Below are 48253 nucleotides of genomic sequence, written 5' to 3'. Positions count from 1 at the left end.
TTGCGGCCGTGCTCCCGCACGATGAAGGCGCTGCCGCGACGCTGCCACCCGGCAAGAATCGCCCGGGTGCTGAAGTTGCGATCGGCGATCCACAGTTCGGCCGGCTGGGCCGATGCGAGCAGGGTTTCCATGATGGCCCGCTCCTGGGCGTGCGCATCTTCACAGGGCACCAGATCGACGATCATCGCCGTGTCCGGGTCATAGACCACCAATGACTGCCCTGGCAAGGCCGCACCCCGAAACCCCCGCAATGGTTTCAGGCGCTTTTCGCTCGCCGGCAAATGGCTGCCATCCACGATGCGCAGGCGATAGCCATTCACCGATGGCGGCTGCTTGCGCAACATCGGTTGCACGACCGGCCCCAACCGCTGCGCACTGCCTTGCACCAGGGCACGAACCAGCCCCGGCTCGGTCCGGCTGAGCTTGTCGTACAGCGCGGTGATGGAAACCGGCAGCGCCGGACTGGCCTTGGCTGCCGCATGCACCGACGGGCGCAGCCCCACGGCGACCAGCGACATGATTTCCACCGTCGTCGAGAACAATAACTCCCGCGTGTACTGCGTTTCACGCTCTTGCTCGAACAATTCGTCGATCCAGGCCGGATCAAGGGCGCGTTGCAACCCCAGGCGCGCCATCACGCTGATCGGGCTGTGTTCGAGAAAGCGTTCCACTACTGCGTCCAGTACCACGCCATTGACTCCGGTTTCTGTTCGAGAACACGGAGGGTGCCCTAATTTTCGTCACCTTGAAAGGGGTGGGCATAAGACCGCGATACATGCGGCGGTCCATCGCCGCGCCCTTGTCATTTTCCCACCGCAATTCGATGTAGCGTTCCAGGGCCGCGACTGTCTTCGGGTGGCTCAAATAGATGCAGCGCTGGCGACATCCCTTCGTGATCGAGGCCCGCAAGGTCACCTCTTCGCGGATTTGGCCAGGCGGTTGAAGTACGTCAGCCACCTCGATCCGAGCGATCTCTGACACCCGCATGCCACAGGTGAATCCCAGCAACAGTATGAGCACATCACGCTCCGGGTGCCGGCTGGTGGCCTCCGTCACGCGGAGCAAATGGCGGATCTGGGAAGGCTTGAGGGTCTTGGCGCGCTTGATGTGCATGGTTTCTCCAATCTCGGAATACGCTCGATTTCGAGCTGCATTACGAGAGAGAAACGGCAAGCACTCCTTTCCATCATAAACCGGCTAGTTTCTTGGCGTCCTCGGAAAAATGCCTGTGCGGCGTGACGGCGCCGGCTCGGCCTGGTCGGGCGCGTAGCTTCAACCCACGCGGAAATGCTCGACCGACTGCCCCGCATTGACCGCCCGGTGCAGCCAGGCCGGCATCTCGCCCTGCCCGTCCCATTTCTGCCCTTCGGCGTTGCGGTAGATGCGCGTCGGCGCGGGTGCCGCCGGCGGCGCGTTCTCGGCAAAGCAGCCGGCTGCCTGCAGGTCGGTCAAGGTCAGGCCGTGCCTGGCCATCTGGACACGGATCCACACCGTGGCTGCGGCGCGCTCGATCTCAAGAGACATAGGTATAACGTTTTGGGAGTCGGAAAAGTGCAACGATTTGGGGGCGCACGATCATTCACTCTTGCCGGCATCCCACACCGCCTGCATCGCCTCCATGCGTCGCGCCGCCTCGGTGGTCACGTAGCGCGTGGTGGTATCGAGCGAGGCGTGTCCGGCAATCTGCTGCACCATCTTGAGCGGCGCCCCGGTGGCCAGCGCGTGGGAAATACGGGTGTGGAGGCTGCCAGTGCGTGCTGGCGGCGTGCAGCCGCTTGCCGCACCCGCCACCAAATGCTACCCGCCGCTGTTGCGGATCAGTTCGATGTCTGCCATATCGCGCGTAACCGCCGCCTGGGCCTTCTCCAGGTCGGTCGCCACCCAAACGCCAGCGACGATGCGCTCCGTTAACGAGTTGATGCCGGCCTCTTTTGTTCGGATCAAATCCTCTCTCCTGGGTATCCGAAACACGGTGGCTCCGAAACGTACCGGTTGGCTGGCGACATACATCTCATCGAAATCCATGTCGCCCACCGACGTGAGGATATCGATGTCGGGCGCCATCTCATTCGGGAGCGCCGCCCGCGTACCGGACTTGTGGAGCCGGTCCAGCAGACTTTCCGAACTCGCACCGGCTAGGCCACGTAGGACTGCGTGAACCTGGTTCGGTGTGAATCCAGTAGTGCTCATCCAAACATCCAAGTCATGTGTCGGTCTGAGAATACCAAGTCCCTGCATCGCCTTCCCGCCGATAACCACGTAGCGTGCGCCCGCTTGGTTCATGGCGAGAATGAAGCGGCGCTGCACCTTCGTCATGAGGCCAAGTCTGGTCAAGGGGGCATTCTTCATTGGGCCTTCCCTTCGTGGAAGAACCGCTTCATCGCCGCCATGCGCCGGGCATCCTCGGTAGTGATGTATCGGGTAGTTGTGTCGAGCGAAGCGTGGCCGGCGTTCTGCTGGACCATTTCCAGCGGCGCACCGGCCGCGAGCGCGTGGGAAATATGCGTGTGCCGCATCCAGTGGGTGCTGGCGGCGCGCAGGCGCGCCGCGCCGCGCGCATCCACCAGGTCCAGCTCGCTGGCGCAGGCCTGGAAGAAGCGCTTGATCTGCCGGTACAGCGTGGTGGCGGCCAGCGCGGCTTGCGCGCCGGCGCGATCGGCCTTGGCCCACGGCGCCCGCTCGGCCTGGTCGGTGGCGTGGCCCAGCAACGCGACGCCGCCCGCGATCCGGTTCGCCGCCGGGTCCGCGGCAAAGCCCCGCGCCACCAGGTACCGTCCCAGCGCCTCGATCGCCGCCTCCGGCACCGGCACCCGACGCGGCTTGTTGCCCTTGCCGAGCACGGTCAGCCACCAGCCCTCCTCCCGCGCCTTGGTGCCGCCGCCTTTGGCACCGGGCAGGCTCACCCATTCGAGGTCGTCGGTGGTGACCGACACCACCTCGGACAGGCGCAGACCGGTGGCGTACAGCAGCGGCAGCGCCACCTGCAGGCGTTGGTTGGCCGAGCTTGGCGGCAGCCGCGCGAGGCAGCCGGACACGAAGGCCCATTGCTCCTCGGTCAGGCTGCGGCCCGTGTCCATCTTCGGCTTGACGCTCTTTGGCACATGGATGCCCTGCCACGGGTTGCCGGCCAGGTAGTTCTTGTCGTTGAGGTAGCGGTAGAGATTGGTCAGTATCCGCACCGCCAGGGCTTGCGCCGCTAGCGACAGCGGCCCCTCGAAGGGGCGCCAGACCGGGCTCCAGCGCTCGCGCGAGCGCGGCGCGCACCAGTCCGCCGGGGGCGCCGCGAGGAAGTCACGGTAGGCCAGGCAATCGTCGGTGTCCATCGAGGACAACGGCTTGGCGCGCACCACGAGCGCCCACAGCAGGAAGCGCTCGGCTTCCCGGCGGTAGCCCCGCTGGGTGTGCGACAGGTAGTGCAGCCAGTCCAGCGGACCCGGCAGCGTGGCCAGGTCGCGGCGGCGCTCGCGCAGCCGTGCCACCTGCTCGGGCGGCAGGCCGGCCTTGGAGCGCAGCCAGGACAGCACCGCCTCATAGTCGTTGTGGGCGCCGATCAGGCAGCGCGCTTGCGGCAGGCGGTAGGCGCCGGCGCGGCCATCCAGCTCGGCCGGCAGGATCAGCTTGTCGAGGGGCACCAGCGCGCCCGCGCGGGATCCGCGCGGCACCACCGCCGCGAGCTCGTGCGCATAGCGCTGGCGGCGCGGCACCGCCACGTGGGCGCCGATGCCCTTGCCGAGCGTTTCGGCATGGGTGCGCAGGAAGGCCTCGACCGCGCGGGCCTTGCCGGCCCCGATCGCCGGCAGGCTGCGCGCCCAGCCGCTGCCCAGGCTGTTGATGCGGTCGATCAGGTCGGAGAGCGTGGCCACGCCCGCCGCCTCCAGCCGCGTGGCCAGAGTGTCGGCTAGCCACGCGCGGCAGGCGTCGCCGGCCAGCACCGGCTGCGCGTACTTGCCCTCCAGCCAGTCGACCGCATCCAGCTGCCGGCGCATTAGTGCGGCGCGCTTCGCCTCCCGCTCGAGCGCCCGGCCGAAGCGGGTGCGGTACGCCTCCTGCTGCTCGGCCTGGGAGAAGCCGTCGAGGCCGGCTTCGGCGGCGAAGTCTTCCAGCGACGGCAGGCCCTCGCCCGGGCGCCCGATCTGGCGGAAGTCGACCCGCACCAGCCGGGCCATGCCATAGCGCTCCGCGCGGCCGGCGGCGGCGGCCAGCTCGCCGCGCAGCCAGGCCGTGACACGGCGCACCTTGGGGTGACCAGCAAAGCTCCGTGCGGCGCGGTCCTGCGCCGGCAGTTCGTCGTCCACCCCGCCCGGGCCGCGGGCGGCAAGCTCGGCTTCCGCCTCGATCTCGCCCTCGTCCAGCAGGTAGCGTTCCCACATCGGACGGGCATGCAGGCCCTGGATGATGGCGCGCAGGAAGCCAAAGTGGCCGCGGTGCAGATGGCGTCGCGTGACCGTGCGCCGGCGGCGACGGGGCGCGGCGGCTGGCGGCGCCACAGTGACGGAATCGGTAGGCAACGAGGCAGCCGGGATGGTCGTGGTCATGGTGATGGTGCCGTCAAGTCGCCGCAGCCTGCCAGACCCAGCCGGTGCCTACCAAAAATAGCGGGGTGGCGCGGAGGAAGCCAGTCGCGAACGCCGCCACGCAGAGATTGGCCACCGCTCGATCGCGCGGCCACACCACCACTTCCGCACCGGCCACAGTCCCGGAGTGGTGCTTGGCATTGTGGGCACGGACAGGAAACGCGGGAAAGTCGGCATGTCCGGGATAGCGGCACGCGCGCGCGGGGTCCCGATAATAGAGGCTATCGCTGAAGGCGTGGTAATGGTGTCCCTGGATCAGCCAGACCACCTCGACGCCGGAAGCGTGGTAGCGCAGCGACCGGCGCTCGTACTCCTCCAGCGTCTGCGGCGACAGCTGCACCTCAAAGGCCACCTTCCGGCCCTCGCCCTCGGCCAGCACATCTGCTTCCCATGCCTCGCCCGAGGGCGAAGTCCCACCCTGCTCCGGCGCAGCCCGGTAGCCGGCCGCGCGCAGCCCCCGCACGAGCTCGGCCTTGATCTCCAGATGCATGGGCGACTCCGGCTGATAATTTGGATCGCGCCCGCCCGGCGGGTGCGCGAAGAACTGCAGCCCGCGAATGCTGCGTTTGAGCACCGCGGGCTGGCGGTTGCCCTTCATCACCAGCGTGCCGACGGGCAGGCGGCGCAGCGCAGCCCACGCGTCCGGCGAACAGGAAATGGAATCGATCGGCTCGCCGGTCAGCGTGTGGATAGCGGTCAAGGGCATGGTCGTGGCAGTCTTGGCGACGGAGGAAGGCAGCAGCGCGGCGCGATCTCAGCGCGACGCGCGCTTGGCGAACGCCTGCAGTTCCATGAGCCTGGCTTCCGAGAGCCGGACTTCGCAGCGCAGCCGGTCCGAGGGCGCCATGGTGCGTTTGGCCCCATCGTCGGCGTGCATGGCCCGGGCAAGGTCGGCCTCACTCTCGCATTGCGCCTGGCGGTAGGAGGTCCAGGCGGCCTGCGCGGACGCGAGCAGCTCGCGCCGGCGCGGGTCGGCCGCCTGGCGCAGCGCTGCCAATGCGTTGGCCTGCTGCTGATCTAGGTCACTGCGGGTTGTGGCGAGGCAAGCGGCATCGAAGCGCCACAGCGCGTCCGTCTGACAGTCCGGGACCGCGCTGGCGGCCAGCGCAATGGCCGGCGGCAAGACGGCGGCAATGGCCGCAACGGCGAATCGGGCGGGCAGGAAGCGCATGGTCGCGGGCTCCATAAGGTTGCGTGCGGTCGCGTGACCCGGACCGGGGCAGCCACCGCCCCGGCCAAGGTGGGTGACCAAGGTGGGCAAGGCCTAGCGGGCGATGTGCGCCATTGTAGCGCGAGACGCTTCCGGCGCAAGGGGTCATGCGTACCTTATTTTCGCAGTGCATGATTATTAAGGTAATCATGTACTGGTAAAACGTAAAAACAGATGTCGCCAGGCCCAAGCGCCGTTCGCACACCTGATCCCCTGTGGAAGTCCGACCGCCGATGTGGACGCGGCAGATCTGGCCCAACCGCCACCAGCGCCTTCACCCTGGCCGGGCGGCAGCCACGTGTTGCCCACCGAGGGACGGCTCGTGGCCAACGAACTGCCCGGGCCCGACGGGCGGAAGCGGTTCGGATCCCACCCTGGGTGCCGGGGTGTTTTCCGACGCCCTCCACCGACGCCCCCCTGGCACTCTGGGGTCGATGACGGCCCGCGTGCCGAGTGTCGAGCACAGCCACACCAGGATGGCGACGCGCCGATCGACGGGTGGGGCGTCCGGCGCGCCAACCTGCACCACATCTGCCGGCTATTCGACCTGCCAGCTGCCGAGGCAGCGCTCGCGGTGTCCGTTCTATGACGACTTCCGCGGCGACGCGGAGTCAGCATTGCAAGCTCAATATGGAGCGGGTCATCGAAGAACTTGAGGGGTGTCGCGTCGAGCTGGGATTGGGACCCTTACGGAGGCGTGACGTCGTCTGCACAGGCCGCTTACAGAGCGTCGTGCGACCGGACGGCACCCGATGGGAAGTGACGATGTATTGCCAGCACGAGGTGCTTTGGACGGTACTAATGGGTATCATCGCAACCGCGATGGACAGCACCCGAGTGTCTTGAAATGCCCCGGGGCGAGTCGGCCAGGAGAGGGTCCGGCTGCGGGGGCCAATGGCGTCGGCCTGATGGTGGCCCCGTCGAAGCTCGGGTCGGGTGAGCGGTGGCCAGCCCCGCCAAGCGGCTGCAGTGCCACCCCTCTCTAATCTGCACAACGGCAAAGCCGTTGCCGTCCCCCATCCAGTTCGAGCTCGCTGACTATTCACTTGGTGGCCGGGCCTTCGTCGGCCGGGTCAGGCCGGCGGCGAGGCGAGGACGGCGACACAGGGAGGCCGCGTTTCCGCCGGCGTCCTGCGGTGGTGCAGCCTGGCCTGCCGAGCGGCGGGTTCGCCCCCAGCGCGACGGGGTAACCACGACGCCGAGGACTCGCCCAGAATCGGGGGACAACTCTGCCGACCTGGCTGGCCAGCCGCATCATGCGTCGGCTGGTCAGGTCCGCTTCGTCAAGGGATCAGGGGCAACCTCTGGCCTTAGAAGCACTAGCGAACCACGACCTCAGCGAGGCATACCGCATGGCTTCGACGATGTAGCCGCCCTCTTCGCTCTGGAGATTGTGATGAAGACGGCCCTAGAAAGCCAAAACCCCGCTTGCGCGGGGTTCTGACTCTAATTACGGAGGCACGTCCGGAATCCCGGACCACCCCCGTCTCATAGTGGATTATACCTGATTATCAAGTATCCGTTCAGGCATTTCTATGGTGAGTGTTGAGTGCCGTATCATGGCACCCACACGTCCCTCGTCGCCCTATCAATGCAGAATCACCTCACAGCGCCGCGCCTGGCCACGGTTCAACGCTTCTTCGACAGCCGGTCGAGCACCGATCTCATGGGCAGCTACAGCTGGTGTCAAGCGGTCGCTGCCGCCCTACTGCCCATTCTCGGTGACTTCGAGGTGTCGCTGCGCAATGCGTTGCATCGCAGCCTTTCTCAATTCTACGCCTCGACGGATTCCGCACCCTGGATGTTACCGATCTCCGGGCCCGTTCACGCCGGTGCGCCAGTCCCGAAAACGCCACATTCGATGTCTTCGATCGACAAGAAAGAAATCGAGAAGATCATTGACCGTCGGTCCAAGCGGGGGCGCGCCGTTGGCCACGACGACATTGTTGCCGCACTGTCGTTCGGTTTCTGGGAACAGCTTGTGAACGGCTTAGGTCGAGCAAGTCACCCCAACGGACTGCAGGCGAGAGCGCTGACACTGGCCTTTCCAGCTGCGCCGGCGGGAACGATCTACGCTTCTCAGCAGTTTCGCGAACGTATCGTCCGGCTGCTCCGGGCAGTGCGTGACGTCCGCAACCGGATCGGGCATCACGACGCGATCTGGGCCATCCCTGAATTCGATATGCAGGGCTATCCGGGCTTCATCCCCCGCCGGCCGCGCCACACGTTAATCAGCACCCGATTGTTCGCGTCGCGCATCGCCTGGCTGGCGTCCTGGATCGATCCTGCCGTCGGCAACCACATTCAACGCTCTGATCATTGGGATTGTCTGCAGCGGCTTCTGTCACGCCATGCGCTTGCCACATACCGCCGGCGCGGTGGCCGCGCCGGGAGCTACGACGCGGTGATCGAAGGCAGCGATACGCTCGGTCACATTGGTGCGTTCCATTTCTGAGCTGGCCCAGCCCAAGTTTGGAGCACGGAGTGTGTCGCTCAAAGCCAAGTTGTTCCGGCGATACGCGCCCTGGTGAGCGATACCCGCCCTTCCCTGCCAGCCGTTGATCGGCAGGACGTGCGTTGATCGAAACGGGCAGCCGGAGCCACATTCTATACGAATTTTCAGTATATAACTTTCCACATTTCCGGGCACAGTCCGGCGCATACATTGCTGTTGATAACGGCACCAAGCGGCTGCTGTGGAGCCTGCGATCTGTGCGTTCAAGGTTCTGCAGCCCCTGGCAAATTGGCGCTAGCTCGAGTACGGGCGAACTGACCGAGACTGCGGTCCAAGGCGGCTGTGCGGCTGGCGTTCATACCGTCCTCAGCCGGCCACGCAGGATCGTCCTAGCGGCTGCCAGGTGCTCGTCGATCGCCTTGCGAAGGGGCCTAGTGCGAGGATCCTGGAGGGTCCGTCGCCGGCAGCCGGCTCCATAGGGTGAGCATAACTTCCAGGTGTTCGAGGGCACGTGCCTGTGGCAGCGCGGAGGTCACGCCGTTGGCCCAGATCACCAAGGAGGCTTCGTCAACGCTCCAAGTTGCGCCATAGGCCCGACCCAACGTCATGCCGCGGAGAGCGTCAACCAGCGTGGCCAACCGCTTCATGATAAGAAACAGGCCCGATAGGCGCAGCTGCTTTTCCTGAATCAGCCAGGCCAGGTCCGCTGGAACGGTTTTGACTTGGATTTTCGTGAAACGAGCCGGCTCGGCCGGTCGTTTCTTCGTAGAAGACTGTTGGTGTGTGGGGTTACGTCTCTGATCGGCGCTAGGTCCTTGTCGGCGGGAAGCGTTGAAAGTGCGCTATCGCTCACGTGTTATGCAACCACTACCGGCTTGCTGCGGCAGCCGTCTGCTAGGCCGAGGCGTTGGATGGGCCCACGTCGTGTAGGCCGTTCTGCCAACGCCCTTCAGGTTGGCCGCAGACGGATATGGGGGAGCTACATTCGCGGTTCCATCACCTCCCATGGAGCAGCGGCGCTTGGGCATGTTGGCGCTAGCCTGAGTACCGGCTGACTTACTACTTGCCACATGGCGAGCAGCGACTGTCTTGAGGAATTCGTTGCAAGGACATGAGCGGTCCGCCCGATCACAAAATCTGCATTCTTGGACTGCTAGCACGATGCTTTAAAGGTAGGCGTCCCTGGGCTCCGACTCTTCACATGGGAGGAACGTCATAATCTAGCCCATAGCCCCCGAGATTCGGAAAATGCTTGGTCGCCGCCCTTGCTTGCTGGACTTGTGAACTGGTGCTAGGGGGATTCACCGGAAGTCCAAAGGTCCACGGTTGTCACGTAACAACCGTCAACACGCACAGGGCTCTCAGGGCTCGTGCGCATCTCCGAATCGATACGAAGCAACGGCAAGAACAATTCAGAACGAGAACGTCCATTCAAATCGACGGCTTGATGCGCAAACAGATGCAAACCAATAGGGCCTGGATAACTAAACGCCCAGTTCGTAGTTATTATCCGGAAACGCATGGCGTCGTCCTGAGTGGGCTCCCAGTGGCGGTTGGATAGCTAACGCTGTACGCAAGGCTGTCGGCCCGAGCAATGTTCGTGAAAGCACCAAATTGGTACGGATCGCCGACTCAGAGATTGTTGCAAATCGGATCGATGTGGAGTCCACCGCCCAGGGCCGGTTGTTACGTGACAACTGCCCAAAGCCGGCCCGCCCAGGCGGGCGTGACCAAGTCGATGGATGAGCGTCAGGAAGTTGTTACGTGACAACCACACCCCATCTGTAACACTACTTGCCTCTAAAAAATGTGACGCATAAAATTCCGAGAATATTCCAGGAGCAAGTATGCCCGCATTCACAATAGCAGTTGCGAACCAAAAGGGCGGCGTCGGGAAGACGACGCTTAGCCTAAACTTGGCCTCGGCTTTTCAGGCTGGTGGCAGCGAAGTGGCACTAGTGGATGCGGACCCACAGAACACGTCACTGCGGTGGGCTACGAGCGGCGCGGAGCCCCTCCAAGTTTCGGTCACGAGCCTAGCTCCCGCTGGTGAGAAAATAGGTAACGAGATCAGGAAGCTCCAGAGCAAATATGATCTCATCCTGGTGGACTGCCCGGGCAATCTGGAAGACCCGAGGACGCCAGAAGTACTCAAGGTTGCTGATTTCTGTCTGATCCCCATGGGGCCCTCGCCAGCGGACCTTTTCAGCACCATGGCCATGATTCGTGAAGTAGCAAACGTCCAGCGTCGAGTGAATCCAGAGTTGGCTTCCGCATTGATGCTCAACAACATCAACGGCAAAACTCGAATGCGAGAGGAGATCATGACCCTTCTCCGCGATCAGGACGTAGGAACTTACCTTCTAGCCAGCCAGATCGCGCAACGGGAGATCTATCGACAGATCTTCGCACTTGGCACCACAGCTCACGAGTGCAAGCGCTATATGCGCGGCGTCAAGGAGGCTAGGGCAGAGATTGAAGGCCTCGCCTTAGAACTCTCGCAGTACATCGCTCAATCTCGCGAAAAAAAGGTTGTAAATGAATAAGGAAAATAATCAAAAGAAGGCGAAGCCCGCTGGCAACCTGTCGCTCGCTGCTGGCCTCCTGAAGGGCTTGAACAACGAACGGGCCGCCTTGGACCAGCGCGCTCAACCAGAGGAGAAAGCGCAAACGCCTCTAAGCCCGCGACCTTCCGCAGCAGCCGAGCCAATAGCCGCCATTGCGATCCCCGTGTCCCCGGCGACAGCCAATGGCAATCGCTTTCCTATCCTCATTGCAGATTGCATCTCGAATCCATACAACCCGCGTGAGTTCTATCCTGAATCCAAGGTCCAAGAACTTGCCCTGACACTGCAGCGTGATGGACAGATTGAGGCGATCAAGGTCACCCAATTGCCGCAATACCCGGGCAAGTACGTTCTAATCGACGGGGAACGACGTCTTCGAGCAAAGCGCTCTTTGGGAGAGAAGTTCATTGATGCTGAGTTGCGATCAGACACAACGCCTACCGAACTCTATTCAATCGCCTATCGAGCGAACAATGACCACGAGCGCCAAACCATCTTTGATGATGCAATTGCTTGGCGGCGCGTGCTCGAGGAAAAGGTCTTCGTGGAACAAAACGCGCTAGCGGAGAGAGTCGGTCGGGATAAGGCGTATGTCAGCAAGGTACTGTCGCTGAACGCATTGCCGCGGCCGATACTTGAGCGCATGGCGGAGTTTGCAGATAGGGTAGGGCTCCAGGCCGCCTATTTCATCAAACTGATTTTTGACAAAGCTGGCGAAGAACAAGCGACGCGAAATCTATCTGCCGTAATTGATGGTAAGCGAACCGTAAGACAACTCGAGCTCGCCGTGAGGGATCTTACGACGCCAAGCTCATCCGGCAAGAAGGAGCGAGCCCGCTATCACCAACGATATGACTTCAAAACCGACGGCCAATCTTTTGGTCAATTGAAAACGTTTCCTGATGGGCGAATCAATCTTGAACTCGTAGAGATTCCTGCCACCCAACAGGAGGCGCTTGCCGATAAGCTAAAGGAAATCGTCGAGTCCTTCACCAACGCAAAGCCATCGGCTTCTACTTCAGTCTAGGCTGAGAGTGGCGTCAGTGGACTCCCGCCGGATTGCAACCTGTAGGGCATGTGAACGACAGGTGAACACGCAGCACGCTTATGTCCGGCGCGTTGATGCGAGTTGCCCTAATCCACGTTGGATGGCGCAATTGGAAGGGGCAACGCCGAGCATCTGCCGAGGCGGGGCAGGGGTACGCATGGGCAGCATCAAAGTGCACATTGACGATACAGAATGCTGTTGACGCCGTAGCGCGGGTCCACCTTGAGAAGGTAGCAGCTTACGCCAAACCACCGAAGGGTGTTCGGGTAGCGCATCGTCGGGTGCGATCCAGTCAGGCTTCCCGGCCTCGACATCGGCGAATTTGGCCGCTCTGCCTCTCCTGGCCGCGTACAGCGCGACGCGGATCGGCCCGATGTGCTTGCTCATCGGGTGCGGGTGCGGGCGCTTGATCGACCGCACCGCGACGTCAGCGTCGCGCCGGGTCAGGCTGGCCAGTTCATTACCTGTATGGAGTTCGTAGCTCAGTGCCGCTTCCAGCGCCACCCCCATCTGCTCGGCGGAACGCTATCAGGGATAGGTGACGCACGTCATATTGGCACGGGGGGCGGCGTGCTCGGCCAACTGAGTAACCAGCTCCGTTGCGAGATGGCCCGCACGCGTTCCCTCGAACGAGAGACGCTAGCCCTGAAGCCTTCTGATAACGACAAGCTGAAACTGCGCGATTTCCTCGTGGACCCGCCGCCATCGGAGGCCATTACCCCAAACACACCACAGCCCGGCACAGTAAATTCGCGGTTTCTATCTCTGATAATCTCCGTTATCACATATCAGACCAAGCCGGAGAGACCCATGATTGAACTGCCGACCGCCATCCCCGATGTCGACGTGCTGCTCGCGCTCGAGCCGGAGGAGCTGGCCGCCAAGGTACTTTTCCTGCTGCGAAAACGGCAGGAGGCCATGTTCAACCTGGGCAACCTGCGGATGGAGCTGGGCATGACTGGTCATACCCAGTATCCGCGCCACCGGCTGGATGAAGTCGACCTTGCGCTGGCCGAGGCGTTTGCGTGGCTCGAAGCGCAGGGGCTGCTAGTTCCCGCCGAGGGCATGAACGGGAACAATGGTTTCCGGCATCTGAGCCGGCGTGCGCAACGCTTCGAGAACGAAGCGGCGTTCACCGACTACCAGACTGCCCGGCTGCTGCCGAAGGAACTGCTGCACCCGGCGATCGCCACGACGGTCTGGCTGTCGTTCATGCGCGGCGCCTACGAGACCGCAGCGTTCGAGGCAATGCGGGAGGTAGAGATTGCTGTGCGAAAGGCCGCAAGCTACGGCGACTCCGCGCACGGCATGCCGATGATGAAGAAGGCCTTCAATCCGGAGAGCGGGCCACTCACGGACTATACCGTTGACGTCGCCGAACGCGAAGCCATGCGTGACCTGTTCGCCGGCGCAATCGGGTCATACAAGAATCCGCACTCGCACCGGCACGAGCCGATCGAGAGTCCGCGTGAGGCCATCGAGATCATCCTGCTCGCGAGCCACCTGCTGCATGTCGTCGATGCGCGCGTTGAAGCGATCAAGGCGGCTTCATGAACCAGCTCGTCACGCCCAATGGCATCACCATCGCAGCCGGCGAGCGCGCCGGCGTACGCATTCTCGAATTCTTCGCGTCGGCGACCCGCAACCCGCATACGCGCCGCGCCTATGCGCGCGCGGCGGGCGAATTCCTGACGTGGTGTGCCAGCGCGGGCGTACCATCGATCACGGCCGGTCAGCCGCTGCACGTCGCGGGCTGGATCGAACTGCAGACGCAGACGCTGTCGGCGCCGACCGTCAAGCGGCGGCTCGCGGCGATCCGCCACCTGTTCGACTGGCTGGTCACCGGCCAGGTGGTGCCGGTCAATCCGGCCGCGTCGGTGCGCGGGCCCAGCCACAGCGCACGGCAGGGCAAGACGCCGGTGCTCGAGGCGGCCGAGGCGCGGCAGCTACTCGATGCCATCGACGTGAGCACGCCGGCCGGGTTGCGGGACCGCGCGTTGATCGGGTTGATGGTGTTCTCGTTCGCGCGGTTTGGCGCGGCGCTGGCGATGCGGGTCGAGGACGTCTACGTCCAGCACCGGCGGCTGTGGGTGCGCCTGCGCGAGAAAGGCGGCAAGCGTCATGAGATGCCGTGCCACCACACGCTCGAGGCGTACCTGCACGCGTACCTGGACGGCACCGGCCTCGGCGCGGACGGGAAGGGGCCGCTGTTTCGCACCCTCCGGCGCGGCACCGGCCAGCTCAGCGCGACCCCGCTGCCGCAGGCCAACGCCCATGCGATGATGCGGCGCCGAGCGCTTGCAGCCGGCATTGCCACCCGGATCGGCAACCACACATTCCGCGCCACCGGGATCACCACCTATCTGAAAAACGGCGGCACGCTCGAGAACGCCGCCGCGATGGCGAACCACGCGTCGACCCGCACCACCCAGCTCTATGACCGGCGCCGTGACGACATTAGCCTGGACGAGGTCGAGCGGATCCGTCTGTAGCCATGCGGGGCTTAGTCCAGCAAGCGCCCTAGCGCCCGTCTGTGACCGGCGCTAGGGCTCGCCTATGTTTCCGTCAAGCGCCGTTGCTCTTCAGTCTGCGGCTCACGATCTGATCCAGACGAGTTTCAAGACGAGTCGCTGCTCCTGGTTCGACGGCCCGAGCCGCAGCGACACGACCACTCAGTTCGTTAAGCGAGGAGTCTTGGCCGACTGCGATCGAATCTTGAATCGCCACGATGGAATTATGATGTTTGTTCCGCAAACGAAGCTGGTCACCATTCCGAACTGCGCCAGTGATGATTGCGGCCTTTCCTGGCGGCACGACAGCGTCTTTCGTCGGTTGGGTCCGAAGGCCTTGACGGCTGACCAGAGCTTTGACTTGGAAGAGCATGGTCTTTGTCGCGCGCATACCAGACAGAGTCAGGTCATCAACGTACAGCGTCATCGTCACGCCTTTTGCCGAGCAAAGCTTCTCGATCTCCGCGAATAACTGGCGATGAGTGAAGTAAGAGAGCAACGGGCTGATGCAACTGCCGGTGGGTAGGTGGCCGTCCGCAGTGCAAACCGTTGCCAGCAACCGTGCAACGTCATGAGAACATCCCAAGTCCTTGTGGAAGAACGCCTTGACGTGCTGGTAAGTCGTGCTTTCGAAGAACTTTCGAATGTCCATTGCAACCACTGCACCGCCGCTGCCAACGTGAGCGCGGGCGTTTGTGACGTGCGAGCGCCTCTTGGTCGCTGAGTGCAGGAAATCTGGCCGTTGAATGCTGTCCAGATGCCTAACGATGCGATAGTGAATCCGTAGCGTGGCTTCTGTCGGCTCTTGAATGTGCCTAGGCTCTTTGCCAGGTTTCGCTTGATCGTCGAACCGATTGTACGTTGGGGCCGTGCAGGTCGCTTCAAGATCCTCAACCGGGACGCCGATCAAGGCCGCTAATTTGTGAATGCTCGACAACCGCCAGAGCGGCGATCGCTCGATAGGGTAGCGTGCCGACTTGTTCTTCCGCAACCGTGCACGCCCGACCGTCTTCTCACGCCTATGCGACTGTTTCTTCATCGGCGGCTACCCAGTCGAGGACTTTCAAGATCTTCGCTGCCATCGCAACGCGGATCTTCTCGCTGCGTCGGCCTGAATCCAATTGTTCAGAGAACAGCATCAGGCTTGAGACCGGTACGTCGAAGATGGCGGCGTAGCGATTGAGCAAGTCAATGGTAATTGCGTGGGCCTTCTTACCCGATTCAATCTCCGACAGATAGTTGTTGGAAATTTCCAGACGCCTTGCTAAGTCCTCTTGGGTCATCTGGTGGTATCGGCGAAGGTGGCGTAGAGCCTTATGTAGCATTTGATCGCCTCCATTCAAAACAACTAGGACTAGGCAGGGGTGTCGGCCGTCACCCCGTCACCAACGATCGAACAGCCGCGCTACCGTAACTGCGAAGCGCAGCCATCCCATCAGCAGTGACAGGGTCTTGCGACTCATCAGGACTCGCCTAAGCTTGCCCAAGTTATGCCGCGAAGACTTTCCGGCTGACTGTCGTCCCTGGTTGGGTATGGTCTTTTTAACCATGGTGATTCCTCGTTACCCCTTGGCAAAATTGCTTCGGGACCAGTACGTAACGAGAAGCGAAGAGGGACGACTTTTCCCCTGCCTATCCGTTTCCGCCCGCCGCACCAGGCGGCGGGCGGGGGCGCCCAGAACGCGTGTCCGGGGCAATGTTTGGAGAGTTGCCTCTCCGCAGACCCAGAACAGCAGGTCCGGGTAATGCGCTGGCTTTGTCTTCAATTCCAACCAGATTCCAGTATAGGACAAATTTCGCTGGCAGCGAAATTTATTCGCACTCAGCGAATGCATGCCCTCTGCGATGGGTTCGGCCAAGATGCCGTGTAGTTGGCAGACGGAACCCGAGACCCATCAGGCCATCCGCAAGCTGCCCACCCGTCAAGCGACTGCGGCGCTCAAGCTCTATATCGCCCTTTACGTGCGCGCGTCTGACGCTGAACGACCTGGAGGCGCTCACCGGACTGTCGCGACCGATGGTGGTGGTGGCAGGCCTGCGCCAGTTACGGCAGTTGGACATCATCGAGGTTCTGGAGAAGCGCCCGGCGGGTATCACCTGAAAGCGTATGAAAACGCCCGCTACTGGACCAGGCTGCTGCGCGCCCCCCTGTATGGCCACCCGAGCGCCTACCAGGCCGACTTGCGCGATTTCATGGGCTTTGCAGGCATCGCCCGGGCCGAGGACTTCCGCATCGTCACGCGTGCGCACGTGCTGGCCTGGCGCAAGACGCTGGAGGCGCGCGCTATGCCGCGTCGCGTGGCTTTTGTCGCTTGCTCGCCACAAACGCACTTTTCGCCCAGAAACCCCGCCCATTGTCGTTCCATGTTGGCTAAGATACTATCCATATCATGCAATTTATATTCCAAACAAAGGATGAATGGAAAATGCGCTCACCGCTGGATGCACTCGTAACGGAAAAAGCCCTGCACCTGATCTCTGGTAGTGGGAATGCCGACCTGGCGGACCATCTCGGGCTGACCGATCAGGTCGAGACTTCGGGCCAGATCAAGAACGTTTGCGCGAAGGTCGCAACGGAATTGGCCGAAGAAATCGACGGCATCGTCGGCCTGCTGGGCATCAGCAAGCGGCGATTCCTTGAGGCTGCGATGATTGAAGCCGTTCAAAAAGCGAAGGGCATTCTTGACGCGGAAGGCGTGTGGGAATGGCTGGATGAAAACAAGAGCGCCCACGGCTGGTGCCGAACCGAGGGGAAGATTTGACAATGGCCATGCTCAATGGGACCGTCCAGAATGTCTTTGACACGCCAGAGAAAAAAACATGGAAAAACTCCTCGACGTAGTCATCGCCATTGGCAACTGGTGGGAGAACACGACTCCACGAGACTTGGATCCGGACGAGCTCGTGACGCTGAAGCGATCGGCGCGCTTGATCGCCTTCTATTCGGTCGTCTCTCTCATCCTCTTCGTCCTAGCCTTGTCGGTCGAGCGAGATGGGCCCGAGGCCACTGGCTACATGCTTCCTTTCGCGACGATCCGTGCCTACTTCCTAACGGGGATACTCCTCGCCCCGATTGCATCGATTGGCATGCTCCTGTTTCACCTAGCTCGTGGCGCTTGGGCCTACCGTCGTCTCAACCGAGATTGAAACTGACCTTGGCCACACCACGGAGGACGAAATGATCTCGCCTGGGACGCAGGCGGGTGCGAAATGGCGGCACACTGGAGAACGCCGCCGCGATGGCCAATCACGCGTCGACCCGCACCACCCAGCTCTATGACCGGCGCCCGACAACATCACCCTGGACGAGGTCGAGAGGATCCGCCTGTAGCCATGATGCGACGGGCGGGTGGCCTAAAGCTCCATGCCGATAACACCAGTTATCGGCATGGAGATGAGGGGAAAAAAAGCCACCCAAGGGCGGCGTTTTGTGGTCTTGGGTCCTGGCTTACTGCCGGAACTCGTACACCGGCTCGCCGACGGGCGCGGCCTGTGCGTCCGCTACGCGCTCCAACGCCTCCAGGGCGTCGAGCTGCGCCGCCAGGCTGCCGAGCGGCTCACCCACCAGCCGGTACACCTTGCGCAGATGATCTGGCCGGATATACCAAGGGCCCTTACTGCAATCAAATTGCAAGAATCCCTTGCCCCGGGGCCCAGGTCACCAGTCGTGACACGGGCTGTAATGGTCCGGATAGGGGTTCGAACTTTGCCCCGGCCCGAAAGGGCGCAGACTTCCGCGAAGTAGTAGCTGGCGCGGGCTGGAAGTCGCATGCCGTGCGCAAGAAATGGAACGCCCCAGTGCCATCACCGCGCAGCTGGGGCGTTAGGACGTTTGACCCCTCTTGGGCCGTCCAAGCCAGCGAGCCGCCGCTGAACTGGGCCGCCTTATCGTTACCAATTTTGGCGGAAAGGCCTATTTGTTGTCCTCTCTGGCATTCCTGGTCAGAGGTGCCGCAAGCGCTGCGATTCTCACCGTGCGCTCGTCTTCTTCGCTGAGGGGGTCGCCATAGTAAAGCTTCTCGACGGTGTCGAGTAGGTCCGAGACAGCACCATATTCGCAGCCAGCATCCTCGAAGAACTTAAGCCTCTTCGCATCGTCATCATCTATGCGCACGGATTCGCGAGATGTTGGAAGCGATCCCGCCGATTGCGCAATCCCTTGTTGAAGATCCTTCAGCAGATTGCCAGCCGATTCGTTTAGCAGCGTATTTGGCACTGCGAGCTCGATTAGTACGCCTAGCGTATGCGTGAACCAATCAAGGTCCGTTCCATAAGCTGGCATGGCGTGAACATCGGCGATATAGCGTACTGCATGAGCGATCACATCGTCGCTTTCGCGCTGGGTTCGGACGAAATCCTGATGGCCCTCGGCAATCGCATAGAATCGGCTCGCGAGCATTTCGACGACGTCACTGGAGTTACCACCGTTTTTCCAGAGAACTTGCTTCGCCAGGTATTTGCAGGACTCCAGCAAGTCTTGATCGGGAAAACTATTTCCAACGTTCATTATTCTGTCTCAGTTCGTCCAAATAGTCCGCCCAGCGCTGCATGAGGTCGCGGCGTTAATCGAGCCACTGTGTGCGATTGTAGGCGCGGCCCAAGCTGTCGCGAACTTCATGGGAAAGCTGCAATTCAACTATTTCCGCAGGGATCTGCAGTGCTTCGATGGTTAGTGTACGCGCTGTCGCTCGCCATCCGTGGGGTAGGGCGGTAACTGCAGCTTAGGCTGCGTCGATCGCTGCACCGCCATTCACAACAAAGCTCAAGAGATCCTCTGCGGAAGGATCGCCCCAGGTATCAATTACAAGCCAACTGAAAAAGCTTGTCTCAGCGAGCTTTGTCGAGCGCTTCCCGGCGATAATCTTAAGATTTTTGGTATCGACCGTTCCATTGTAACGATCGATGAGAACAGCCTGGTCATCAATAGAAAGCTCGTTGAAGTACTCCCTGGCTCGAGGGATCTCGGAAGCAATGTACCGCGCTCGCACGTCACTGGTTGTGACCTTCTTGCGAGGCTGTGGCTTTGCGGGATCGGCAGTCTTAGTAGTCGGTGCCTGCCAACCTGACTGCAATGCCTTCCTGAAATACGCCGCTTCATTGTCTAGCGAAGGGGCGTTTTTCTTCGCTTTCCTAGCGCGAGTATATTCGATGGCGGAATTCACACGGTCTTCGCCATACTCAGCAATCAGCTTAGCAGCCTCTGAGCGCGGCACCTGAAGTTTTGCCACTTCGTCTAAAAGAGCAATCTCTTTTTCGTTGACGTCCGGTTTAGCCTCAGCCTTACGGTTTACCTTGAATTGAATAGCGACAACTGATCGGCCGTTCTTGTGTTCAACGAGTTCTAACAGATGATCCGAAATTTCATTCACTTCTCGGACGCAAGGGACGATCACCTTACTCTTGAAGGCTTTGTATTCCGCATAGGATTGTGTTCCATTGTCGAGGCCTAGGATCAGTTCCCGAAAGGTCTGCAATGGGAACTTTGCGGTAATTCCGATGGCTTCATAGCGCACCGTGTTTTCCCAGAGCGCCAAGGAGTGGGCGCGGCGGAACTGTCTCGTTATGCGCATATCAATAAGCGCATATATTTCTGGATTCAGAAGCTCTGTCCGTATCTGATCCGAGAAGGAATAACGAAGCTTAGGACCTTCGATTTCTGCTCCGGCGAGCAAACCGGATGACTTCCATATGTTTCGTTTGTCCGGCGTAAGAAAGTCCCAGTTCACTACAGTGCTGATAAGCGAATTCAGCGTGTCCTTGACGTACTGGCTGTTGTTGCTATTAAGTCCGATATCATTTGAAAGGCTGCCGGCTGTCATTTCGAAGAGCGTCCGACCCTCATTCTCTTCGTTTTGGCTGATCGCATTCTTGATTAGCGAATTGAACATCTTGCGCTGCTGGAGCGAGATGATGCCGGACCGCGGGGCGATGTGGATTGCTTGAACAGCTTTTCGGAATGGCTCAGGGGACTCTACGGTCTGGAAGAGGGCGATTTGAGTGTCCGTAGGCGGTGTGCGATTCTGTCTGGCCATCGATGTGGTACCGAAAAGTCCGCCATAGGTGTAAAGGCGCCGCGATCATATTACACCTTGGTACCTTCAATATCAACGTCGAAGTACACCTTAAGGACCGCTGCGATCCTGCGCCGTGTTTGTGGTCAATCGTGGGGCAGTTTCACCTGTACTGTCCGGCAGATTCTCTCAGTCATCGGACCGAGCCAGTATACGTAGTTGGTTAGGGCAGGAGCGGGAGGCTATAGCAGTCCTGGTTGAGGCTGAACCATCCCATAGACCGGTACCTATGCCCGTGTTTGAGAGGCTTTTCAGAAGACACCTGCCGTTTACGTGTTTACTTAACACTTTATTACTTTAGTAAACCTTTAGAGCCTGGAGAGCCGCATAAACAAAGGGTTTCCAGCCCGATAGGTACCCTGCTATGGGGTGAAGGTACCCAGAAATGGGAGCTGAGGTATGTGGATATGGGACTGACGGTACCTTCCAATGGGAAGAAAGGTATGTGGATATGGGAGACAGGTCCCCGTTTATGGGAGCTGCTCGCCGGCCTGAAATTTGGCAAAAGGTACCCGTTTATGGGGGCGCCCTGAAGGCTCCTGAGGTACCCGCCTATGGGAGAACTCGTAGGTAGCCGGCTATGGGATCGGTTTTGGGGTGAGTATCGACTTCCTTTTGGGGACCCAGGCGCCGATAGGTACCCACCTATGGGACTAATTGCTCCGGGGATGGTAAGTCGTGTTCCATGAGCGCCAAACGTCCGCAAACCTAGCGTAGACAAGGCTTCGCGGGATTGCTTATGCCCCACAAGTCATCGCGGGGAAGGCCGTCCACAAATTAGTTCAAGCAGGTTTAGGTGCCGGCCTATGGGATTGTGACTCGGCACTCCCCCAACGTAAGTATGTGACCACTGTTGCTGAAACAGGCGAAATTACATGAGGGCTGGCGGTCGCCATGGTGGAAAGGTACCCGGCTATGGGAATTTCAGTCCTTTGAGCACTGCCGCCTTACCATAGACGGGTACCTTTGGCCGCAGCGAAAGGTACCCTGTTTTGGGATGAACTTAGGTGGAATGCAACGCGCCGGCGTTGTCGTGTGAGTGACTGTCTGGATGCGCGGTGGTATCGGGAAGTAGTGGATGATGCCCTATAAGGCACTTCGGACGCGGTTTTGGGGTGATTCGCTCAGCCCTCGGAAACGCGCATGGGGAAGCTCGGGGAGCAACAAAGGATGCCTATCGGCAGTCGGCCCGCGATCGCCGCATCTCGGGCGCGTACTCTCCCGTTGCCGGGTGTGTACGGGACATGCACCCTCCTCCAGTGAGGGCACCGTTCCGGCAAAAAAAAAAGCCGACCCCGTCGGGTCGGCGATGTGCAACAGGGGACTCTTGTCGTTAGGAGAGATTTGCCGGGCGAGAAGTGCCCGTACATCACTTTAAAGGTACGTGAGCCTGCCGGGCGACACTGAAGAAGCCGCGCCACCAGCAGCACCAGGCATCCCAACGGCTGAAACACTCGCCGTAATGCGCGGCCGCCTCTTCGCTCTCGCAAAGCGCCCGGTGTGCCTCATCGGTCGCTCGCATTAGCAGTGCTGAAATCGATCTCATCAAATCTAGCTCCTTGCTGGGCAAGTGCGCGGCGGTTTGGCTGCCGGCGCCCTTACGTTGTCTCGCCAAGGTTTATGCGGCAACCCGCAGATGCGATGCCCTTAGCCATAGGTCGGAATAGTCTTCGCCCTCATTCTTCGGCACGTGCAAGCGCACGCCGAAGCCCCCGGTGACCAGTCTGGCCTTCAGCAACTCGGCATAGTGTTCACCTGGTCGCCAGCCGTGCTTCGGGTCGAGCGGATCCCGGTCGGCGCAGATGATCACCTCATCGAAGCGATCCCGCGGGATGTCGGCAACGGCGAGGTTCCCGGCATTCACCAAGCACCAGACCTCGATGCGATTGCCAGTGGCTGCCACAAGGGCCAGGCCGGTTTCGATACCTTCGCAGACGATGACCTTCCGGCTCCCGGTAGTCGGACAATTCAGACGGATGGGTGCGCCGGCGAGCTTCTGGGGACTTGCCATCTGCTTCTTCACATCTGCGAATGGCGCCTTGTAGCCATCTTTGCTCAGGTAAGTGCGGTGGAGCGTGACCGGTGCCCCATCTGCGCGCCTTGCCCTGGCCAGCATGACCGGCCAGTCGCCACGATTCACCGGCTTGCCTTCATCGTCGGTATCCCAGTAGGCCATGGCCGGGTGATACCGAAGATCGGGCGAGAGCCACGCGAGTTGCAGGCCGGGCACCCGCCGGCTGAGGTAGGCCCACACTGGCGAAGTCTCCGTGATGGCCACCGAACCTGACCAGGCCGCGTTCAGCTTTGCGCGCTTCTTTCTGGCCTCGGCTTCCACCTTCGCCGTGAGGCTGCGCTCGTCGTTGCGGGCGGCTGGCCTCCCTACCGGGCGACAGCATGCATCGTCCTTCAGGAACTCAAGCGCATCGCGATCGCTCATGCCAGTGAATGCGCGCAGGAGCGTGTAGCCATTGCCGGCGCCACAGTGGTTGCAATAGTAGGTGCCGGCGTCATCCTTGTTGTCAAAACGGAAGCGGGTCTTGCCCCCACAGAGAGGGCAGGGTCCTTGGCGCTTCGATAGATATTTCACGTCGAGTTGGGCGCGCGTGAGCACCTTCACCCAGTCGATATCTTTAAAGTTCAAGCTCATCGTGTTCTCCTGCCTCGGAAAGGCAATTCAAAAGCGGAGAGACCACTGCTGAGGTGCAGAGGCTTTTCTGAAGCGCAGCGCGCATCAGGAAAGCCCCCGTGAGGGGGGAGGGTTGAAGAAGCAGCGGGTAGGCCCCGAAGGGCCTGCCGCACTGCGCGTCAGCGCCGGAACGGAATGCCGTCAAGTGCCTTACAAGGCGCGAACGGAATATCGTCATCCATGTCCTCGAAGCCGCCGCTACGCGGCGCGCCACCACCGCCATAGCCACCAGACTGCTGCCTGGGCGGCGGTGATGGGGGCGGCGTGCGGGCGCCACGACTGCTGGGTGCTGCGGCGCCGTTCTGCCGGCCGCTGTTGTTGGACGCGCGTGCCGGCGCACGCTGGGCTTGACTGCCGTCGCCCTCATCATCACCGCTCGACGCGCCCGTTGAGCGGCTGCCCAACATCTGCATCTGCTCGGCCACGATTTCGGTGCTGTACTTTTCCACGCCTGCCTGGTCCGTCCATTTCCGGGTGCGGATGCGCCCCTCGATGTAGACCTGCGAGCCCTTCTTGAGGTACTGACTGGCGATCTCGGCGAGCTTGCCGAAGAACGCGATGCGGTGCCACTCGGTGGCCTCCTTCATCTCGCCGCTGGTCTTGTCCTTGTAGCGATCAGTCGTCGCCAGCCGGATGTTGCTGACGGCGTCTCCGCTGGGCAGATAGCGGGTTTCCGGATCTGCACCCAGATTACCGACGAGAATGACCTTGTTGATGGATGCCATAGATTTTCCTTTGCTTACTGCTGTTGAATCACGCCGCGAGTGAGCGCACGTGCCGGAGGTCGAACTCGTTGCGATGGGTATCGATGAACTTCCCGACTTGTTCGGGATGCGGGACCTGGACGGCAACGCGGCCGAGCATGCTGATCTTCACGGTGTCGCCGACGCGCACATGGCGCTCCGAGACCAGCTCCGCGAGGTGCTCGCCACTGAATGCCTTGCGGCTGCCGTCGTGCTTCTCCAGGGTGATCGTGAAGGACTGATACGGCTTGCGGCCGTCCGGCGTGAACTGACGCACGCCCATGTCGACAATGCGGCCCACACCGATCTTGATCGGCTTCTTCCGGGCTTGCGGCGCGATTGGCGTTACCTTGAGGGGGCGAGGCTTGGCAGACTGTTGTGCCGGCTCTGACTCCGGCGCCGATGCTATCGGCTCTGGCAACTCGTAGCCCGCGGCTTCCCAAGGCGGTGCGTCTTGCCTTGCGCTCGCATCGGCCAGTGCAGCGTTGACGTCCACGCCATGCAACGGGTGAACCGTCGCAAGCGCCGCCTTTGGCTGATTCCGCGTTGAGCCGGATTCGCTCTTGAGCATCAGCTCGGTGAGTGTCACCGCGCTGGGAATGCCGAAGGGCAGACCGGCTTCCTCGAACTCTGCTCGGGTGAGGATGCCAAGTTGCTCGCGGGCCTGGCCCACTTCACCGGGCAGGACCCGGCGCACGTGGTTGGCGTACTGGTAGAAAAAGACCCGCTTGCGCGCGATCTTCCTGACTTGCACGCACCGTGCGCCGATGCTCTCGGTTGCGGTGAAGGCCGGTTCCGGCGCAATACCTGCTGCAATCTGCTTCATGCTGCGGGGGCGACGCGGCGGCTTGGCGACAACAGGTGCTGGCGCCGCTGCTACCGGAACCTGGGACTCCATAACAGCTGGCGCAGGCGCTGCATCTTCCAGTTCCTCGTCCTCCAGCGTTTCATCGCCACGTTCGCCACCAAACTTGTCTCCGATCCAGCCGATGGCCTTCTCCGAGCGTTGCTTGCCGGCGACCAGGGCGTACGGCAGCAAGATCAGGAACACGATGATCCAGAGCAGCCGTGCGGGCATGCCAATTCGATCTGCTTTCATTATTGGTTTCTCCAGTTTCCGAGGTTGACGTATTCATCGAGCTTGAGGGCCACATCCGCGGCCTTGGGTTCACCTAGCGCCATCCGGATCACGCGAAACAGCTCGCGCAACTCGCTGTGCAGATTCCTGGCCATGCTTCGACGGATACGCCGAACATCGAGGTCCAGTTCATCGCACACGGCGTCGAACGGGGTAATGGCGCGGTGATCGAACAAGTCGAAGGCCCAGCAAAGGGCATCGAACAGGTGGATCTTTTCTTCCCAGAGGTTTGGCATGCCGAAGAAGTCGGAATCCTTCTTCGCGGCCCGGATGTCTTTGGTGGCGCTGTAGGCCACGATGGCGTCGCGGACGCCGCCCCAGAGGGCGGTGGCGATGCCGGTGCAGAACTTCGCGAGATCGTTGGACGACATACTGTCGACCGAGATCAGGTCAGCCTGCGTGCCTTCGACTTTGGGGACCCTCGCGGGTCTTTCTGCAACCTGTTCGCCGAACAGGTCGAGCAATTGCTCTGTCATGTTGTTCTCCGTTCTTGCCCATGACTGGGCGCTAAAAAGTCGGAGGCACAGCCTTTCCCTGCGGCGCGTTGGGGCGGCGCCGGGAAAGCCTGCTTGGATCCATGGCAGGAGAGGGCGGCCGCCAAGGCGGTCCGCGGGTGGAAGACAGGAGGGGCCTGTGGCCCCTCCTGATGAATGTCGCTGCTAGAGCGACTGGATGTGGATGATGGCGTCCGCCATGGCCGACAGCTCCGGCGTCTGCGTGATGAAGAACTCGCGTTCGTATCCACCGGCCGCTAGCACGGCACGTTTCATGGCGATGAATTGCCGTTTGCGTTCCGGATCGAGCGGACCGTCCACCTCGTCGGAGAACAGCGTCGGGAAATGCATGCCGGTGCTGCACGCCATGTGCAGTGCCAGCGCGCGTACCAGGCACTCGTTGACCCAGACCTTCTCGCCGCCGCTCATTCTGCCGAGCGGCTTGATCTCGCCGCGCTCGACATCCGTGACGTGAATTTCGAATGTCTCCCGCACGGTGCCGGTCTGCGTCGTGCGCTGCGTCACCATCTGCACCGCGAAGCGACCACCGTAGCAATCTTCCAGCAGGCGGTTGCAAAGTGCCGAGATGGCAGGGCCGGCGTCATCGATGGACAGGGCGATCAGGCCGTCGTTCGACAGGCATTTCGCCAGTAGCGCCCAATAGGCCGCTTCGTCCGACAGCGCAATGCACAGTGACTGTAGCGAGGCAGCGCGTGCCGCGACGGCCGTGGCTTCCGCGGATTGCAGCTGCAAGCCATGGAGCTGGCTCTGCGCCTGCGCTTGCGTGCGCTTGGCTTTGGCCAGGATCTGCTCGGCCGTGGTGACGGCATGCTGCGCCTGTTGCAGGGCGTCGCTGCCCATCACGCGTGGCAAGGTGGACAGCAACTGCGCCAGGCTCGCGAGCTTCTCGGCGTGGGCCGCGTCAGTGGCCTTGCGCTTCGCTGCGGCTTCCTGATCGACTGCCCCGATGCGTTGGGTCAGGCCGGCCAGTCGCTGGTTCAGTTCCGCCTCGGTCGCGGCAATCTCCTGCAGGCGTTGTGTGGCGATCGGCAGGGCCTGCTTGGCGGCGGCCAGCGCGTCGCGCTGGTTGGCAACGCGGCTCAACTGCAGGAGTTGATCGTTCAGCGCGCGGATTTGCTGATCCAGTTGGCGGGCTGCCGCATCCTTGCTTTCCAGCTCCGCGATGGCGGTGGTGAGGGCAGCGCTGCGAGCCTTGCTGGCCTCGAATGACTTACGCATGTCCTTTAGCTGGGCGACCTCGCCCGGCAGGGCGGTCTTGGCGGCCATCGCGTTGGCAAGCAGCGGGCACTTGGGTTGCAGCGCGCTGCCGGCACACGGCACGTCATCGGCCAGCTTGGCATTGACTGTCATGTACTGCACGGCCTGGTTCTTCGCAGAGCCGTCCGCGATCGTCTTCTGATGCGCTGCCGACACCTCGGCCAGTTCCTTGCGGCGCTGTGCCAGGGTGGCAATAGCCCCGTTGAGCGCCTCCCGTTGCTGACTAAGCGCCTGGAGCTTCGCCTTGGCTTGCGTAGTAGCGCCTTCCGCCTGCTGAATGGCTGGCTCCTGAGCCAGGATGGCTTGCCGCGTGTTCTGGTCATTGCGCAGCCGCTTGGCCCCGGTGGCAAGGCCGGCGAGTTGACCTTGGGCCTGCGTCTGGGCTTCCTGGAGCTCGCGCTTGCGCGCGGCCACCTCGGCGTCGATGCCGGCTTGCTGCTGTGCGGCCTCCCGGCCGGCTACCTGTTGCTGTTGCTCGAGCTGTGCGCGTTGCTGGCGGACCGAGGCCTGCGCGTCGAGTTGCGCCTGCGTGGCCGCCAGTGCCGCGCTGGCCTTTGTGACGTCCGCCTGCGCCGCATCGACGTTGGCGGTTGCCGCAGTCAGCTGCGTGTCGGCTTGGACGATCTGGCTGTCCAGCACGCTGGCGCGAGACGCCGCCGCCATCACGAGGCGCAGATCCTCCTGTGTGCGCCCGCGTTCCTGGTTCAGCAGCTTGCCGACGGCGCTTGCCTTGGCGCCCTCTTCGCGAATCTGGTCGTGACCGAGGATCGACGAGAGGAGTGACTTCACGTCGCCGGCGTTCATCGCCGACAGGGACGTGCGGGATTGCGTGGAGAAGTGGGCGGTGAAGAACACTTCGGGCTTGCCGAGCAGATGCTCCACACAGGCATCGTAGGTATCCGTCTTGCCGTCCGATACCGTGCCGTTGGGCAGGTTGACCGGGACCCATTGCTCTCCCTGGCGGACGGTCAGGTAGGCGTCCTGCTTTTTCGTCTTGCCGGATTGGCGAAACACCAGGTCGGTGCGGAACACTTGGCCATCGTGCTCCCATTCGAGCATCTTGGCGGCCTGCACGCCGGCAACGTGATCCCAGTACGAGAAGCCGTTGGGTGTGGGGGTGGTGGCGTGGTAGGGCATCACCCGGAACGGGTGAAGGTTGTCCATGATGGTGGTTTTGCCGGCGCCATTGGGGCCAGCGATGGCAACGAGGGTGGTGGATGCATCCAGGTGACGCAGATCGAGGGTGATCTCGGGCTTGCCTAAGCCGGACTGGATACCAATGAAATTTTCGAGGCTTAACATGCGTGGTTTCATGTTCAACTCCTGCCGCTGGTGCGGCGAATTGGAAACCACGGAGACTGATCGATAGGCCCGGGCGGGCGCATGGATCAATCCGCAACATCTATATACAGTGCCGGTAGGCCCGGCTTAGCCCTAGTGTAAACGCAATGCAATGTGCCGGGGAAACTCGAAACGGTGGCGAAATGCAGCACGAGTTGGGATGCTTCTGCTGGGAGTCCAGAAAGGGAAACAGCCACCGAAGTGGCTGTTTCGCGTTGCAGAGCAATCAAACAGACTCGTTCTTGCTGCGGTCCTTGGCTTTTTCTGCACCGTCCAGCATTACCCAGCAGAGGGTGCAAAATGCCACGCCAAAAGCACTGACAAGTAGCATACCGAGCATCTCATTCTCCCTTGCTTAGAAGGACACCTGTTACAAATAATATCACGCCCCAAAAATACAGTAGGACGTAGCGAACTACGCCGCCGGTCGTGAGCGGTTCACTGCCGAACGCCAGGGACGTGGCCGCAATGATACAGGCGGCCGACAGGGTATGCGCCAGGCGACCAACCGATTCAAGCTGCTTCACGGTTGGGGCGCGGAGCGCCTGCTTGATGTGTTGCAGTAATTTCATTGGGTCTGCGGGTTAGCCGCGCAGATCCGTCCCCTTGCGGGTGCGGACCCGCAAGGGATGGTTGTAAAAAGGCGGCTGCTTACCGGACCATTGGCGTCAGCACGCGGGTTGCCCCGCGTCCCGTCGCTTCCTGTCTGGCGTCGGCAATACCTCGCTCAAAGGCCGCTTTCAGCGATCCGTGTGCGGCGACTTCCGGTGGCAGTTCGGCGCCGTAGCGGCCGACGACGTACGCGGCCGCGATTGCTGCCTCCAGATTGCCGTCGTCGACCAGCTGGGCCGATATCGCAACCCACCGACGCGCAGTGTCGTCATGGATTTGCGCTGCGGTTTGCACAGCGTGATCTGCCGCGTTGACTGCCGAGCCGGCCCCAGTTGTGGCCGCCCTTTGACGGAAGCCAGCGCGTCTGTGCAGTAGCGCTGCGACGAAGATGAAAAAGATGCCGACATGCAAAAAGATGACACAGAGCATGCGAAGCAATGTTGCGTTGGCGCGTGCGAACAGGCGTTTATCGTGAGTCATGTTTACTTCTCCTGAGACAAATAGAAAGCGCTGGCCGACACGAGGGCAGCCTGCGGTTGAGGCGCCGCCGTGAGGCAGGCGATGTGGGTTGGGGTTGTGACTACCGTTGCGGGAATGCGTGGCGTTGTTCCAGCGCCAGCCATTGCCGGAGCCAGCCCTTGCGTTCGGCCGGCGAGGCCTCGAACCACTGGCTGTTCTCGCTATCCATAAAGCCGAAGAACAAGCCGGCGGTGTCGCCGCTGGTGATGCCCGCTGCCGCCTGGAGCGGTTGCAGCGCGCTGTCGAGGTCCGGGTTGTCGGCCGCGGACTCCATCATTTCGGCGGTGATGCCATTCAGATCCATGTCGGAATCTCCACGGTGTGGCGCGGAGCCCGCCCCTTGCGGGTGCGGACCCGCAAGGGATGGTTAGGAATGGCTATGTGTGTCAGGGGGGCGGTGGTTGGATGCTGCCGTGTCGCCGTCAGGCTGGCATCGGGCAACGCCGGCATCATCCAGCGCCTCTGCGACCAACCAGACGGCACTGTCAAGGCGCGCATGGCTGATCTGTAGCGGCGTGTAGCACTTCCAGACTGCTGCCAGCGCCGTCACCTGCTGCGCCTGCAGTTTGCGCAGGCGCGCGTTCTCGGCGATGAGTTCCTCTTGTGTCATTGCAGGACTCGTTCGAATCGGCTGGGTGCTCACGTCGCCAGCTCCCAGCAGAAGCCGTCACCCACGACATACGCGGCGACGGCCTCGCCATTCACCGTGATGGAGATGGGGTGGGACTTGTCGATCTCCGTGCCGTTGAGGATCAGAACCGCATCCTCGGCCTGGTTGTAGTCGATGCCCGGCATCAGATCGACGATCCGATGTACGGACGCGAGCGGGAACAGCGGTGTGACCCAGCCGTTCCAGTACTCGCCGTTCCAGTAGGCCTCGAGCCTGGTGCCTTCTGGCAGCCATTCGCCGGTCACCTCGACGAGTCGTTGGTCCGGCAGGGCGGCCGGTTCATGATGGAGACGGGTGTCGCGGTTGTCTTTATGTTGAGGGGACGTGATCGATGAGGGTGTCTGGCAGGACCGGCTTTGCAAGCCCGATCCTGCCGTGGGTGCCGTTAGGCAAACAGGTCTTCCGTCACCCAGGACGGGACGTCGGAATCGATCGCCGGCGGTACCGGAGCGGTCGGGTTGTCGGCGGCGGGTACCGGCACCTGGCCAAGCGCGTCGGCGGTGTCTTGCGCGGCTTCCCGCGTCTTGATGCGCTGGATGATGCTGCTGGCGATAGCCTCTGGAGCCTCGACCGACAGTGCCTGAAGCCGGTCGCACAAGGGCTCGAAGGGTGACTGCGTTTGCTCGCACCACATCTTGACCTTGCCGTCCAGGCTCGCAACGGTGGAGATGCCCGCCGCGCGTTGCCGCTCGACCACCAGGGTCTTGCCCTCGATCTTCACTTCGGCCGCGCTTCCCAGCGCAGCCTTGATTGCCGCGCGGTCCACCGACTGGAGGTGTTCCTCGTCGACCAGATAGCGCACGCGCACAAAGGCGCCGGCGCAGCGCTGGCCCAACTCGCGGATTGCCTCCAGATCCGGAGGACCGTCGAAGTGCAAGTCCAGCGTGACCCGCGCGGGCGTCACGAAGACCGCATACTCGGCTTGCCCGGGACGGATGTCCCAGATCAGGGCGGACTTGTCGCCATCCTCGCCGTAGTGAAAGCGCCCGATGGAGCCGGCGTAGGCAACCAGTTGCCGTCTGCCGGCGAACTCACGCCGCCACTCTTGCTGCTTATGGATGTGGCCAAGTGCGACCGCATCGGTGTTGGCCTGGAACAGCGAGCCCAGATTGAACTCGTGGTCCTGGCCTGCCATCGGCACGCCGTGCTCGGTCAGACAACCATCCACTGTGCCGTGGCCGATCAGCAGCGTCGGCACGCCTTGCGCGAACAGCCGGTCATTGACGGTGCCGAACAGGGCCAGCAGCTGATGGAGCGCCTGGCCAACCTCGGCCGCGGCATGTTCCGCGCCGACCGTGGCGATCAGGTCTGCCTTGTTGACGGTCGGCAGGCACGTGACCACCAGATCGGCGGGCGCGTCCCATGTCAGCCCGTTGCTGTGCCACTGGCCCTGCACCAGCGCGATTTGGCCGATCCGGTCCGCAACGGCAATGGGATGCCGTGCGCCAACCAGTTCCAGGACGCGCAACAAGCCCGGGGGCTCGTGTGAGAAGGTGCCTTGCAGCAATAGGACCGGACAGTGATTGGCCAGTCGCTGGATCTGCTTGGCGAGTTCCCGGAAGGCCGGTTCGTGCGCGTCGAGCGCGTGGTCGGTCGCGTCGCCGGTGATGACCGCCGCTTGCGCGCCGATCTCGATCGCGTGGGAAACCGCCGCCGCAAAGCAGCGGTTGGACTCTGCGAGATGAGTTGCGGTGTAATGCAGATCACTCATGTGAGCGATTTTCATGGGAGTTCCTCCTTGCCTGCCGCGTTCGCGGCGATTGGAAAGCGAGGGAACGGCTTTCCGTTGCGCGCTGGGAAAACGCACAAGAGAAAGCCCCCGAACGTCGGGGGAGGGCGCGGTACGAAGGCACGCGCGAATCGTTGGGAGGGTGGGGGGAAACGGTTGCCACGATCAGGCGGTCGTCGATCCCGCTGACTCACAATCGTCGCAAGTGTCGGTGAGGCCGCAGAAGGGACATTTTCTCTGCGCCAACGCAGTCTCATCCTCCAGGCCGAGCTGGATCTCGTGCGCCGAACGGTTCTCGCTGTGGATCTCCCGCCAGACAGCCGGGTAGTGCTTGCCGTCGGCGTGATACGGGGTTGTCGCGATCCGGCGCCAGTGTTCGAAGGCCTCGATGTCGAGGATCTCGATGTCGCACGCGCTGCACAGCTTGACGCGATCGCATGCGTTGGCATTGATGAAGGCGTACCGCAGGAGCTTTGCCTCGATCAGTCTCGCAGCCCAGAGCCGCCAGATGGCCTCGGCCTCTGTGTCGGTCTCGGCGGCGATCAGTGTCGCGCACAGGCGGACCCGATTGCGATCGTGCGCGCGCGCTTGCAGCACCGTAAAGATTGCGGTCATGTTTACCTCGCGATGGAATAGGTTGAGCGCCCCGTGCCGGTTGCCGGCACGGGGTTCGCGGTGTGGGGACCACCGCGGACCGCTAGGCGGGGAGTTGCAGATCGTCCAGGAAGCTCAGCATTAAGCTGCTGGCATAGTTCGCGCCGCGCTTGCCCAGCGCCTCGAGTTCGGCGGTAGCGGCGCACAGCTGGTCGATCTTGTGCGTCCAGCCGTTGCCCAGCTTCGCCTTGAAGTACTGCTTGCGCAGCGTCTCGTCGATGCCGCTCACCAATGCCGCGATCTCGAAACGCAGGCGGGCGTTGACGTACTCACCGTCATCACCCAGGCTGCGGAAGACCGTATGGACGCCGTCGAGCGAGGTATTGGTGCGGGACCAATCCTCCCCATACCGCTGTGTGGCCCACTGGCTGATCAACTCGGGGTCGCCGTTGCTGTCATTGACGGCACGCAGGACCTGCGCTTGCAGCTTGGCGTCGTAGTCGCCGGGAGGATCGGCCTCCGGCGTGGCGGACTGGGTTGCCGGGGGACAGGGGGTCGTTCCGGCCAGCCAGCTCTGGGGGGCGGCGGGAGCCAGGCCGAGCGACAGCGCCGGGGCCGTGTTCAGGCTCAGGGCCTTCGCCATGTCCAGATCCGCGGTGAGCTTGGGCACCCACTGCATACCCAGACGTTTGGCACCCTGGTCGTCGTAGTACGTCCGCGTCTCCTGCACCTTGGTGAGCCAGTAGATCGGCTTGCCTGGCCGAAACGGATTGAAACGCGGGATGGTCCCGAGTGCGTCCTTGATGCGCATCAGGTCGGTGAAGATGCCTTCTGCCGCGTATTGGCTGGTGGTTGCGATCGATACGGGCCCGACGGTCGGAATGCCGGGGATGTAGAACTGCAGCTCACCACGGAACTTGCACAGCCCCTGCAGGTACTCGGGGCAGCTATCCGGCATGCACTCGCCGCGCGGCACCAATTCGCGCCGGGGATGAAACTTCATCCGCTGCGCGCGTTGCTGCTGGACTTGCTCGGGGGTGACCGGCTCGCGGTACATGCAGTAGCGCTTGCCATCGGCCCCATAGCGGGACTCGTAATTGACCGCGGCGCCATAAGACTTGAAGGCGTGCGGGAAGAAGTCGAGCAGTTGATCGGTGTGGAAGACGATCGGGAAGCGGTAGAGACGGGTTACGTCGTCCCCGCGCTGCTCGCCGTAGGTGTCGAGGATATGCCGGGCGAATTCCGGCATCTCGAAGTCTGCCCCGGAGACGTTGAAGTGGGGCGTGTTCACGGGGCGGGTGGGATAGGCGATGTTGCACTGCGCGGCGATGGCCGCTTCGGCGTCCTTGAACTTCTGCTGGCCGGCGAGCGCCGGCGCAAATAGGGAGACGGCCTTGGGGTTCTTTGCGGCGGCTGCGGTGAGCAGCTTGGTACCACTGCGGATGCGACCCGATATATTCAGGCGCGCAGTGCCGTTGTTGAGTCGGTCCGACAGGATGGACTTCTCCATGATTTCTCTCCATGACGGGCAATCGCCGTAACGGTTTATCCACCGGCAAATCCGGTGGATCTTCATGTGTGCCTCGGAGAGGCTTGGGAAGTCCATGTGCCTGTGCACTGGAATGGCTAGGCCATTCCGCTGCGTCGGCAGCCGTTATTCGTCATCCATGCTGTCCTTGTCTTGCGAGAAGAAGAATGGGTCGATTTGCGGGTCGTGATCGGACCGGTTGCGCTTCCCGATAGCGAAAAGCAGGAGTACGGCCAGAATCAGCACGGCGAGTATTTCCATGGCGGCTTGCAGGGAGAGATTGAAGGGACGCCAAGGCGGGCCGGAATGGCCTGAGGCGACGATCGAAGGGGAAGGGCGCGGCGTGTGGGCAGGCGAACCCAACCTGGAGAGGCGAGGGTACCGGCACGACAAAACGCCAAAATTTTGAGAGTCAGCCAGCAAGTCCGCGACAAATCCGGTGCTGTTTTGCTGGAGACACATTGCCGCTTGCACGGCTGAAGAGTGGATTCATGATAAGGGGTAGCGCCGGTAAAGGAAAGCGGCGAGTCGCGTGCGATTTCCCGCCGGTTTCGCCCTGACCGGGTACAAGCGAAGCCCTAATAATGCTGCCATGGACCAGAATCCCTCGCTCGTCATCAAAAATTCGCATCGGATCGAAGAGGTGCGAACCCCCGTTGAATCACGCGCGACCATGCCGCTTCGGACGGCGCTGGTGTGCCGCCTGGTCAGGCGGGATTTTCACCTGTTGGCCACGAAGATGCGGGCCTTCGCGCAACTGCCTGGCTATATAAAGGCTCTCCGCCACGACCTGGATCAGTTGGAGACGGAGATCGATCTGCTGGACCTCCGCTGTCGCGCCATCCACCCGACGACGACCACGGTGATCTACGCCGAGGTGGCGTTGCGACTGGTGTCGGGGGAAGGGGCGCGCCTGTATCGGCTGCTGCGCCGCTTCGACGAAGCCTATGGCTGCCTGTATGTGGCGAGATTCGAGGGGCGCATCGATCGGGACCAGCAACTGGCCGTCTTGCCGCCGGTGCTGATGGCGTATGGCGCGGTCAAGATCAGCGCGCTGCGGATCCCGCGCAAGACGGCGCAGGAATTGTCCGACGAACATGGCATCGGCTAGGACGCTTCCCCAGAGGGCACGCTCGGCCGGCTGGATGTCCTGTACTTGCCTTCCGGCGCCCGCTCAATGCCGGTCTCAGCGACGAACAGGCTGGTGCGGCGCTTTCCGGCCGCGCTGATCCAGAGCTGCTCGCGCGCCCGCGTCATGGCAACGTACATCAGGCGCCGCTCCTCTTCCAGCGACCCGTGCTTCGAGGGCCATGCCTCTTCCTCGGCGCCGAGGATCCACACCCGGTCAAACTCCAACCCTTTCGAACTGTGCGCGGTCATGAGCGACACCCGAATGGCGTTATGCTCGCTTTCGTCCTTCTTTTTCTTCTGGCGAGCCAGGCGCAGCTCGTCGAGCCGCTCCTTCGGGCCCTTGCCGGCGGGGTGGTAAATCGCCGCCGCAACCTCCAACATGCGCTTGGTCCGGTCATCTTTTGCATGCAGCAAGAGCCACTCCTGAATACCGAGCAGCATCAGGTGGTACAGGCCCTCCTTGTCCAAGGAGGACCAGGCCTGATGGCGCTTGGCAAAGTCCTTCCAGATGGCAATGCCGTCAGGGGAGAGGGTAGTGGTCTCGAAGTCCTGCTTCGCGCCGATCCGGATGGCATTGCCGAAGAGCTGGTGGATCTGCGCGAGGTTGTCCTCGGACAAGCCGGCCCAGCCTAGCACCTGGTCGACGGCCCGCGCGCTCTGCGTGGCCACGGAGTCGATGACGGCGCCGAACAGAGCCACTTCCGGCTTGTCCAGCACCGACTCGCCGTCTGCCCGCCGATACGGGATCTGGCGTGCCACCAGCATGGCCTCGATCAGGTCCAGCCTGCGGTTGGCGCGCGTGAGCACCGCAAACGATGCATCGTCAGCCGTCGCGGCGGCGATGGCGTCGACACAGGCTTCAGCCTCCAGGTCGAAATCGCTGAAGCGCTCCCACTCGACGCGCCCGCCTGCGCCCTTGGCCGCCTGCAGGAGCTTGGGGATCCGCCCAAGGTTGGCCTGCACCATCTTGCCCGCGGACGACAGGATCTCGTCCCGGCAACGATAGTTGATGCCCAGCAGGATGGTGCTCGCCTGGAATTCCTTGGTGAACATCTGCATGCACTCATAGCCGAGCGCGCGGCGGAACGCATAGATGGACTGATCGTCGTCGCCGACCGCGGTGATCTGGCTGCCGGCGGCGCCATGGTGTGCGCCCCAGCGGTACTGGACGAGGTCGGTATCCTGAAACTCGTCAATCAGCAGGTAGTCGACCGGCAACGGCGTCATGGCGCCGGAGAACAAGGCCTCGTTGGTCTTCAGGAGAATGTCCTGGAAGTCGACCTGCCCGTTTCGCTCCAGGATGCGCTGATAGGTTTCGAGCATCTCCCGTTGCGCGTCCTCCAGGCCGTGGCCTTTGCCAGCGGCCTTCGCATCCTCGATCAAACGAGTCGCCTCATCGAGGTCGATCTCCAGGCCCGCTTGGGCGATGGCCCGGCGCAGATACCCGCGCCGCTCGCCTTCCCGCACGATGTCCCATGAGCGGTCGCCGTAGGGCGAGCGCATCTCCGCCAGGATGGCGCTGCCGAAGCCGCTGCGCCCCTTGGGGAAGCTCATCAGGAGATCGATCGAGTGAAACGTGCCGACCAGCAAGCGCGGCTTGGCCGCGTCGCCGGCGATGGCAACGATGCGCTCGCGCAGTTCCAGCGCGGCGTCTCGCGTGAAGGTCACAGCCGTGACGGTCGAGGCGCCGTCCGACAGCAAAAAGGCCGCTTTCGCGGCCAGAGTCTTGGTCTTGCCGGAGCCGGGGCAAGCCACGGCAAGACAGTGGGCGCGGCAGCGTGCCGCCTCGAGCTGCTCGGGGTTGAGACCCGCGAGCAGGCGCTCATCGCTCGCCATCAGATCGGCAGCGTTACGTCGGTGCCGCCGCCGGCGGCGCTTTCCGCCAGGCTCGACTGAAGACCGCTCACAGCCTCCACAATGGCTTCGTCACCTTTCGACCGGGTGTCCGCAGCCCGGCGACCACCGCGCGCAGCCTGACCGCCGGCATTCCTGGCCCGAGAGGCGTTCATGCCGATATTGGCCCGGGCGGCAAAGCGGAAGATCGGGCGAATCTTCTGCTTGGTCTGATAGCGCATCTGGTCGACCTCGCTGGGGTCGATCTTGCCGTTCCACTCGAGGTTGACCATCAACGACAGCAGCTGATCGTACATGGCGAAGACGCGCTGGAGCGCGAGACCTTCCCGCGAGCGGATCTGGATCGTCTCGTTATAGGTGGGCGCGGTGTAGGTCACCGCGATCGCGACCTCCGCATAGGCGTCCCGGTCGATCAGGGCCTGCGTAGCGTCCAGGTCCTTGCGCACGTCCGCCTCGACGGCGCCGATGAGCGTCTGCAGCTGCTCGCGCAGCTTGGTCGCCCGCTCCTGGCCGATCACGGCATCGCCGCGTCGGCGCATCAGTTCGGCACCCTTGTCGATGATGTAGAAGAAGCGGGTGAACGACGAGGCGACCACCTGGTCGTTGAGCGTGACGTGCTGCTGCACCGACGGAATGCCCGCAATCTTGCGCTTGAGTTCTTGCTTGCCGCGTTCGCGTTGCGCGCTGGCGCGGCGGATCTGTTCCTCGGCGCGGGCCCGGTCGGCCTCGTCGGTGGCCGATTCGGCATTGGCGGCACCCTGAGAGCTCTCGGCGGCGTCGGCTGCGAGGGCATCGCGGGATTCCTCGGCGGCCACGAGAAGTTCATCGTTCTCCGTGCCGAGGCCCCCTTCGAAGCTGTCCCGGTCGGATTCAACGGCAGTGAGTTGTGACATCGTGGTTTCCTTCTTTGGGTGGATGTCACTGAATCCTGCGTGAACCGCGCGAAGGCGTGCAGTCGAGTGCGTGGCGAAAACGTGCTCGATTCGTGTCTCGCGTCGCCGCAGCGATTGCATGACGCCACCTGGTTTTGCCCGCGCGGGCAAATTTATCCGCTGTAAGCCCTTGATTTATAAGAGTGGTGGAGAGTCATTCGGCCACTTCGTTGCCACAAATTCGCCAAATACGGTGAATTCCGAGTTGGACTAAACTTGGCGCCTTATTCGAGGGCAATCGCGTGCACGCCTTATACTCAAATGCCAGCATGTCTCCAGGAACTCTTCGGTTACGCGCGCGCGCGAATGCTTGTCTTATCTGCTTTCTAGCGGGCGTCGGCATTTCGCTGCCGCCTGCAAGTGGGTTGGGATATGCCTTGCTGCCGTTCGCGACCGACCATCCAACCGCAGCGGGACGCTTCGCGCGAGCCGCTTCATTGTTTCTTGGTGCCGCCTGGTGCGTCGCTGCGTCAGCATACGCGTCCGGATCATCGTTGTGGCTCGCCTTGGCGGCGCAGATAATCTATGCGGCATTGATGGCAATGCCGGCACTCTTGCCTGGCCCGTGGTGGCTCCGCGGTACGATGCAATTGGCATCGCCGTCGCTGCCGCCGCTTGCCTACTGGCTGTCCTTGCCACCGCTCGCCGGAGCGGGCTGGCTCTTCCCGGGGGCCGGATATGCCGGCGTCATCTTGTACGTCGGGATTTCCGTTGCAATAGCGGGCTGGCGGCGCGTGGATGGAACGATTCGTCAAGCGCTGGCCGTCTTCGTCATCGCAGCGTTCATGCTGGCGGCTGGTCTGAACCTGCATGCTTACAGGTATCCTCCGACAGGCGTATCGAGCTGGTCCGGCCTGCAGTTTAGTCCTGCGCCGCCAGTGCCACGAACCTTCGAAGAGGCCGCCCACGCGATGATCCAGCTTTCCCACGAAGTGCGGGAATCCTCGGCGACGGTGATTGTCGCGCCGGAGAACTGGCTAGGCACATTGCCATTGGCAGGTATGCGCCACCTTCGGGAAGCCTTGAAGACTGACCAACGCCTGTTGGTCGGAGGCATCACCACGCAGGACGGTGTGCTGCGCAAAGGTGTTTGGGATCTCCCCGGTGGGATCTTCACGCCCGCTATCGCGCCTATTCCGCTGATCGAACCGTATCCGACCGACTATGCCAAGGCGGGCAGTGTCATCGAGGTGGCTGGGCGGTCCGCCAGCTTGCTGGTCTGCTTTGAGGCGAGCACGTCGCTCCCGCTTTATCACCTTCACTATGGCGTGCCGGTGATTTTGATTGCTAACGGATGGTGGGACACACTCGGCGCACTAACTATTCAGCGATCGGTCACTAGATCGTGGGCGCGCCTATTTGGGAGTCCGCTCTTGCTCAGCGAAGCATTGCCTTGAGCATCGAGCACGATCGAATCGGCCGCATTTTTCTGGAGAACTTGTACCCCACGCGCGGGTCGTTTTCGCGTTCAATACCTCCATGCAATCCGATCTCAGCCCCAATCCCATTGCCCTTATCGGCGCGCGAACCGTGGCGCGAGGACCGACCGTCCTATCTGGTGTAGTAGGGCAGCAGCCATCGAAGCAAGGTCCCCGCAAACAGGTACGAAGCCTAGAGAGTGGGGACGCAGGAGCGACAGCACGGCGATCGGCTCTTCGCGCAATGACCTGGTGGCAGTTCCATCGGAAGCGCATCGGGCTGGCGATCCTGCTTGCGTCGCCCGTCCTTTTTGGCTTCGTTGGTCAGCAGTACTTTCTTCATCGCCAGAAAGCCGCAGCGCCAGTGACTGCGCACGCCTTCGTTTCCCCTACTTCTCCGTCAGTCGGAGGAGTATCAGCAGGGTTCGCTGAACAAGCCTCGGCATCGAAGGGACCCGTCGTTGCGGGGCCGATTGTCCAGCTTCACGCATCAAACCACTCTGAAGCCGGCGCCGATGGTCGGCTGGCGGCATCACCAGTACCCGCAGCGCCGTCGAACCCCACGCCCGTCTACGAGCCCGCGAAGTTGCCGCCTGTGTCACCGCCTCCCGCGGCCACGATCCCACAAGTAAACCTGCCACCCGCAGCCAACGCTGCAGCCGCTGTGCCGTTGCCACTGCCGGCGCCGCTACAGAACGGTGCCAAGGGGCGCGCGATGCAGACAACACCTTCCGGTGAGGATCTGGCAGGCGTGAAGGTGACGCTAAAGGGGACACCTGTAGGCCCGTCCAAAGCGACGCCGCAGAAGGCAGCCGATGCAGCACGGGCAACTCCGCACGAAACGGCCGCTAGCGCCGCCACTGAAGTTGCGCGCCCGCAAGTACCGCCATCGACATCTCAGCCGAGCTAAAAGAATGAACAACGTGAGCCCCCTGCAGCCGTTGACGCCCGCGTCTGCGGCACCGCTAGTACCAGCCGCCTCGCCGGAGACCCGAATCGCAAACGACGAAGAGCTACCAGGGTATCGGATAGATGGGAAGGAACTGGTGATCGACCACGCGGCCCAAGACGTTCGTCATGTCCTGCAGGCATCTTGCGCGATAGAGGGCACCATTGAGATTCTGGAGGGTGGACTCTTCATTGCCGGCAATCTGCCGACCGGTCGCATCGAGATTCCCAACGGCTCTCTCATCGTTGCGGAAGGCGCAGAGATTGGTGCCGAGGTCTCTGTCAAGCGATTGTTTAACCTGGGTACGATCAAGGTGTCGACGGTGACCGCGGCAGAGTTGCTTGTCAATTGGGGAAGGATCGACGCCAAGGAAGTCGCAACCGTGTCGTTACGCAATGGCGGAACACTGGTCGCCGAGCATATTCGCTATGGCGACATGGAATCTAGTGGCGTGCTGCAGGGCAACCTCGCCCAGGCCTCCTGATCGCATGTTCGGGGATCTGCCTCCCGCAATGCGCCGGCGCTGGGCACTGGGCCGGTTAGCGGCCCTACTGCTTGTCCTCTGGGCCAGTCGCGAAGGGGTGGATTGGCCAGCGCTCTGGGCGCTGATGCTCGAACACGTGAGCAAAAAATGAGGAGAAATCATGATGCCAAGTCTAAAGAAGCGGGCGTTTCTCATGTGCCTCGTTGCCTGTGTCGTGTTGTTGGCAAGCTGGATTGCGGGCGAAGTTGCTATCGGTCAGTATGCCCTCGGTAGAGCGTCAATCTTCAACGTTCGCCTGTTGGGTCGCGTCGGCGTGATCGCGTCTGATGTAGGACTCGGAGCATTGCTCGTCTTCTCGGTATGCCAATGCCTGGAGAAACGTCGAGTGGCGCTCACTAGCCCACAGGACAGCAAAAGACTGTAGTCAAGAGACCTGGCGGAACAGGCAACCTAGCGAGGAGAGGGCCGTGAACCCAATCATCACTCTCGAGTACATCGGGGATGCGATCGACAACATGCGGGATGCGCGCACCACCCTCACTGCATTGAGGCGGACCGACCCCCTAGTCTTTGCACTTCTGCAGGAGGAAGGGGTTCTATCAACCATTGACGCCATCACAGCCACGGTCACGAAGCTGCGCGGGAACGTCCATGCCAAGACCTTTAGTATCGCGTGAGCCGGATGCAACGACTTTGTTTGATTGGCCCGCACGGAGCGGGCAAGAGCACGATAGGCAGGATGCTTGCGGACGATGGGTACTGGCACATCAGCATTGGGGCGCTGCGGCGGCTGGCACAGAAGGGCATGTCGCCGAGCGATATTCCGGTCCGGGTGATGGTCATGCTGCGCCACGCAGATGCCGGCCGGCCACTGCCAGACAGCGTGGCAGCCGCAGTGATTGCCTTGGCGCAAACACGGCCTCGCGTTGTCCTGGATGGCCTACCGTCCAGCCCCTCGCATCTGCCATTGCTGGACGAGAATTGGCGAATCGTCTGCGTGTCAGTCCCGGAGCAGTTGCGTATCGAGCGGCTAAGAATGCGGGCTGGACAATCGGCGCGCGCCTGGCTCGCGGGAGGCACTTCCGCGCGTGACCTCCAACTGGCGAGCGTCATCGAATGCGGTGGTCCGCGGGTCGAACGAATCGACAACAGCGCTGGCATCGAGGCGTGCCGAGAAGCTGTTCGGCAGCTAATGCGCAGGCACGCCGATGGCACTCAATAGACGCACGCCGGGGACGCGCAACATGGGCATTCGAACGAAGTATCGTGTGCCGGAGCAAGGATATCCAGTCCGCAGGAGCGACATGGTTGCACGGCAATTGCCTCGCCGACGCCTGGAGCACTGAGTGTGCCGAAATCGCCTGATCGCTTCACTAGGTAGTGAGCGCGTTCCGGGTCAATCAGACACTCTGCGCGGAGGCCGTCTCCGCCCCCCGACTCACCGTAGAGATTCCAATAGGCTTCGTACGCCCCAATGAATGCTTGTTGCGCTGCGTAGCCGTGTTTGATCCCAAGGGCGTAGAGCTTTAGGAGCACACTCGCTTGCAACTGTCGAGCGGGTCGCTCCATGTACCATTCCAGCGAGTGAGGGGTCTGCCCAGAAGGGGAGGCGAAACCCTTAATCTCCTTATAGATGGCGCGGGCGTCGGCGAGCCGGATCCCCGTGGCCGATGTGATCGTGACTGCCCTCGCGCCCATCTTGCACAGCAATCTAGCCTGACGAATCTTGATGCGGCTTATCGGTGTCTCTTTCAATTTCTCCCTCCTAACCCGGCAAGAAAACGGTGTGTCACCGCAGTCGTTCCGATCTCGCCGTCGAGTAGCGCCTTCGCCAGGTCGGGGGCGGAAAATCGAAATGCCCAGAGGGGGCGGCACGTTCCTATGAGGGGCACCAGCTGGCTCTGCCTGGCGCCTGCAAAGAGATCGAGCATTTGTTTTGATACCCCAGTGATCGCTTGCAGCAGGGTGTCTCCGTCGGTCGCTGCGGCAACCAATGCCCTAATCAACGCCTTGTTGGTTTCCTGAATTTCCGCTCGAACTAACTGGGAAAGCGCATGCTGGGGGAGAGCGTTTGGTCCCCGTGTAATCGTACCCTCGCCTTTCAGCTCCTTTGCCAAGTCGGCGGTCGACAGTTCAACGTCCCACACGGGGAAGCCCAACTTGTAGATGGTGTTCAGCTGAGTTGGTGTCGCTTTGGCGAAGAGCGTGAGCGTTTCCCGAGGCGTCCCCACGAACTCCGATGCAAAGCCATCTCCGGCATAGGCGGCAGTCACCAGTGTTCTAATCAAGGCCCTGTTGGCGCTCTGAATCTCCGTGCGAACAAGCCGAGACAGCGCGTCATTTACGAAGCCAGCCGGCGTGGGGTCCACTACGCTGCCTCCTTATTGCCGTATCGCTGGAGTGTCGGGAGGACGGTCGACAAGGCTTCAGCCATCTCGGAAAGGGCTTCCCTGGAGTCCACGCTGAGTTGTGATGTCTTCAAGAGTAATGTTGTGGATAGCTTCCCAAAGAATGCCTGAAAGTCAGATCGCAGGTTTCGGACAGTCTCGTCATCGGCTCGTGCGCGCGCCAAGTCCTCGGCCATTTGCCTTAGCGTTGACTCAGTATCATTGAGTCGCTGCTTGGCATCGGAAATTTGCTGATTGATGCGTTGGAGTTCATCCGCTGCAATACGTTGATCGTCGGGGCTTCTCTCGACAACCCTCTCGATCACCTTGGCGTGCTCCGCTTCGGCTTGCAGACTACGGATCTTGGCCTCCAATCGGACGACATCCTCCGCTAGCATGTCGGCAAGGCGCTGGCGTTCCGTGGCGATGTTCGCAGTTTGCATTTCCTCGTACTGGATGGCAGTGATCTTGCTCTCGAGTTTCTCGATGGTGCCCTTCATCTCGCGTTCAATATCGGCGCGTTGCTGACCGTGCGCCTCGATCTCGGCATCCTTGGCCTGGATTTCGGCGTCTTTTCTCCGGATGTCATCCTCCGCGTTGGCCAGGTCCTGCTCCAGGCGCTCGGTGGTTTTCATCAGGTCCTTTACCAACGGCTCGTTGATGGGCTCGCCGCGCAACGCGCGCTCCCGAACCGCGCTGAGGAGTTCCTCACTCGCACCGTCGAGTAGTTGGAATGCTCTCATCGTGGTGGCATTGATCAACTCGCTCGGATCGTTCATTCCTTTTGTGGCGGCCATACAACTGGAACCCACCTTCAAGTATCTCCACAGAGAGCCACGCGCGAACCCGAGGGACTGACAGGAGTACTCCTCGAACGCATCGCCCATGATCCCCTTCAACTGATGCAACGAGATGCACATTGCCACCACATCCCTGGCCAATCGCTTCTTTGTGGCGTAGATCTCTGCGGAAAGCGAGTAGACCTGGATCCTCACCTCGTCCGAAAGATCGAGATCAACGGGTAGCTCAAACCTTTTGTTTGGGTCGTATAGCATGAAAGCTCCAACAATTTGCGCGATGACCCTCGGCCTCAGGGTCGCGCGGGTTACTACTCAAGACCGCCCGCCTTGATGGCTTCAACACAGCCAGCGCCAACCTTTAGGTATCTCCACAGAGAGCGGCGCGCAAAGCCAAGGGATTGACAGGCGTATTCGTCGAAGTCGACGCCCATGATCTCCTTCAACTGATGCAGCAGGACGCACGTAGCAACAAGGTCTCTGGATAAGCGCATCCTCGAGTTGCGAATCTCAACGGATAGTGCGTGCGCGCGGAGCCTGATGTCGTGGGGTAGCTGACTGTCCACCAGACATGAGCACTTGGTACCCAATTCGAACGGCATGGCGAGCCTCCTTTGTTAGTGCGGCTAAATTGGTGATGATCCCTTACGGATAATTTGATAAAAGAGATGGTGCCGTTGAATGCTAGCTAATTCCGAAGGGAATTTGTTGCCCCCCCCCCACTCATGTAGGGATACTAATGAAAAATAGAAAAATAAGAGAGCCAGACTTTGATTTGGGAAACCCACGAATATATGAAGCTTATCCGGCCATTAAGTGCCCAAAGATTGGCCAGTGACGTTTTGAAAAGCTTTGCAAATCAACGTGTTGGCGTGATGAAAGTTTGCCCGCGCGGGCAATTCAGACCTCGATATCGTATTCGCGTGAGCTGAATGTCAGCGGCGAATTTGTTGGCATAAATTCGCCGAATATCGTGTCGTTTTCTCATCACGTGGACGTGCATTGACAAGTCGCGGTCGTTTTCGGTGCCCAATCGAAAATGAAACGCCGTAGAAGTCCTGCAGGATTGGTCTATATGGAACTATCGACGATACCGCCAGCAGCGCTGCTGGCTTCCCTGGATGCCGATCTGATCGAAACTCTGCGATCCGCGTCGGGATTCAACCGTGCTCAGTTCGACCGCCACATACAGCCGCTGGTGGATCGTCTCGCCGCATGCGTCCAGGCCCTTCCCCTGGCGCGGGATGCTTACTGCGAGCAGGGCGGCGCACTACGATTCGGTGTGGTCAGCGGGCTGATGGCATTTCGCCTCGCGGACAGCACCATCTTTGCGCCCAATCACACGGCCGAGACGCGCCGCGTGCTTGACCCGCAGTATCGCTATAGTGGCTTTGCGGCTGCGCTTGCTTCCGTGCCCGCGATCCTGGAGGCTGTTGCGATCGTGACAGTAGCCGGGCGGCGTTGGTCGCCATTGAGTGAGGTGTCGCTGACGCAGGCGCTGGTGGATGCCGGCGTGCAGGACTATGTTGTCAATTGGAATCCGACGCCGAGAGCGCCTTCCCGCATGGTCGCCGCGTTACTGGCCGGACGCTTCTTTGCGCCGGGCGGTTGGGGCGATTTCGAGGAGTCCGTGATTGGGGCACTTGCCGATGCGATTCTGCCCGTGCGGGGCGCCATCGCGGTGGAGGCACCCCTGTGCCGGGTGGTGCGGGTCGCCCAGGACAAGGCCTTCGAGATCGACGGAAAGGAGAGAGCAAGGCGCATCGACGAATTGGGCGCGCCGCGGCTTGCCTTGCGCGACCTTCTCGCGCTGCCTGAGGCGACGGTTGCGCCGGCGCCATCGCCCGGACAGGCACCACCTGCCCAGTTGGTTGCGACCGCGCCAGCACCCGGAGGCGCACCGACACCGGCTGCACAAAGCCCCAAGCAGGGCGGAGGGGACGGCATGCCGCTATTGAGCCCGTTAGTCTCCGACTTGCTAAAGGCCATCCGGGTGGACAAGGACGTGGCGCGAATTCGCGCAGACTGCTCTACCGATGAGGAAGGCTTCCGCTTCCCCAAGAAGGCGCTTGTGCGGTACGGGATGGCGCCGGCGACGGCTACCAAGCTGCTGGTGGACGAAGGATTGGTCAGAGATCAGACCGCGACCCACTTGGTTCTAATTCCGGCGGTCGGTACCTTCCTGTTTGGCGGGGAGGCGGCCTGATGCGCACGTATCGCGACATGTTCCGCCCGAACTACGATGTGGCGACGGCCGGCGTGTGGGCGGGCTCCGCGCTGTTCCTGTCGGCGTCGCAACCACCGCTATGGTGGGTGGGGGCGCCATTCGCCCTGTCGCTCGGTGCGCTGCGCGTACACCAGGCGCTCGAGTTGTATCGCTTTCGCATTTCGCTGTCGGTGCTGCGTGCCGAGACACTTCCTGCGGAGGAGGTGCTGATGCGTTCGCGCAGGGAGCGGGTGCCACGGGATCTGGAGCGCCGCGACCAGGGTGCACTCTGGCTGGGGAGCGGCTTCCTGTGGAAGCAACGTCATTCCGAGATCGCCCGCGAGATTCTCAGCCGGAACCCGGAAGAGCTTGGCACGTTGCCACGGTGGCTGCCGGACAGCGTCGTGCGCCATATCACCCCGGCGAATTCCGTCCTGCTGAAGGAAGACGCGATCGGGGTGCCGTGGATCCACGGCATGGAACCCACGGAAATCCCGGTGCGGCTGCCGCTGGATTCCCTGACGGGGCACACGCTCATCGTGGGGACTACGCGTGCAGGAAAGACCCGGCTCTATGAGCTGATCTCGACGCAGATCATCGACTTGCCAGATAGCACGCTGTTCGTGCTGGACCCGAAAGGTGACCAGGAGTGGGAACGACGCCTGCGATCGGAGTGCAAGCGGGCAGGGCGCAAGTTTCTGTACTTTCACCCGGCGCATCCGTCAAAGTGCATTCGGATCAATCCGCTGGCCAATTGGGGCAATATCAGCGAGGCCGCAACGCGCCTCACCAACCTCATTGACGCGGACGAGTCGTTCCGGTCCTTCGCCTGGAAGTCCCTGTACCGTGTCATGTCTGGCATGGTGGCGTGCGGCGTGCGGCCCAATATCAAGAAGGTAAAGCGTTACATCCAGATGGGCGTCGAGCCGCTTCTGGAGCAGCTTCTGACGCAACGGTTCTTCGCCGCCGAGGGACCCTCGTGGGACCGGGATCTCATGAGCATGGCAGGGGGAAAGCCAGCCAGCCGTCTGGAACTGATGATCCAGAAGTACACGCTCGAAACCGGGAATGCTGACGAGTGCATCGATGGCCTGGTTGCCATGGTGCGACACTCCAAAGAGCACTATTCGAAGATGATCCAGGTGCTGGAGCCAATCCTGGAAATGCTCGGCTCGGGCGAGCTAGGCGCGATGCTCTCGCCAGACCCGGAGGACATCAACGATACGCGGCCAATCTACGATACGGCCAAGATGATCAACGAGCGGGCTGTCGTCTACATCGCGCTTAATTCCCTACCGGACAAGATCATTGGCTCGGCAATCGGCAGTGTGTTCTTCGCCGATCTGGCGTCGGTCGCCGGCGCCATCTATAACACCACCGGCAAGACCAACGTCTACATCATGGCGGACGAGTCGGCGGAGCTGACCAATGACCAGGCGATTCAGATCCTGAACAAGGCGGGCGGGGCTGGCTTCAAGGCGTTTATGGCGACACAGACCGAGGCGGACTTCATCGTGCGGCTGGGCTCAAAGGAGAAAGCGCGCCAGATGCTGGGCAACCTCAACAACGTCATCTGCCTGCGCGTCAAGGACTACGAGACGGCGAAGTGGATCTCGGAAAGTTTTGGGCAGACCACCGCACGCAAGCAGAGCACGTCGTACTCCAACACGTCCGAGAGCTCCACGGCATTCACGGAGTTCCGGGGCAGCACCGGGCGGTCCATGGAGGAGACGGAGGCTCCCTTTGTCTCGCCGGACCTGTTGACCAGACTGCCGGGTCTCCATTACTTTGCATTTCTCGGTGGCAGCACGCTGTACAAAGGCCGCCTTCCCCTGATCGCACAATAGCGACCGAAGACATAGACGAAGACAGAACAACAACAATGAAAAAGTACGAATACACGCCGCTGAACCGGCTTGCCACCGATATCGGCGTTCAGCCCGCTGCCCGTAAGGTTTGGTTCGCGCATCCCCTGCTCAAGGACCTGACCGTTCGCTTTCTGCAGTACGTAGGCGATGGCAAGGTGAGCTATCGCTTCCTGGTACGGGACACCGTGCGGCTCGCGCTCACCGCGTACATCGCCGCGGAGCGGCGCGGTGGGGACGCCATGGGCTGGTACCTGTTCACCTGGATCGAGAATGGGAGCTTCATGTACCAGTTGAACTGTACGACCACGGATGGCGAACAGTGGGATCCCTCGCAGCAGAGCCTGAGTGCCTTTGCGGAAGGGAAGGATGGGCTCGTCTGGACGCCCAACGGGATGAGCCAAACGGAGGCCATCGAGCGCTTCGCCAATCAATTTCTGACCCCCGTGATGGCCGAGACGCT

48 protein-coding genes and 1 pseudogene (1 of these 49 cut by a window edge) are annotated in these 48253 nt (G+C 61.8%); 17 read left to right on the top strand and 32 right to left on the bottom strand.

The window, feature by feature from the left end; all coding sequences use genetic code 11:
• The 8 genes from AC1DS6_RS22685 to AC1DS6_RS22650 all read right to left on the bottom strand — a co-directional run.
• Window positions 1-635, bottom strand: a 635-nt coding sequence (locus tag AC1DS6_RS22685; protein WP_477103190.1) for a transposase, incomplete at its 3' end; no start/stop codon positions are given.
• Complete coding sequence (locus AC1DS6_RS22680; RefSeq protein WP_477103187.1) at window positions 604-1113, bottom strand: tyrosine-type recombinase/integrase; 510 nt, start codon at window positions 1111-1113, stop codon at window positions 604-606. The genes AC1DS6_RS22685 and AC1DS6_RS22680, both read right to left, overlap by 32 nt.
• A gap of 159 nt (window positions 1114-1272) precedes the next feature.
• The gene (locus tag AC1DS6_RS22675) at window positions 1273-1524 is read right to left on the bottom strand and encodes an H-NS family nucleoid-associated regulatory protein (protein WP_477103186.1); all 252 of its coding nucleotides are present in this window, start codon (window positions 1522-1524) and stop codon (window positions 1273-1275) included.
• A 51-nt stretch (window positions 1525-1575) separates the two neighbouring features.
• Complete coding sequence (locus tag AC1DS6_RS22670) at window positions 1576-1791, bottom strand: hypothetical protein (protein WP_477103185.1); 216 nt, start codon at window positions 1789-1791, stop codon at window positions 1576-1578.
• A gap of 6 nt (window positions 1792-1797) precedes the next feature.
• Window positions 1798-2349 carry a hypothetical protein gene (locus AC1DS6_RS22665; RefSeq protein ID WP_477103184.1) on the bottom strand — a complete coding sequence of 184 codons (552 nt, stop codon included), beginning with the start codon at window positions 2347-2349 and terminating at the stop codon, window positions 1798-1800.
• Window positions 2346-4535 carry a phage integrase family protein gene (locus tag AC1DS6_RS22660; protein ID WP_477103183.1) on the bottom strand — a complete coding sequence of 730 codons (2190 nt, stop codon included), beginning with the start codon at window positions 4533-4535 and terminating at the stop codon, window positions 2346-2348. Before AC1DS6_RS22660 ends, AC1DS6_RS22665 begins: the two co-directional genes overlap by 4 nt.
• Window positions 4536-4548: 13 nt before the next feature.
• Window positions 4549-5274 (bottom strand): competence protein CoiA family protein, encoded by a 726-nt coding sequence (locus tag AC1DS6_RS22655; protein ID WP_400094966.1) that lies wholly within the window; start codon window positions 5272-5274, stop codon window positions 4549-4551.
• Between the two features lie 54 nt (window positions 5275-5328).
• A complete protein-coding gene (locus AC1DS6_RS22650; RefSeq protein ID WP_400094968.1) occupies window positions 5329-5745 on the bottom strand; it encodes a lysozyme inhibitor LprI family protein in 417 nt (138 codons plus the stop codon).
• Window positions 5746-7375: 1630 nt separating this feature from the next.
• Here AC1DS6_RS22650 and AC1DS6_RS22645 point away from each other — a divergent pair.
• The 5 genes from AC1DS6_RS22645 (at window position 7376) to AC1DS6_RS22625 (ending at window position 14346) form a co-directional block, all read left to right on the top strand.
• Window positions 7376-8239, top strand: a complete 864-nt coding sequence (locus AC1DS6_RS22645) for a hypothetical protein (protein ID WP_477103182.1) — start codon at window positions 7376-7378, stop codon at window positions 8237-8239.
• A gap of 1847 nt (window positions 8240-10086) precedes the next feature.
• On the top strand, window positions 10087-10785 hold the full coding sequence (locus AC1DS6_RS22640) for an AAA family ATPase (protein ID WP_477103181.1): 699 nt from the start codon (window positions 10087-10089) through the stop codon (window positions 10783-10785).
• The gene (locus AC1DS6_RS22635) at window positions 10778-11833 is read left to right on the top strand and encodes a ParB/RepB/Spo0J family partition protein (RefSeq protein WP_477103180.1); all 1056 of its coding nucleotides are present in this window, start codon (window positions 10778-10780) and stop codon (window positions 11831-11833) included. The genes AC1DS6_RS22640 and AC1DS6_RS22635 overlap by 8 nt, the downstream gene beginning before the upstream one ends.
• 396 nt (window positions 11834-12229) lie before the next feature.
• Complete coding sequence (locus AC1DS6_RS22630; RefSeq protein WP_477103179.1) at window positions 12230-13408, top strand: TIGR02391 family protein; 1179 nt, start codon at window positions 12230-12232, stop codon at window positions 13406-13408.
• On the top strand, window positions 13405-14346 hold the full coding sequence (locus tag AC1DS6_RS22625; protein ID WP_477103178.1) for a tyrosine-type recombinase/integrase: 942 nt from the start codon (window positions 13405-13407) through the stop codon (window positions 14344-14346). Before AC1DS6_RS22630 ends, AC1DS6_RS22625 begins: the two co-directional genes overlap by 4 nt.
• Before the next feature lie 73 nt (window positions 14347-14419).
• Here the strand turns inward: AC1DS6_RS22625 and AC1DS6_RS22620 are convergent, their stop codons facing one another.
• Together AC1DS6_RS22620 and AC1DS6_RS22615 are read right to left on the bottom strand one after the other, a co-directional pair.
• The gene (locus tag AC1DS6_RS22620) at window positions 14420-15403 is read right to left on the bottom strand and encodes a reverse transcriptase family protein (RefSeq protein ID WP_477103177.1); all 984 of its coding nucleotides are present in this window, start codon (window positions 15401-15403) and stop codon (window positions 14420-14422) included.
• Window positions 15384-15689 carry a helix-turn-helix domain-containing protein gene (locus AC1DS6_RS22615; protein ID WP_477103176.1) on the bottom strand — a complete coding sequence of 102 codons (306 nt, stop codon included), beginning with the start codon at window positions 15687-15689 and terminating at the stop codon, window positions 15384-15386. The genes AC1DS6_RS22620 and AC1DS6_RS22615 overlap by 20 nt, the downstream gene beginning before the upstream one ends.
• A gap of 1065 nt (window positions 15690-16754) precedes the next feature.
• Here AC1DS6_RS22615 and AC1DS6_RS22610 point away from each other — a divergent pair.
• The 3 genes and pseudogenes from AC1DS6_RS22610 to AC1DS6_RS22600 all read left to right on the top strand — a co-directional run.
• The gene (locus AC1DS6_RS22610; protein ID WP_477103175.1) at window positions 16755-17126 is read left to right on the top strand and encodes a hypothetical protein; all 372 of its coding nucleotides are present in this window, start codon (window positions 16755-16757) and stop codon (window positions 17124-17126) included.
• Between the two features lie 58 nt (window positions 17127-17184).
• On the top strand, window positions 17185-17511 hold the full coding sequence (locus tag AC1DS6_RS22605) for a hypothetical protein (protein ID WP_477103174.1): 327 nt from the start codon (window positions 17185-17187) through the stop codon (window positions 17509-17511).
• A 56-nt stretch (window positions 17512-17567) separates the two neighbouring features.
• Window positions 17568-17695 (top strand): annotated as a pseudogene (locus tag AC1DS6_RS22600) (tyrosine-type recombinase/integrase); the annotation flags it as partial.
• Window positions 17696-17812: 117 nt separating this feature from the next.
• Here AC1DS6_RS22600 and AC1DS6_RS22595 read toward each other — a convergent pair.
• From AC1DS6_RS22595 to AC1DS6_RS22515, 17 genes are all read right to left on the bottom strand, one after another.
• Complete coding sequence (locus AC1DS6_RS22595; protein ID WP_477103173.1) at window positions 17813-17998, bottom strand: hypothetical protein; 186 nt, start codon at window positions 17996-17998, stop codon at window positions 17813-17815.
• Between the two features lie 279 nt (window positions 17999-18277).
• On the bottom strand, window positions 18278-18871 hold the full coding sequence (locus tag AC1DS6_RS22590; RefSeq protein WP_477103172.1) for a hypothetical protein: 594 nt from the start codon (window positions 18869-18871) through the stop codon (window positions 18278-18280).
• Window positions 18872-19085: 214 nt separating this feature from the next.
• Window positions 19086-20396, bottom strand: a complete 1311-nt coding sequence (locus tag AC1DS6_RS22585) for a RepB family plasmid replication initiator protein (RefSeq protein WP_477103171.1) — start codon at window positions 20394-20396, stop codon at window positions 19086-19088.
• Window positions 20397-22053: 1657 nt separating this feature from the next.
• Window positions 22054-23082 (bottom strand): DUF7146 domain-containing protein, encoded by a 1029-nt coding sequence (locus tag AC1DS6_RS22580; RefSeq protein ID WP_477103170.1) that lies wholly within the window; start codon window positions 23080-23082, stop codon window positions 22054-22056.
• A 158-nt stretch (window positions 23083-23240) separates the two neighbouring features.
• Window positions 23241-23846 carry a single-stranded DNA-binding protein gene (locus AC1DS6_RS22575; protein ID WP_477103169.1) on the bottom strand — a complete coding sequence of 202 codons (606 nt, stop codon included), beginning with the start codon at window positions 23844-23846 and terminating at the stop codon, window positions 23241-23243.
• A gap of 28 nt (window positions 23847-23874) precedes the next feature.
• The gene (locus AC1DS6_RS22570) at window positions 23875-24963 is read right to left on the bottom strand and encodes a hypothetical protein (protein WP_477103168.1); all 1089 of its coding nucleotides are present in this window, start codon (window positions 24961-24963) and stop codon (window positions 23875-23877) included.
• Window positions 24963-25478 (bottom strand): hypothetical protein, encoded by a 516-nt coding sequence (locus tag AC1DS6_RS22565; protein WP_477103167.1) that lies wholly within the window; start codon window positions 25476-25478, stop codon window positions 24963-24965. Before AC1DS6_RS22565 ends, AC1DS6_RS22570 begins: the two co-directional genes overlap by 1 nt.
• Before the next feature lie 183 nt (window positions 25479-25661).
• Window positions 25662-28076, bottom strand: a complete 2415-nt coding sequence (locus tag AC1DS6_RS22560; protein WP_477103166.1) for a hypothetical protein — start codon at window positions 28074-28076, stop codon at window positions 25662-25664.
• 380 nt (window positions 28077-28456) lie between these two features.
• Window positions 28457-28687, bottom strand: coding sequence for a hypothetical protein (locus AC1DS6_RS22555; protein WP_477103165.1), 231 nt, complete (start codon window positions 28685-28687; stop codon window positions 28457-28459).
• A gap of 79 nt (window positions 28688-28766) precedes the next feature.
• A complete protein-coding gene (locus tag AC1DS6_RS22550) occupies window positions 28767-29207 on the bottom strand; it encodes a hypothetical protein (RefSeq protein WP_477103164.1) in 441 nt (146 codons plus the stop codon).
• A gap of 100 nt (window positions 29208-29307) precedes the next feature.
• The gene (locus AC1DS6_RS22545; protein ID WP_477103163.1) at window positions 29308-29550 is read right to left on the bottom strand and encodes a hypothetical protein; all 243 of its coding nucleotides are present in this window, start codon (window positions 29548-29550) and stop codon (window positions 29308-29310) included.
• A 63-nt stretch (window positions 29551-29613) separates the two neighbouring features.
• The gene (locus tag AC1DS6_RS22540; RefSeq protein ID WP_477103162.1) at window positions 29614-29856 is read right to left on the bottom strand and encodes a hypothetical protein; all 243 of its coding nucleotides are present in this window, start codon (window positions 29854-29856) and stop codon (window positions 29614-29616) included.
• 29 nt (window positions 29857-29885) lie between these two features.
• Window positions 29886-30278 carry a hypothetical protein gene (locus AC1DS6_RS22535; protein WP_477103161.1) on the bottom strand — a complete coding sequence of 131 codons (393 nt, stop codon included), beginning with the start codon at window positions 30276-30278 and terminating at the stop codon, window positions 29886-29888.
• 23 nt (window positions 30279-30301) lie between these two features.
• On the bottom strand, window positions 30302-31642 hold the full coding sequence (locus tag AC1DS6_RS22530; protein ID WP_477103160.1) for a metallophosphoesterase family protein: 1341 nt from the start codon (window positions 31640-31642) through the stop codon (window positions 30302-30304).
• 168 nt (window positions 31643-31810) lie between these two features.
• Window positions 31811-32260, bottom strand: coding sequence for a hypothetical protein (locus AC1DS6_RS22525; RefSeq protein WP_477103159.1), 450 nt, complete (start codon window positions 32258-32260; stop codon window positions 31811-31813).
• Window positions 32261-32342: 82 nt separating this feature from the next.
• Entirely contained in the window at window positions 32343-33749 is a 1407-nt protein-coding gene (locus tag AC1DS6_RS22520; RefSeq protein ID WP_477103158.1) for a recombination directionality factor, read from the bottom strand.
• Window positions 33750-33893: 144 nt separating this feature from the next.
• Window positions 33894-34028, bottom strand: coding sequence for a hypothetical protein (locus AC1DS6_RS22515; protein ID WP_477103157.1), 135 nt, complete (start codon window positions 34026-34028; stop codon window positions 33894-33896).
• Between the two features lie 331 nt (window positions 34029-34359).
• Between AC1DS6_RS22515 and AC1DS6_RS22510 the strand changes: the two genes are divergently transcribed.
• Window positions 34360-34878 carry a hypothetical protein gene (locus tag AC1DS6_RS22510; protein WP_477103156.1) on the top strand — a complete coding sequence of 173 codons (519 nt, stop codon included), beginning with the start codon at window positions 34360-34362 and terminating at the stop codon, window positions 34876-34878.
• Here the strand turns inward: AC1DS6_RS22510 and AC1DS6_RS22505 are convergent.
• Together AC1DS6_RS22505 and AC1DS6_RS22500 are read right to left on the bottom strand one after the other, a co-directional pair.
• On the bottom strand, window positions 34875-36734 hold the full coding sequence (locus tag AC1DS6_RS22505) for an ATP-dependent helicase (protein WP_477103155.1): 1860 nt from the start codon (window positions 36732-36734) through the stop codon (window positions 34875-34877). The two genes, AC1DS6_RS22510 and AC1DS6_RS22505, sit on opposite strands and share 4 nt — an antisense overlap.
• A complete protein-coding gene (locus tag AC1DS6_RS22500; RefSeq protein WP_477103154.1) occupies window positions 36734-37645 on the bottom strand; it encodes a hypothetical protein in 912 nt (303 codons plus the stop codon). The genes AC1DS6_RS22505 and AC1DS6_RS22500 overlap by 1 nt, the downstream gene beginning before the upstream one ends.
• 416 nt (window positions 37646-38061) lie before the next feature.
• Between AC1DS6_RS22500 and AC1DS6_RS22495 the strand changes: the two genes are divergently transcribed.
• From AC1DS6_RS22495 to AC1DS6_RS22475, 5 genes are all read left to right on the top strand, one after another.
• Window positions 38062-39081, top strand: a complete 1020-nt coding sequence (locus AC1DS6_RS22495) for a carbon-nitrogen hydrolase family protein (RefSeq protein WP_477103153.1) — start codon at window positions 38062-38064, stop codon at window positions 39079-39081.
• A gap of 935 nt (window positions 39082-40016) precedes the next feature.
• A complete protein-coding gene (locus AC1DS6_RS22490; protein WP_477103152.1) occupies window positions 40017-40535 on the top strand; it encodes a bactofilin family protein in 519 nt (172 codons plus the stop codon).
• A 160-nt stretch (window positions 40536-40695) separates the two neighbouring features.
• A complete protein-coding gene (locus AC1DS6_RS22485; protein WP_477103151.1) occupies window positions 40696-40959 on the top strand; it encodes a hypothetical protein in 264 nt (87 codons plus the stop codon).
• Between the two features lie 43 nt (window positions 40960-41002).
• Window positions 41003-41212, top strand: a complete 210-nt coding sequence (locus AC1DS6_RS22480) for a hypothetical protein (protein ID WP_477103150.1) — start codon at window positions 41003-41005, stop codon at window positions 41210-41212.
• 5 nt (window positions 41213-41217) lie between these two features.
• Window positions 41218-41757, top strand: coding sequence for an AAA family ATPase (locus AC1DS6_RS22475; RefSeq protein ID WP_477103149.1), 540 nt, complete (start codon window positions 41218-41220; stop codon window positions 41755-41757).
• Here the strand turns inward: AC1DS6_RS22475 and AC1DS6_RS22470 are convergent.
• From AC1DS6_RS22470 to AC1DS6_RS22460, 3 genes are read right to left on the bottom strand one after another with little or no spacing between them, the layout of a single operon-like run.
• Window positions 41751-42290, bottom strand: a complete 540-nt coding sequence (locus AC1DS6_RS22470; RefSeq protein ID WP_477103148.1) for a FlhC family transcriptional regulator — start codon at window positions 42288-42290, stop codon at window positions 41751-41753. The genes AC1DS6_RS22475 and AC1DS6_RS22470 overlap by 7 nt on opposite strands.
• On the bottom strand, window positions 42287-42904 hold the full coding sequence (locus AC1DS6_RS22465) for a hypothetical protein (protein WP_477103147.1): 618 nt from the start codon (window positions 42902-42904) through the stop codon (window positions 42287-42289). Before AC1DS6_RS22465 ends, AC1DS6_RS22470 begins: the two co-directional genes overlap by 4 nt.
• Complete coding sequence (locus AC1DS6_RS22460; RefSeq protein ID WP_477103146.1) at window positions 42904-43977, bottom strand: hypothetical protein; 1074 nt, start codon at window positions 43975-43977, stop codon at window positions 42904-42906. The genes AC1DS6_RS22465 and AC1DS6_RS22460 overlap by 1 nt, the downstream gene beginning before the upstream one ends.
• An 817-nt stretch (window positions 43978-44794) precedes the next feature.
• Between AC1DS6_RS22460 and AC1DS6_RS22455 the strand changes: the two genes are divergently transcribed.
• The 3 genes in view from AC1DS6_RS22455 to AC1DS6_RS22445 are tightly spaced (at most 35 nt apart) and all read left to right on the top strand, a layout consistent with a single transcriptional unit that may run on beyond the window.
• Window positions 44795-45925, top strand: coding sequence for a TraI domain-containing protein (locus AC1DS6_RS22455; RefSeq protein ID WP_477103145.1), 1131 nt, complete (start codon window positions 44795-44797; stop codon window positions 45923-45925).
• A complete protein-coding gene (traD, locus tag AC1DS6_RS22450; protein WP_477103144.1) occupies window positions 45925-47772 on the top strand; it encodes a conjugative transfer system coupling protein TraD in 1848 nt (615 codons plus the stop codon). The genes AC1DS6_RS22455 and traD overlap by 1 nt, the downstream gene beginning before the upstream one ends.
• 35 nt (window positions 47773-47807) lie before the next feature.
• Window positions 47808-48253 carry the 5' portion of a hypothetical protein gene (locus AC1DS6_RS22445; protein WP_477103143.1) on the top strand. 31 nt of this gene lie beyond the right edge of the window, so only the first 446 of its 477 coding nucleotides appear in the window; the start codon lies at window positions 47808-47810; its stop codon lies beyond the right edge, outside the window.

The organism is Cupriavidus sp. 05L310 (assembly GCF_056398185.1).
This window is presented reverse-complemented; position numbering and strand designations above follow the sequence as displayed.

Bases quoted from the DNA above. Each gene is read 5' to 3' on its own strand.
- AC1DS6_RS22540 (WP_477103162.1), bottom strand. From the start codon at position 29,856: ATGACACAAGAGGAACTCATCGCCGAGAACGCGCGCCTGCGCAAACTG.
- AC1DS6_RS22590 (WP_477103172.1), bottom strand. From the start codon at position 18,871: ATGAACGTTGGAAATAGTTTTCCCGATCAAGACTTGCTGGAGTCCTGC.
- AC1DS6_RS22520 (WP_477103158.1), bottom strand. From the start codon at position 33,749: ATGGAGAAGTCCATCCTGTCGGACCGACTCAACAACGGCACTGCGCGC.
- AC1DS6_RS22565 (WP_477103167.1), bottom strand. From the start codon at position 25,478: ATGACAGAGCAATTGCTCGACCTGTTCGGCGAACAGGTTGCAGAAAGA.
- AC1DS6_RS22580 (WP_477103170.1), bottom strand. From the start codon at position 23,082: ATGAGCTTGAACTTTAAAGATATCGACTGGGTGAAGGTGCTCACGCGC.
- AC1DS6_RS22640 (WP_477103181.1), top strand. From the start codon at position 10,087: ATGCCCGCATTCACAATAGCAGTTGCGAACCAAAAGGGCGGCGTCGGG.
- AC1DS6_RS22555 (WP_477103165.1), bottom strand. From the start codon at position 28,687: ATGAAATTACTGCAACACATCAAGCAGGCGCTCCGCGCCCCAACCGTG.
- AC1DS6_RS22560 (WP_477103166.1), bottom strand. From the start codon at position 28,076: ATGTTAAGCCTCGAAAATTTCATTGGTATCCAGTCCGGCTTAGGCAAG.
- AC1DS6_RS22585 (WP_477103171.1), bottom strand. From the start codon at position 20,396: ATGGCCAGACAGAATCGCACACCGCCTACGGACACTCAAATCGCCCTC.
- AC1DS6_RS22550 (WP_477103164.1), bottom strand. From the start codon at position 29,207: ATGACTCACGATAAACGCCTGTTCGCACGCGCCAACGCAACATTGCTT.
- AC1DS6_RS22675 (WP_477103186.1), bottom strand. From the start codon at position 1,524: ATGTCTCTTGAGATCGAGCGCGCCGCAGCCACGGTGTGGATCCGTGTC.
- AC1DS6_RS22530 (WP_477103160.1), bottom strand. From the start codon at position 31,642: ATGAAAATCGCTCACATGAGTGATCTGCATTACACCGCAACTCATCTC.
- AC1DS6_RS22620 (WP_477103177.1), bottom strand. From the start codon at position 15,403: ATGAAGAAACAGTCGCATAGGCGTGAGAAGACGGTCGGGCGTGCACGG.
- AC1DS6_RS22505 (WP_477103155.1), bottom strand. From the start codon at position 36,734: ATGGCGAGCGATGAGCGCCTGCTCGCGGGTCTCAACCCCGAGCAGCTC.
- AC1DS6_RS22455 (WP_477103145.1), top strand. From the start codon at position 44,795: ATGGAACTATCGACGATACCGCCAGCAGCGCTGCTGGCTTCCCTGGAT.
- AC1DS6_RS22570 (WP_477103168.1), bottom strand. From the start codon at position 24,963: ATGAAAGCAGATCGAATTGGCATGCCCGCACGGCTGCTCTGGATCATC.
- AC1DS6_RS22605 (WP_477103174.1), top strand. From the start codon at position 17,185: ATGGAAAAACTCCTCGACGTAGTCATCGCCATTGGCAACTGGTGGGAG.
- AC1DS6_RS22665 (WP_477103184.1), bottom strand. From the start codon at position 2,349: ATGAAGAATGCCCCCTTGACCAGACTTGGCCTCATGACGAAGGTGCAG.
- AC1DS6_RS22545 (WP_477103163.1), bottom strand. From the start codon at position 29,550: ATGGATCTGAATGGCATCACCGCCGAAATGATGGAGTCCGCGGCCGAC.
- AC1DS6_RS22610 (WP_477103175.1), top strand. From the start codon at position 16,755: ATGCAATTTATATTCCAAACAAAGGATGAATGGAAAATGCGCTCACCG.
- AC1DS6_RS22645 (WP_477103182.1), top strand. From the start codon at position 7,376: ATGCAGAATCACCTCACAGCGCCGCGCCTGGCCACGGTTCAACGCTTC.
- AC1DS6_RS22625 (WP_477103178.1), top strand. From the start codon at position 13,405: ATGAACCAGCTCGTCACGCCCAATGGCATCACCATCGCAGCCGGCGAG.
- AC1DS6_RS22510 (WP_477103156.1), top strand. From the start codon at position 34,360: ATGGACCAGAATCCCTCGCTCGTCATCAAAAATTCGCATCGGATCGAA.
- AC1DS6_RS22460 (WP_477103146.1), bottom strand. From the start codon at position 43,977: ATGCTATACGACCCAAACAAAAGGTTTGAGCTACCCGTTGATCTCGAT.
- traD (WP_477103144.1), top strand. From the start codon at position 45,925: ATGCGCACGTATCGCGACATGTTCCGCCCGAACTACGATGTGGCGACG.
- AC1DS6_RS22635 (WP_477103180.1), top strand. From the start codon at position 10,778: ATGAATAAGGAAAATAATCAAAAGAAGGCGAAGCCCGCTGGCAACCTG.
- AC1DS6_RS22575 (WP_477103169.1), bottom strand. From the start codon at position 23,846: ATGGCATCCATCAACAAGGTCATTCTCGTCGGTAATCTGGGTGCAGAT.
- AC1DS6_RS22515 (WP_477103157.1), bottom strand. From the start codon at position 34,028: ATGGAAATACTCGCCGTGCTGATTCTGGCCGTACTCCTGCTTTTCGCT.
- AC1DS6_RS22660 (WP_477103183.1), bottom strand. From the start codon at position 4,535: ATGACCACGACCATCCCGGCTGCCTCGTTGCCTACCGATTCCGTCACT.
- AC1DS6_RS22615 (WP_477103176.1), bottom strand. From the start codon at position 15,689: ATGCTACATAAGGCTCTACGCCACCTTCGCCGATACCACCAGATGACC.
- AC1DS6_RS22525 (WP_477103159.1), bottom strand. From the start codon at position 32,260: ATGACCGCAATCTTTACGGTGCTGCAAGCGCGCGCGCACGATCGCAAT.
- AC1DS6_RS22680 (WP_477103187.1), bottom strand. From the start codon at position 1,113: ATGCACATCAAGCGCGCCAAGACCCTCAAGCCTTCCCAGATCCGCCAT.
- AC1DS6_RS22500 (WP_477103154.1), bottom strand. From the start codon at position 37,645: ATGTCACAACTCACTGCCGTTGAATCCGACCGGGACAGCTTCGAAGGG.
- AC1DS6_RS22650 (WP_400094968.1), bottom strand. From the start codon at position 5,745: ATGCGCTTCCTGCCCGCCCGATTCGCCGTTGCGGCCATTGCCGCCGTC.
- AC1DS6_RS22490 (WP_477103152.1), top strand. From the start codon at position 40,017: ATGAACAACGTGAGCCCCCTGCAGCCGTTGACGCCCGCGTCTGCGGCA.
- AC1DS6_RS22485 (WP_477103151.1), top strand. From the start codon at position 40,696: ATGATGCCAAGTCTAAAGAAGCGGGCGTTTCTCATGTGCCTCGTTGCC.
- AC1DS6_RS22475 (WP_477103149.1), top strand. From the start codon at position 41,218: ATGCAACGACTTTGTTTGATTGGCCCGCACGGAGCGGGCAAGAGCACG.